Below are 41,237 nucleotides of genomic sequence, written 5' to 3'. Positions count from 1 at the left end.
TCATAAGGGAAGGCATTCCCTATTTCTATACAATTCAGAAATCTTTTATGCATTTACACAAGATATTTTACGCTCTCGTATTTTTCTGTCCAGAAGGCAAAAAATGCTGATTTTTTTATTTTTTTTGAAAAATTTTTTTATTTTTTGGTAGCGCATTCCCACTGCCATGGGAATGACAAGAAACGTAGATGTATCAAGGGATTTGGCACGATAGTGTATACGATGTATTAGCAATATAGTTAGCTAGTAGCCTGTATGAAACATTTTAAAAAATTCGTTAATTTGACGATTAGGGAACATAAAAGTTTGGCTGGACCATCAATTTGAAACGGATACAAATGCCGTCATATAGGCGTTTTAATTGTAATTATGTTTATAATATAAACGCTTATAACAGTTATAAAAGTGTTTTCCGATTATTTATTCTCCCCACAGATGATTAAGAGTGGACAAAAACGAAGAAATGGGGTATTATATGTTTGTAAGGTTGATACAGAGATAACCGCCAAGCGTTGGGGAGCACGATTAACTAGGGTAATCCCGTGAGGCAGTGACATCGATCAGCCAGGGTTGACAGAAATTCATATTTAGCCAAAAGGCTTAAAGGGGATAATTAATATGTTTAAGAAGACTTTAGGTTTCGTTGCTGTTGCTGCTGCATTAACTGGTTTGGGTTTAGCTTCAACTACGACTGCCAACGCGGACTCAACGGATCCAACGACGACTAATGCGACGGTTAATTTGACCGCTGGGACTGGTACTGATGGGAGTGTAACGCTGGTTTCAGCTCCAAGCATTAGTTTTAAAGATTCAACATTAAATGGGTCTGCTGCAACGGCAGCGGCTACCTTGACTGGCAATTTGATTGTTAATAACGCCGGGGGAGCAGACGGTTGGGGCGTGACTGTATCTGCTTCACCAATGAAAGCAACTAATGCAACAACTAATAAGGTCAGCACCTTGAAAGGTGGGGCTTACACTCTGAGCTTTGCACCGAGCGCCATCAAGAGTACAACTGACACTAGTGCTGATGATACAAACAAGTCGACCGTACCAAGTAGTACTGATGCAAAGATTGACACTGGGGATGACACAACCGGAAGTGGTACAACTATTTTAACTGCTGCTGCTGGTGACGGTGTTGGTACTTGGAATGGTGGCGTGAAAGCTTCAGACTTGACTGTGCCTGCTTCCGCTATTGAAGGATCATACACATCTACCTTGACTTGGGCGTTAAACAATGCGCCAGCTTAATCAGAACTAAATGAGAAAAAAGGCGAACTTGTTCGCCTTTTTTTGTATCTATTAAGTAACCGTATAAACGAAAAATAGCTGGCTGCTTTTTACAATTTGTTTTTGTAAACAACAGATATTGCAAACTGAATAATCCTTACCTTTTACACTTAAATACCAACAAATCAGTGCCTTGAGTAAATGTAAGAAATCATAATAAATAGTCGTGAACCTACTATAAAGATGTTGGTAAAAATATTTTTCACCACACATGACTAATTGTGGACAAAAACTAAAAATGGTGTTATTATAACCAATGTAATCAGATGAATTCATCAGATTCTTTGTAATGGATATTGTTAATTAAATTTTAGGTAAGCGGAACAGGACGTGAGGATGGGACAGCGATGCGATTACGAGATATAGGTTTGCTGGTGCTGAGCCTGCTGATCGTCGGTTGGGGTATCCCAACCGCAGCTCGTGCAGATGATGTTCAGCAATCACAGTATTCAGTGACCCTCACCAAACCGAAAACGAGTCCTTCACCGGTCATTAATGGCGGTGGCGGGGCACTCATTGACGGTGAAGATGGGGATACGGTAAACGGCAATCCAGTGAATGGCCACACTCATTCAGCGGGGGCAACATCACCGACCGGAGCTAACGGTGGTCAAGGGGCTACAGTTAGTCCGGCACACAGCAAGCAAAGTGGTCAGGCGGCCTTGGTCGCCACGCGTAGCACAACGGGAAGATTGCCACAGACTTCTGAAACTTGGTTCGGACTGGGGACCATGACGGGAGTCATCATGTTGTTGCTAGTTTGGATAGGGATTCTATTTAAGAGAAGAAAACAACAAAATTAGTTGAGGGAGATTTTTATTATGACTAAGAAAACTTTACAATTATTAGCTTCTGTTGCTTTGGTTGCAGGCTTAGGCATGACAACAGTTACGGCGAATGCGGCTGGTACCACAAGTTCTGGTTCTGTTGGCACTACTGCAAAAGTCCAGTTGGATAGTAATGGCGCTGGCGACAATGGTGATGGCGACGGCGGTAACGTGGCTGGGTCATTGGCAATTACTTCTGCACCGGACGTTGACTTTGGGACAGGAACTATTGATGGTAAAACTGCGACAATCTTAAAGGATAAAGCATTGAGCCAAGGTGAAGAGTCGCATGATAAGGCCGCTGCTGCTGGTGCCGTTACCGTTGTCGATCCTGGTACTGCTAGTGGTTGGCGGGTTCAAGTTAGCAGCAAACCACTTACGTCAACGATTGGTGGGACTGGTGCTGCCGCTGCCATCTTAGGTGGAACGTTCACTTATGATAACGGGGTTGTTGCTGGTGGTGTTACTAATACCAAAACCGAAGTCGTAGAAAATCCGGCTACACAAGATGCCACGTCCTTGAAATTTAACAGTGAAGGTACGGATAATCAAAATGTTTACCATGCTGCTACTGGTAGTGGTGTTGGAACTTGGACAAACACTTACAAAAGTGCTTCAATGACGATCCCAGCTGGTAACGCTGCTGGTTCGTACTCAGCCGACTTAACTTGGACGTTAACCAACTCACCAGAATAATTAACCGCAGTCAAGAACGAAAAGGGAGGGCTGCGTCGTGACTAGATGGACATCGTTATTCGTGACTTCGTTGGCCCTCACGGCTTTAGCCTTGAGTGGGTCAACTGCCGCAGATGCTAGTACTCGGACTCCCAATGATGATCAGACGACCACGGCTAAGGTCACATTAAAGGGCGGCGATACTTCTGGTGCCGTCAATCCGCAGAATCCAGATGGCTCCGGGAGCGCATTTCCTGGCGATGACTTGGATGCGAATAATCACGGGACCGGGTCCACTGGGGCTTTGACGATTGACTATGCGTCGAACCTGGTGTTTGATGAAAATAGTTATGACAATGGTGTCATTACCGCGACGGCGACGAATCATCAGGCCTTCGTTCAGGTGAGTGATCGCCGATACACTAGGGATGGTTGGCAATTGATGCTGACCCCCAGTATTTTGGTGGGTCAATCGCGTGCATCGACGATTGGCGGCAGTGATGCGTCGATCGAATTGGGCGTGACCAAATTTCTCGCGTCCGGAACGACTGTCAGCAAGTATCCGCACGTCACCACGACGAGTACCACGCGATTACCGCTGGGAGAGATGGCCAAGGTCGGTCAAGCCGATTACGGCACCGGCCTCGGGACTTGGATCTATCGGTTAAATTACGATACCACGGCACCAACCAAGTTGTTGGTCAATGGGAGTGCGGTTGCCGAGACCCAGACTTATACGGGCATGTTGAATTGGACCTTAACTGATTCCTTACATTAAAAATGTAAAAGTTTCGGAATGCGGTGGCGACAGTCACCGCATTCTTTGTTACAATGAGTTTAAAGTTGAGTTTTTATGGAGGTTGGGAGAATCATGAAACGTTGGCTAAAGATTTTGGTAACATTAGGGACGTTACTAATGGCGTTCGGTTGGGTTCAACAGACTGTTCACGCTGAGAGTGTTGGCTATTCGGTGAGTGCGGTTTTGCCGAAGAACCAGGATGATAAAAAGGTCACGTATTTTGCTTTGCGTGTTAAACCAAAGCAACAGCAAAAATTAACGATTGTTATTCGCAATACCAGTAAATCAATGAAACGGTTCCAAGTGGGGGTCAACCAGGCCATCACCAACGATAACGGGGTTATTGACTACAGTAAGGCTAATCCCACATTGGATAGCTCGCTGAAGGTTGGCATCAAGGACGTCTTCAGTAAGGACAGTACCCAGAAGGTCAACGTGCCAGCCAAGAGTAGCAAGCGGGTCTCCGTCTCCTACACCATGCCAGCCGAGAAGATCGACGGGATGATTTTAGGTGGGGTCTACGTGAAGCAGTTGACCGACAGCGACAATTCCAGCGCTAAAAAAGGTGTCACGATCAAGAACGCTTTTGCCTATGTCATTGGGGTCCGGCTCCGTGAAAGCAGTGTCGATGTTGCCCCTGACATGCGCCTACACACGGTCAAAGCAGGGCAGATCAACTCCTACAACCAGATTCAAGCCAACTTACAAAACCCACGGCCAGGTCTGATGAGTGAACTCAAAATCAAGTCCAAGGTCACTAAGGCCAACGAGACTAAGACAGTTCTAAGTAATGAGAAGAGCAACATGTCCATGGCGCCTAATTCCAACTTTAACTACTCTATTCCGTGGGGTGGCACGCAGTTGAAGGCGGGCGAATACACGCTGACACTGGATGCTTACGCCAAGGGCGGGTATCACTGGCACTTCGTTAAGAACTTTAATGTGACCCAAGCCCAGATTAACCAGTTGAAGAACAAGATCAACACGCCACAACAGAACAACTACCTCTGGTGGTTCGTGGCTGGTGGGATTTTGATTCTCCTCTTGCTGATCGTCATTATCTACTTGTTGATGAAGAACCGGCGTCGTGATGACGACAGCGCTTCTGACAAGACAGATTCAACTAAATAAAAATAACGATAGCCGTCACGCCGTTTCCTGAGGATTCGGGCGTGACGGCTTTTTGCTGCAGAAAGTTAGTTCACTTAACAGTGATAACGTTTTTTCTGACCAGATTCGCGACTATAGAAGGCTAATACGGCACAAGAGTTCGAGAATACATCGTATAATTGGGTTAGATATTTAACGCAGTAACGGTTCGCTAGCATCATTACCAAGGTGAATGAAAAAGGTTGAGGCCATGACTAGTTTGACATTGAGGGGAGTGTCAGTGATGAAATGGCAACGAATTTGGTTGAGTATTTTAGTCGCGCTTGCTTGCATGCTGAGTGGGATGGCGATTGCGCACGCAGACACGCCTGATGGGTTGCCAATTACGCCATATTTCAAGACGGGGAATTTTACCGGCGCTAGCAATTCGGCTACGCTGGTCGCTAATGCCGCGGGGCAAAAGGAAACGGTACAATTGACCGATGCCGCCAACCAGTTGGGAACAATTTGGGCGGATAAGGATAATTATTATTTTGAGTTGAACCACGACCAGAAGGCCTCGATGTGGATGTACTTTGACAACAAAGGCAGTAGCGCCGGGGATGGGATGGCATTTGTCCTGCAAAACGATCCCAACGGAACGGCTGCCGTTTCCCGGACCGCACTGACCAATGTGCCAGCGGCCGGTGAAACTTTGGGTGTTTGGGGGAGTCCAGATAACTATACGGTGAGTGGGACTAACAATGTCGCCAGTCAGGCGATTCAGAACAGTTGGGCACTGGAATTCGATACATTTCCGAACACCCAGCCAATTCCAGACGCGCTGGGAAAGTCCACGACCTTTGATAGCTATATTAATTATGTGACTGATGAAAATACGAAGAAGCCTCACATTGCGTCAAATTATCCGGCGCAATCGGCGACTTATAACAAACGTTATTATGCGGAAAATCAGTACTACACCGTCATGCTCCACAAGGGAATTTTGAATCCGGCACTTTCCAATGGGGCTTGGCATCACGTCACGTTGAAATACACGGCTCCCAGCACCTATCCTGGTACCGGGAAAATGACGTACACCTTTGACGACAAGGATGCCGCGACCGGGTTGGCGACCGCTACGACGGCAACGACGACGGTCGATATCAATACCAGCATCGTCGATCCCGAGAATACGGGCAAGGCCATGTGGGGGTTCACCGGTTCAACCGGCCAGCATTTTGAGACGAATCAGGTCGTGTTCGAACAGATTCCCGGGCTGGTGGACGCGAGTGCCGTGGCCAGCATGTATGACCGTACCGAAGACGACGTGCAGGTCCCAGCCAACGGGATGATCATGGGTGGCGACAGACTGTTGTTGAAATATGATCTGACTTATAATTCGGGTCGCAAAGCCTGGGACAACGTGCAGGCAGCGCTGGCGATTCCAGACAACCTGAACGTGACTTCTGGCAAGGTGACCTACGCTGATGGGACGCAAGAAACGGTCGATCTGAGTGGCTATCGGCCGGGCGACAAGCAGCTGATGTACACGTTACAAAAGGGGTTGTCGACGGCCAATAAGACCGCATCAATCTCGCTGTACGCCACAGCGGAAAATCCGACGGCTGGGGCCACGGTTGACATGACGACCAGCAAATTTAGCTCACCTCTTGGCATTGCGACCGCTGATTTGAGCGGCTTTGGCATTGTGCACTCAACCGTTGATCTGGCAGCCAAAGTGACGAGTGGCGAGACGGTAAATGTACTCCCCGGTAAGACCACAACGGTGACGGGGACAGCTACGTTGCAGGGAGCCACTAGCAATGCCCAATTTACCCTGCACCCAACGCTGAATGGCCAAGACCTGGCGCCAGCGACCTTCAGTTCCCAGAAACAAAGTGATGGCAGCTTTACGGGGCAGTTCAGTTATCAGCCGTTGGTTAGTGACCTCCATTTGGGACTGAACACGCTGACCCTGTACGTATCAGATGCCATGGGCAACTCGTCGCCGGATGTGACGGTGACCATCAATGTGGCCGGCATCCTGAGCTACGCCAATGTGCCGCAGACCGTGACCTTCACCGACACGCAACTGACGGGGGCTAGCCAACTGATTTCGCGAGAAGGCGACTGGAATCTGCTGGTCAACGATGCGCGAGGCAGTGGGTCAAAATGGCAGCTGACCGCACAACTAACAAAGCCGATGACGGCCACGACAAAGCCAGCCACGCAACTGGATGGTAGCCTGCAGTACCGCGCCAGTGATACGGCAACTCCAGTCACAATTGGGACGACGGCGGTTCCCGTTGCCACGCACACCACGACCAGCGACGACGAAACGACCAACGCCACCGGCTGGGATGCGGGTGCAGGGATGCTGTTGCACGTGAATAGTAGCGCGACGAGCGGGACCTACACCGGTGAGATTACTTGGAATTTGGCGAATGCACCGAGCTAAACGCACAATTGAGATATAGGCAAAATGAACTACTGGCTGATTGTGCCGGTAGTTTTTTTACTGCAAGCTAATGATAAAACAGCTAAAGAATGGTCTATAAAAATAGCGAAAATCGTTTATAAATATTGTTATATCAACAATTGGGCTAGACTAATCTGGTTGATGTGGTATACTAAATGAAACTAGTACGTAGTGTTACTATTGTATGGGAGAGAATATAAAAATACTGATAGATCACTGCCAATGAAAATTATTGGTGAGGGACATCGGTGCCGTTAAACGCTTGAGGTGCCGCAGATTGTAAGGATGACATCAGATAAATATCGTGATGGGGCGACGGAGATGTGGGGAAGAGAATTAGCAACAGGGCTGATTATGCTAGCCCTATTACAGGTAATCAGGTGGTGGCACAAGCTGCGACTAGCGATGAGGCTAGTACGTCAGCATTGTAAAATCAAGGGCTATTGTTAAAGGTGAACGCGGATGCTGTCCAAGGCGCGTGTTATAGCGGCGTGAGCTAGACATATGTGGTTCAGGGCTAAGGAGTGGCGTTATGAGTGGTTATTATTTTACTTATAATTCAGCTAAAGGATGGTAAAAATTAACTTTGACGAACGGAAGAAAAGGCAACGTAACCTGGCTTCTTAATACTGCTATCTAAACAGGGACCAGTAAAAATATCTTGTACATGAGTGGAGGAAAAATATGATTAAGGGACTCATCGCGTTAGGCGGGGGATTACTGCTGGGGATGATTTGGGGAATTAATTTTCACCCCATTCAGGCATTGGCTAATCAGGCCTATGGGGATGCAGCGGCTGCATTGAAACATGCACCGCAAGGCATTCTCTTGTCAAAATACTTTGCTGCGGGAACGGGGAAGCAAGTTCAAATTATTCCGGCGCCGAATCCCCAGATTAAGGATACAGAGGCAGTACAATTAACCAATGGCACGAATCAGATTGGCAGTATTTGGTCGAACGATCAAAATTACTTTGATCTGACAAAGGAGCAAACCGTGTCAATGTGGCTGTATTTTGGGAACAAAAATATTAGCGCAGGGGATGGTATGGCTTTCGTTTTGCAAAATGATGCGTTAGGTCAGGACGCAACAATTCAGCAACCGAATATTTTACCATTTGGGGAGTCGTTGGGCGTATGGGGGAGTGATGATCAAAGCAATCAAGGGAATCCAAAAAAAGTTGCGGCGTCGGCGATTCAACACAGTTGGGCATTGGAATTTGATACGTATCAGAATGACAGCGTAGCCTTTGAGGATATTGGGAAGGGGAATGCGTTTGACGCAGACCATCAGGAACAAGATGCAGCTGGTAAGCATTTGCTGTCACGTGCCCATATTGCGTCAAATTATCCGGGTGAGGAAAATAGTTACGCCACACACCAGGTTTCTAACTTGCCGAAATCAGCAGAGGTGGGGAATTACGTGACTCTCCATCATCAAGGTATCTTGCAAGAGGGATTTTCTTTCTTGTCAAACGGTGAATGGCACCACATTACATTGCATTATCAACCAACCAAAAAAGGTGGGCGGATGACCTATACTTTCAACGATAAGGATGCCAAGACAGGGGCTAGCCAGCCAGGAATCAGTGCCAAAGTAGAAATCGACAAACATAAAATTGACCCTGAAAATCGTGGATTCACTTACTGGGGATTCACGGGCTCTACTGGGAAAAAATGGGAAGATAATATTGTGGTCTTTGACCAAATGCCTGATCTCGTGGAAGCGACGGCAAACGCTACCTTAAAAGATCTTACGCAACAGACACAGATTTCTGGAGCAAAGGACCGCGTTGCTGCAGGCGACCGGGTACAGTTGAATTATCAGGTAGAATACCTTAAAGGGCGGTCAGGCTGGCATGATGTAAAGGCCAAGTTAAGATTGCCACCCAACATCTCATTTGAAAAAGGATTCATCACATCAACTAACGGCAGTGTCCGGAACATTTCCCCAGAAAAATTAGCCCAACATGAGGTAGACCAATCTATTGCTGAGCAATTGAATCAGAGTCAGTCGACCGCCAATATCACGTTACTAGGTAGAGTTAATGAAGGGCAGGCAACAGTTGCGGCATTTACCAGTCACTTTTACGGGACCGAAGCAGTGACTGAAGCTTCAACGCCCGACTTTACAGTGGAAGAACCAGAACGACTACAACTCAAATTAAATCAAACCGATTTGGCCATTTCATCGCAACAAGCGCTGAGCCTTAAAGGAACGATTTCAGCGACAAAGGCTTTGATTGATAAAAACGTGGAAATTCGGTTAAAGGGAAAAGGAATCTCCATGGCATGGACCGTGGTACCAAAGGGAGAAAACCAGCAAGTGACACTCAAAGTGCCAACTGAGAATTTGCAACCAGGACCCAATCAGTTGACCGTCACAGCTGTGAGCGAAACAGGTCACGCAGCCAAACCCGTGACGGTCAACATCTTCGTTGGCCAACTTGACTTTGGGACTGTTTCAAAAAATCTAGACTTTAAAACTAATTTAACCGGGCAAGCGCAATGGGTTCACCCCAACCAGCCGTTACATCTCACGGTTGCGGATACGCGACGAACTGCAGCGCAATGGCGAGTGATGGCAAAGGTTGATAGCTTGAAAAAAGAAGGGCAACCAGATTTGGCAGGAAAGCTGGTCTACAGTACTCCTGGCGGCCAACAGACTGATCTGTCACAGGAGGCTGTGCTTATCACGCCCCCTAAGAAGGCCGTCAACAATGTGACAGTGCTTGCCGGGGAACAAGATGATGATGGCCATGTTGCGTTACACGTTCGTTCTGACGCCGTCGCTGGAATCTATTCGGAGAAAATTACCTGGGTGTTAGCGAATGCGGTGACTTGAGATCAGCAATGACAACGATAATTTCGGAGTGATTATTAGGGCCATAATCGTCATGGCAAAAAGAGCTTGGGCCAAGCACCCAAACTCTTTGATATCTCTGAACTTATATTGCTGTGAACACGCAAGGAAGTAGCCGATATTTACTAGAATTGGCAATCGTTGGGTCCTCAGCAGGGAGTTTATATCTAAACCGCCTGATAGAACCCTATCACTGGGCTGCTTGCTCGAGCTGGTCCAACCATACGGGAAGGGCTTCGGCCAATTCCTGATAAGTCAGCTCAAACTTGTGCGTGTACCAGGGGTCGTCAATGGCCTCACCGGCACGACCGGGTAAAATGTCCAGACACAGCTTGATCTTTTCACGGTCGGCATCTGTGGGTGCTAGCCGCTGTAGGTTATAAACGTTACTGTGATCCATGGTGATGATCACGTCCGCCCAAGCAAAGTCGGCCGCGGTAATGGGGCGTGAACGGTGCTGGCTGGCGTCTAGTCCGTGAGCCCGCATGGTTTTGAGTGCGCCGGGGTGGGGATGGTTACCTTCTTCTTCCGGACTAGTAGCGACCGAAGCCGCTGTGAATTGGTCCGTCAGATGACGTTCCTTGATCAGCTGATTGAAGATGGCTTCGGCCATGGGAGAACGACAAATGTTGCCAAGACAAACAAAAAGTACGTGTTGCATGGGATACCTCCTAATTAATGGTTAAGACGGGCAGAGTTGCTGGAGTCCGGCTTCACCGTTTGTTATGATGAGTGTACCAGAAAAATAGGAGGAGTGAGCATATGGTAGCAACTATTATTATCATCGTGGTTGTGGTCCTGTTGGCGGCCTGGTACATTAGTGCTTACAACAGCTTGATTCGGACCCGGACCCACGTGCAAGAATCATGGAGTCAAATTGACGTGCAATTAAAACGGCGGAATGATTTAATTCCGAACTTGGTCTCAACGACAAAGGGATACGCCAACTTTGAACAATCGACGTTAAAAAAGGTCGTCGCCTTACGGAATCAATTGACAGCAGTTCCCGCCGGTGATCACCAACAAACCATGGAAGTGTCTAACCAACTGTCCACGACGTTGCGGTCGTTGTTTGCCTTGTCTGAAAACTATCCTGATCTGAAGGCCAACACGCAGTTCACCCAACTGATGGAAGAGTTGACCAACACGGAAAACAAGATTGCCTACTCGCGGCAACTGTACAACAGTTCAGTGGCTAACCTGACGATGAAAATTCAGTCTTTCCCAAGCAATATCGTCGCCAAGGTACATCATTTCCAAGAAAGCGACTACCTGCAGGTCCCTGAAGAGGAAAAGACCGCGCCGAAGGTTAACTTCGATGACTTTAATTCAGATAAGTAGGCGATAACATGTTATATGACCAAATTGCCATGAACAAACGGCGAACCGGCTATGTCATGTTTGGGTTTGGCGTGTTGGTCCTCGCCTTGGGAGCGGCGTTAGGCTACTTGTTCTGGAACAACTGGATTTCTGGAACGGTGATTGCAGCAGTGGTGGCGGTCGTCTACATGCTGATCATGATCAGTCAGTCGACCAACGTCGTCATGAGCATGAATCACGCCCGAGAGATCACAGACGTCAGTCAGGCGCCGCAGCTGTGGCACCTGGTGGAGGACATGGCCTTGGTCGCGCAAGTGCCGATGCCACGGGTCTTCATTATTGACGACCCCAGTCCCAATGCGTTTGCGACGGGGAATGACCCGCAACACGCGGCAGTGGCCGCCACGACCGGTATCTTGGAACGCTTGAACCGTGAAGAGATGGAAGGCGTGATTGGCCACGAGATGTCTCACGTTCGGAACTATGACATTCGCCTACAGACCATTGCGTTGGCACTGTCCGCCGCAATTAGTCTGCTGGTGAACTTTGCCAGCAACTGGTTCTGGTGGGGTGGCAGTCGTCGGCGAGATGACCGTGACTCGGGCGGCAATGTCATTGGAATTGTCATCTCGATTTTCCTGGTGATTTTGGCACCGCTAGCGGCTAGCATCGCGCAAATGGCCTTGTCCCGAAACCGGGAGTATCTGGCCGATGCCGCCAGTGTTGAACTAACGCGTAATCCCCAAGGGTTGATCAGTGCGCTACGCAAGATCGATGATAGCGAGCCGATGAAAGAAGCTGACCCGAACAGTGCCGCCTTGTACATTAGCGACCCCTTTAAGCACCAGAAGAAATTCGCAGAATTATTTGCGACTCACCCACCAATTGCGGACCGCATTGCGCGACTCGAAAAAATGTAAAAATTGTGGGCGTTTTGGGGGTGTTTCGTAGTACAATTAAGTGTGATTGAGACTAGGGGAAAGAGTGTGCAACCATGCGCGGAAATTTTATTTATTTAAGTCTAGAACCCGTGACGAATATGATTTATTCGTTGGGCATTTCACCAGCTGATTTTTTGAACGGCGTACCGGCCATACCGAATCAGCTGCTTTTGCTGAACGAAGAATCTGGCGCCGACGTGGAGATCAATCCTCACACACGCCTGCAAACAGTCACGGGACAAGCGCAGATTCGGCGCTACCTGTTGGCCAAACACGACCGACCCGTCAAGTGGCTAGACTATACGCATAGCGACGATCTCGATTTCCTGTTGCCTAGCGAAATCGCAGAGCTGTTGTACTTGGCACACATGGAGACGCATTTGCGGACGCCGTTTTACGCGAAGCTCCAGAATGAATACGCCTTTTTGACCCTGCGTGATGGCTTTTACAAGACGTATTACCGGCACTTGGCAGATTTTGATCACGTGCTAGAAGTCAGTATCAAGCGTCATCTGCGGGCAATGCACAATAATCGCTGGGTCTTCGCCCGACCGTTAGCTATCAGTGACGTGCCTCACGAGATTCTCCTACAGCTGATTCAAGGCCTGCTGGATGGGATGATCGTGGCATTTGACCAATTGGTTGAGCGGCACCGAATCTACGTGATTCCGGTGCGGGCCATCACCCATCCCGAACGGCAAAACACGTGGTACACCCAAGAAGAGGTCTACGCTGATTCGCGAGAGGTGGCCAGTTTGCGGTATGATCTGGCGACCCGTGAATGGGCGTTGAGCATCCATGATAATCAAGTTTTTAGTGACGTCGCGGATTTAATTTGAATTAAAATGAAGGGAGTTGGACCGGCGTCTGGCTCCCTTTTGGGTCACCTGCCAATGGATTTTTTGACCGTGTTTTAAGTTAGCGACCGGTAATCCATGGTATAATGTGACTCAGAATCTAATGCGGAACGAACTAAGCGGACTTTGAGGCCGCGTAGCTTGCAATTGAAACCGGAGCAATCGAGGGGATTGTTTCGTTAAATTAGGAGCAGAAAACATGAAAATGCAGCTTGCCGAAATTGCTCATGCTGTGGGCGCAATCAATGATTTTGAAAAATGGCGGAGTGTCAGTGTCACCAGTGTGGCCTTTGACAGCCGGCATTTACAACCAGGGGGACTCTTTATTCCATTGACGGGTGAACAGGATGGACACAAATTCATCCAGTCCGCCATCGACCACGGGGCCGTGGCGACATTGTGGGCCCGCGATCTGGCGACGGCACCCGCAGGCTTTCCAGTGATTCAGGTTGCTGATTCACTGAAGGCCTTGCAGGACCTGGCGCAGTACTACCTGTCTAAAATCAACCCACGGGTGGTGGCCATTACCGGGAGTAACGGGAAGACGACGACCAAGGACATGATTGCGGCTATCTTGAGCACGCAGTTCAATGTGACCAAGACACACGCCAACTTCAACAATGAGATTGGTGTGCCGATGACCGTGTTGTCCATAGAACCCAACACTGAGATGTTGGTCGTGGAAATGGGGATGGACCGGCCGGGTCAACTGGACTTCTTGAGCAAGCTGGTCTCACCGGACCTAGCCGTAATCACGATGATTGGGGAAGCTCACATCGAGTTCTTCGGTACCCGTGATCGGATCGCTGATGCTAAGATGGAAATTACCCACGGCCTCAGTGATGATGGCATCTTCGTGTACAACGGCGATGAACCGTTGCTGCAGGAACGGGCCGCTGACCTGACACAACGCCAGGTCACGTTTGGTCAAAATGACGACAACGACCTGGCGGCGACTGCCATTCAGGGCACCGCGACCGCCACGACGTTTACCACGAATCAGTGGCCGGACCTGACCTTTACGATTCCCATGATTGGGACGTACAACGTGAATAATGCGCTGGCTGCCTTGGCAGTGGGGAACGTCTACCGGATTCGTCCCGAGAACGCACAGAGGGCGTTGCAGACGGTCAATTTGACTGAGAACCGGGCTGAATGGCTGAAGAGTACGACTGGTGCGGCGATCTTGAGTGACGTTTACAACTCCAATCCTACGGCCGTCAAGGAGGTCTTAGCGGCCTTCTCGAAGACGCCGGTTACCGGCAAACGCTACGTCGTTCTGGGCGACATGCTGGAATTGGGCGATCAGGCCGACGCGATGCACGCTGGGTTAGCCACTGCCATCGATCCGGCGGCTATCAGCCACGTGTACTTAGTAGGTCCCCACATGGTGGCACTCCAACAGGCACTGGCCAAACAGGCACCGGACCTGGCCGTCAGCCATTACGAAAGTGCCGACCTGGCAACGCTTTCAGCCGATTTGCAAGCTATTTTGACTCCCGCCGATCAGATTTTATTGAAGGGATCTCACGGGATTCATTTGGAGCAAGTATTGGCGGCGTTACAGGATTCTACAGAAAATTAATGTGAACCTTAAGCAATTTCCACAAGTCGTGGGAGTTGCTTATTTTGTTTCAGCGTTGTATGATGGCTTAGTTGTATTTAAGAAACGAACTTACCCCGCCCTAGCCAATCATGGTCCGCAACACGGAAAACGGATTTTTTCCAAGAACCTTGAGGCACTAGGGCGACGTACCCACTTAGGAGGAAATTATTTTTGAAGTTTAAAGAACTGGGTCTTTCCGAGGACCTACTGAACGCAGTTACGACAGCAGGTTACGAAGAAGCGACCCCAATTCAAGCCGAGACAATCCCCATGGTTTTGGCGGGTCAAGATGTGATTGGACAAGCCCAAACCGGTACCGGGAAGACTGCGGCCTTCGCCTTACCTATCTTGGAAAAGATTGATAAGAGCAATGAAAATGTTCAGGCGTTAGTGGTTTCACCAACGCGGGAACTGGCAATCCAAACCCAAGAAGAAATTTATAAATTAGGCCGTAACGAACGGGCCAACGTCCAAGTCGTTTACGGTGGGGCAGACATTCGTCGGCAAATCAAGTCCCTGAAGAACCACCCGCAAGTGGTTGTTGGGACCCCGGGTCGGTTATTGGACCACATTCGTCGGCACACGTTGAAGTTAGACCATGTTCAAATGTTGGTCTTGGACGAAGCCGATGAAATGTTAAACATGGGTTTCTTGGATGACATTGAAGACATCATCAAGCAATTGCCAGAAAAGCGTCAAACGATGCTCTTCTCCGCAACGATGCCACCCGAAATCAAGCGGGTCGGTGTCCAATTCATGCAAGATCCTAAGCACGTGAAGATTAAGGCCAAGGAATTAACGACCGACTTGATCGATCAATTCTACGTCCGTTCACGTGATTTTGAAAAGTTTGATATTATGACGCGTTTCTTCGACGTCCAATCACCAGACTTAACCATCGTCTTCACGCGGACGAAGCGCCGGGTCGATGAAATCTCTAATGGGTTACAGGCACGTGGTTACAACGCTGCCGGGATTCATGGGGACTTGACTCAAAAGCGCCGGACGCAGATCATGAACCAATTCCGTCATGGGCAATTGGATATCTTAGTCGCAACCGACGTGGCTGCCCGGGGGATCGACATCAATGATGTGACCCACGTGTACAACTATGATATTCCACAAGACCCTGACAGTTATGTTCACCGTGTCGGCCGGACTGGCCGTGCCGGGAAGCATGGGGTTTCCATGACGTTTGTGACGCCAAACGAAATGGATTACCTGCGTGAAATCGAAAAGCTGACGAAGGTGCGTATGCTGCCTTTGAAGCCGCCTTCGGATGAAGAAGCTTTGGTCAGCCAATTAGGCGCTGCCAAGGACAAGGTCTCTGAATTGGTTAACAAGACGGATACCGAAAAATTCGCCAAGACTGCGGAAGCTTTACTGAACGAATACGATGCTGAAGACTTGGTTGCCGCTCTGTTGAACGACTTGACCAAGGATGACAGTAGTCAAGTACCCGTTAAGATCACGCCAGAACGGCCATTGCCTAAGCGCGGTGGCAAACGTCACGGCGGTGGCGGCTACCATCATGGTGGCGGCAATCGTCGTGGTGGTAATGGCGGCGGTTATCGTGGTCACCGCGGGAATGATTCCCGTGGCGGTCGTGGTGGCTCGCGCGGTCATGACTCACGGAACCATGATTCTCGCAATCATGGTGACAACCGGAATCGTCGGAGTAACGGCGGCAACGGTGGTCGGCGTAACGAAGGTGGGAGCCGCGGCTTCACCATTCGGAAGAAAGACTAATTTGCGTCACTAAAAATTGATTAGATGAAACTCGCCTCGTGGCATACGGGGCGAGTTTTTTTTACCGTCAAAAATACGATAGGGACGGGGCTTGTAAAATAGATTTACCCTATAAATGGATTTTGGATAAAAATATTAGTTGCAATCTGGAAATAGCCATGATATTATTACCTTATCGAATTGATACGAGATAACTTATATACAATAACGGAGGATTCTAACATGGCAAATCATTTTGACTTACACGCTGCACTGACGCTCGCCACTCAGCCGGGGCCATTCATGACCATGACCCTACCGATAACGGGGATTCCGGCGACCGACCGGACCCAATTCAAAAGTCTTCTCAAACAAGGAAAAGAACGCTTAGAAAAAGTGGCACCTGACAGAGCGTGGTCAGCTTATGATGAGGCCTTTAGCCCATTTAGTCAGGGACCGCTCACCAACGGCAGTGCGGCCGGCCTGTTGATCATGGCGGGGCCCACGGATAGTTATCACTACTGGTTACACACGCCAGTAGCCGCCACGGTGACGGTCACTTACCAACCTAACGTGTTACCCATTTTACAGGCGCGTGATCAAACCAGTGATTTTGACCTACTGCTTCTAAGCCAGGACGCTTTCGAACTGGCACAGGTCCGCAGCGGGCGACCAGAACTGGTCAACTTACCAGTTGATGCGCCAGCTACTTTGACGCAGGCGCTAGGGAGTGAGCAACGGGGCCGGGGCCGCTGGCAACGGTCGGCTGGTGACCAGACCCATTACAGTGGGACCGGGTCGCTGGATACAGCGCAGACGGCCGACCAACGGAACTATTTCCGCATGGTCGACAGCTACGTCAGCCAACACTACTCAAACGTCAACCAGGTACCGCTGATTCTAGTGGCCAGTGCCAGCAACCAGGGGAATTTCCGCAAGGCCTCCCAAAACGCGTACCTGGACCCGGTCGTGCAGTTGGTTCAAAATCCCGATTTGGCGGCGGCCAATCAGACACTGGCGGCAGTGACCTTCAAGGTGTCTGAGCAGCGCCACCAACAGGCCACTCAGGTGCGGCACGATGTTTACGCCAAGGCACGTCAGGGGCAACAGGTAGTCCAAGACCTCGGTGCTCTCGCCACGGCGGCGGTTCAGGGGCAGATCACCAAGCTCTGGATTCGCGCCGATGCGACGCAACCTGGCCATCTGAGCGATAAAGGAGAAGTGATGACGACCACGGCCCTCAGCCGGCAAAATAACCTTTACAACGACCTGGCTCTCCTGGTGAGTCGCCTGGGTGGACAAGTTGAGGTCTTACCGGCAGAAGCGATGCCGACCCGGAGCCCCGTAGCAGCGCAACTCCAGCTACGTGCGGCGATGTTACACTAAAATTGACATAACATAATTCATGAAGATCGGCGGACTGCGAGACGCTGGTCTTTTTTACTTAAGGTGTGCTGCTCGGCCAGTCGTTATAGATAAACCGTTCAGGCTAATGGTCTGCTGAAATTAACAGAACCAGGGCCGCCAGCCCCCACAGCATTTGGTGGACGGGCGGCGGTTCAGCTCGTTAGATAATTAAGTTTAAGATTCGACTTAACTCGGCAAGTTGAGGGGGTCAATCGCAAAGGGCTGTGCTAAAATATAACGTAGACATTAATAGGAGGTATGGCGCGATGATTTACGGAACCGGCATTGATATTACTGATCTGGCGCGTGTTCAAGCCGTCGTGGCGAAGCAGCCGCGATTTTTAAGCAAGGTGCTGACGCCCAACGAACTGCATGATTATCAGCAGTTACAAGGACAACGGGCAGTCGAGTTTATCGCCGGTCGCTGGTCAGCCAAAGAATCTTACAGCAAAGCCATGGGTACTGGAATTGGGGCCACCGTGGGCTTTCAGGATATTGAGATTCGCGATAATGACGCTGGCCGGCCCATCGTCATCCGCCAACCGTTTGGGGGCATTGCGCACGTTTCCATTTCACATACGGCAACGTTAGTAATGACGCAGGTTATCCTAGAAAGAGGGAAATAAGTATGGTAGTTGGGGTTCATCGGCCAACCAAGTTGGTGATTGATCGACAAGCATTACGGGAAAATATTCACACGGCGGTGTCACGTTTGGCACCGGGCTGTGAATTATTTATGGTGGTTAAGGCTAACGGCTACGGCCACGGGGCAATTCAGGTGGCGCAGGCCGCTAAAGACGCTGGGGCCACGGGATTTTGTGTGGCCATTTTGGACGAAGCCTTGGAGCTGCGGGCCGCGGGATTCAACGAACCCATTTTAGTGTTAGGGGTCAGTGAACCGGCCGACGCGCCGTTGATGGCGGAACAACGCATCTCGGCCACGGTGGCGGCGCAGGACTGGTTAACGGAAGCGCATCAATATTTGGCCCTGGCACACGTGACTGCCCCCCTGCAAGTTCACTTGGGCTTGGACACGGGAATGGGCCGCATCGGCTTTAAGACCAGCTCGACCTTGCAAACGGCGGTGGCGTACCTCAACGCCCATGCCGACCTGAATTTTGAAGGTATCTTCACACACTTCTCGACCGCAGACAGTCAAGACGACCATTACTTCAAGCAACAGGTGGCGACTTGGCGGGCACTGACGGGAAAATTGGCGCCTTTACCACGTTACGTCCACGTTTCCAACTCGGCGACCAGTCTATGGCACGCGGAATGCAATGACAACATGGTTCGGTTTGGCGTGGCGGGATATGGATTAAACCCTTCAGGGACTGAAGTAGCTGCCCCGTATACGTTACATCCCGCAATGCGCTTAATTAGTGAATTAGTACACGTAAAGCGGGTCGTGGCCGGTGAATCCGTGGGTTATGGCGCCACGTACACCGCGCAACAACCAGAGTGGGTCGGCACGGTGCCAATCGGCTATGCAGACGGGTACGAACGGCGATTACAAGGCTTCCACGTCCTAATTGATGGCCAACCTTGTGAAATCATTGGGCGGGTCTGCATGGACCAATTAATGGTGCGGTTACCGCATGAATTTGCCCGTGGCACCCGGGTGACGCTGGTTGGTCGTGATGGTGACGAAAACATTAGTCTCCAAGACGTTGCTGACTATTGTGGCACAATTCACTATGAAATTGCTTGTGGTTTTACGACGCGGTTACCGCGTGTTTACGAAAATTAAATTATGGGCTTCTAGTGTCCTGATTCATCGTTTCGTGGTAAACTAGATGAGACGAAGGATTAACTTGAGGAGGGGCAATTCATGGCTCAGTTACAACAATTGAATCGGCCGCAGTTACGGCTGCATATCACCCGGACAGCACGGCATCAATCGTTGATCCCACTGCATTCAGCAGCGGCACACAAGCTAGCTTTAATTGTTGGTTATCAAGCAATGGCGCTCATCAACCGTGATTTGGCGCGGGCCTTCACGCCTTGTGAAGAGGAAGCCGAACGCCGGTTAACCCAGTTTCGTAGAACCGAGATCAAGAGTTAAGTTTAAAAATTAATACAGTTAGGGGATGGCGGCCCATGGCCCGTGTTGAAGTCAAACGCGGTGACGTATTCTTCGCCGACCTATCACCAGTCGTTGGTTCGGAGCAAGGTGGCATGCGCCCCGTGTTAATCATCCAAAACAACGTGGGGAACCACTATAGTCCGACCGTAATCGTGGCGGCAATCACCGCTCGGATCGAGAAGCCAAAAATGCCGACACATGTCGGCATTTCCGCAGCTCGGACCGGAATTGAGCGGGATTCCGTCATTTTGCTTGAGCAAATTCGGACCATTGATAAGCAACGATTGAAGGATCAGGTTACCCACTTGGACGTAAAAACGATGGCAGCGGTCGATGCTGCCCTTGCAACCAGTATCGGCTTGGTGGACAAGGCGCGTAAGAGAAAAGCAAGATAGATTTCGTACATAGCATTGCGGCAAAATTAAGCTGGTGATTCACCTTATTTTGGTGGGTCGCCGGCTTTTTGTCTACCGCTACCCTGAGAGTTTGATGATGAGGTTGGTTCTGGTTGCTATCGAGATTGTGGCTATTACCAAATATGTGACTAGACCGGTGCCTGCGGCTGTCAGGGGTTCCACCTGCTATGGGGAACGGCTCCAGCCAAAGGGCGGGCTTCCACCTCGCTTTGAAGTCTGGCAAAACCCACCAGTCTTCAAAGTCGCCCCACGCTGTAGGCTGAGAAAGGACCTCAGCCAACACCGTCGACACAGCTGGCTCCACCCCTGACCTCCTCCGGCAAAGTGGTGACTTCCAGCGGTACTTTCTCAGTGCATGGTGGGCTGACGATGCGCACGATAGATCTAAGTCAGCAATCACTAACGGCTTCACAGGTGAGTGGTGTATTACGGTAGGGTGGTAGTCAGGGCAAGTATCGCCAGCCACATTTCAAAGCAAACCAAAAAAGGCCAACCGCCGCAGCGATTGACCTTCACAACGTAATTTAGTTTTCGTGCCGGAGATCTTCAATTTCTGGAACGTGGAATTCCTTGCGTTCCAATGCCTTGACGATACGGTCGAGCTTTTCCTCGTCCACTTCGGCGGGCAGGGTGAACATGGTCCGGTGAACCAATTCGCCTTCCTGAGCGTCCAAGCTAATGACACTGGCAATGGACGTATACTTAGTGATGATCTTGGCCATCCCAGCCAGGTCGCCACGTTCGCCAGCCGAGACCACGGTGATCACGTAACTGCCGATATTGACGTTCCACGACTGAGATAACATGTCCATCAACCGCGTATGCGTGAGGATGCCATAGAAGGCGTTCTTGTCGTCCAAGACCGCGATGTAAGGCAGATCCTTGATGGAGAAGAAAACATTGAAGAAGGCCGCGTTAACGGAAATGAACTTGGTCGCGTTCTTCAGCAATGATGTCACCGGGAGCTGCATGTCGCCGCCCCGGGACTTATGACGATAGATATGCATCTTGTAGATGTTTCCTCGGAAAATTTGCCCCGTTTCATCTAGAATTGGCACACACCGATAACCTGAGTCTTCTAAGACCTTCAAGGCCTGTTCCAAGGTGACGTCCTCGCGAACCGTAACCAAACGTTCCTTCGGCTTCACTAGGGATTTAAGCAGCATAGCAGATGACCTCCTAAAAAATTAGAAACTTCTAATAATCTCTTCTAATAATACCATATTTTCCCCACCAACGGGTAGCTATTTCGCGGGAAATTCGTGTTAAAATAAAAGAAAGCAAGTTAAGGAGGGGAGACCCTGTGAAGAATTCCAATGATCCCGAAGACAAGCCGATTATTACCAAAAAATGGTTGTACTGGACCTTGGCTGCCTTCGTGGCAATTTTAATTTTATTAGCAATTGGCATGATTTTTTAACGTTCGGAATTGCTAATCAAAAAAGTTGCACCGCCGTTTTTGGTCGTGCAACTTTTTTAAAATTCAATTAGAAGATAATCACAGGCGTCCCAACCTTAACATTGGCGTAGACGGCCGCAATCTTCGAAGGTGGGGTGTTCACGCAACCGTGAGACCCGTGCTTGACGTACCAAGTGCCACCGTATTGTGGTTGCCATGACGAATCATGGATCCCAACACCGGTGTCATCGACTGGCATCCAGTACTTCACTGGGGAAGCGTAACTGGAGCCGTTGTCGTTTTGACCACGCAATGTGGCGTTTCGTTGTTTGCTCCAAATAACCCAAACACCGGTTGGCGTATGGTGCGCAGTCGTTGGTAATCCAGTCACAACGTCGGTTGAAACGACGACTTTTCCATTCTTGTAGACCCACATGTGCTGGTTAACTTTATCAACTTCGACGTACGATTTACCAATATCCGTGCCGTCGCTGTGGTAACCGCTCCCTTGAATGACTGGGGTCCGGTCCATGCCCTTACCCGCAAGAATAACCTTGCTGAGGGCCGGCGTCTCGGATTTAACTTTGATGCTCCAGCCATACAGACCAGCCTTAACCTTGACCGTGCCACGCTTCGTCGACTTGAATGTCCGGGTCTTGTTGATGGTCCCGTACTTGTGACTAAGCTTGGTCAAATAGGTCTTGATGGCAGACGAATCGGTCGCCAACTTCCCGTTCTTAAACGTGATCCAGCTGGCTAAGGTGTCTGCTGGAATCGTGATCTTGTGACCACTCAGTTTGTAGAGGTAAGTTTGCTTGGTGATGGCTTCTGCCTTGGCTTGGGCCGTCTTGAAGGCCGCTGAAGTCGTTGTAACTTGTGGTTGCCGATAGTCACCAGCCACATCAACGGTACTTGAGCCTTTTTCGATGGCTGACGTAATGGTCTTCGCTAACTTGTCAGCGTCGAGTTGGTTACCCTTTTGTTCCTTGGTAACGACCCACTTGCCGTCTTGATAGCTAAACGTCGCATCTTTGGCAGCGGTCCGCGTCTTGTTCGCCTTAGTCGCAATGGACTTGGCGAGGGATTGGACACTCTCCTGATTCTCGTCACTGGCGTTCAGCTCGAGGCTGTCGGCGGTGGCGGTCGTCACGTGAGCTGGCCAGCTCCAGACGTTTTGCTTACCGATTAATTGCTTGAGGGCGGCCTCGGAGGTCACTTTCAAGTCAACTTGCTTGGTTTTGATGGTGGTGACGGTCTGACTCCCGTCTTTTAACGTGTATTGCTGGTCCTTCAGCGCGGTTTTAAGCTTGGCTGCCGCTTGGCTAGCCGTATTGCCACCGACGTTAACGCCGGCAATCTCCGTGTCCTTGAAGAACACTTGTGCTGAAGAGTAGTGAAGCGCTTGGCCAACATAAATGGCCCCGACCGCAACTGCTGCGGTGACTAGGCCAATGACCAGACCTTTTCTTTTTTTCATAGGTATAACCTCCTAAAATAGCCAGTGGAGGAAAAGTCGTCATGCTTAACTACCATGTATTAGCATACCCCAAGCTTACTTCAAACAACCTTAAATGGCAATGCGAACGCATTTATGTTAACGGTTACATTACTTTCAGGGCAACTATTACAGAAATTCAAAAAAATTATGACTGCAAGTATTCGCTCATCTTAATTGTTTGCCTATCTAGTGATAAACGACGCGAGTTGTCGGTAACACGAGTCGAACCTGGTGTCGCACGACTGTCTTGCGACACCTAAGGTTACAGACTAGCTGAACGAAAGCCTGGCAAGGAAAACTAGTCTGGTAACCTTCGCCTAAAATAGGGAAGCTGTACGCAACCCCTGATTTAGACGAAAAAAATCGTTATCCCCAACTTTCCGAGGTTATAGTTTTAATGCGATGGGTATCTGAGATTCATGGCGTTAAGATTAGTCATTACAGCCTCGTAGCAGAGACTGGTCGCCTACCGTCTGCCAAATATGGGTCGGGTCGCTGTGGGCGGACGGGTCGAGCCAAAGTGCGGTCTCGACACCTCGTCTTTGAGCCGAAGGTCACGTCTCAAAGTGGCCTCACAGCCGAAACGTGTGCCAACAGTCAACTGGTTCCGCCTAGCATCGTTGATGTTCGGCAGTTAACTGCCTGTTGGCACATGCTTTTTCAGCGGCTGAACCCATATTTGTCGAACTCTCGGCTGCAGGATTGCTTGTCAGCCATAATTATAAAGTTAACTTGGCGACTAACTCCTGATCGACACAGTAATGCTGATAGACACCAACTTGCCGGAGGCATCCAGGGTGGAGCCTACAGCGTGGGACGACTTGGGAGACTGGTGAACTTGGCCAGTCTTTCAAGCGAACCGGAAGACCGCTCCTCAGGCTGGAGGTGTTCCCCAGAGCAGGCGGAACCTTGGCTGACGCAGGCGCCTGGTTTCGCTAATTCTAGCAGGCAGAACGCTATCGTTTCGGGAATCAACGCGTTAAGTCTACTTGAGGAAAGCACCTAGGCTACGTCAGTGATCAACCGTCACGTTAGCAGGGACATCGCTGAAATGGCAACGTTTGTCTACATTAGTGGATAAACTGCTACGTAGCCGAGAGTGAGCTAAATTTGGACTCAGCCGTGGGCGTTTTCAAGTGACCTACTTGGAAACGGGCGTCTTCGAGACGTGGTTTTCGGCTCGAAGCGAGGTTGAAGACCGCACTTTGGCTTCGACCGGTCCTTCCCACAGCTTCACGGTCCAAATTTGGCGAACGGTAAGGCAGCCAGCACGGGCTACCTGGCATTCAACGACTAAGTTTGTAGCTATAACCCCGGGTCCACATTTCAGATTGTAAACAAAAAACGCCGCTCCCCAAGAGGAGTGACGTTTCCAGTGACTGAAGCTTAGCCTTCAAGTGCAGCTAAACCGTCAGCAGTAACCTTCTTCAAAGTTTCAGCTGACTTAGCCATTAAGTCCTTTTCCTTGTCAGAAAGTGGGACTTCGATAACCTTTTCAATACCCTTAGCGTTGATGATTGCTGGGGTACCGATGAAGATATCGTTCAAGCCGTATTCGCCGTTCAGTGGGGCACCGACAGGCAATACCGCGTTTTCGTCACGCAAGATAGCCTTAGTGATCCGCATCAAGCAGGTTGCAACACCATAGAAGGTTGCGCCCTTACGGTTAATGATTTGGTAAGCCTTGTTACGGGTGTCATCTTCGATCTTAGCTAAGTCGTCATCAGTGATGCCGTGTTCCTTAGCGATGGTCTTCAATGGCTTTGAACCGATGGTAGCTTCGTCGTAAGCGGCGAATTCTGAATCACCATGTTCACCCATGATGTAAGCTTCAACGTTCCGTGGGTCAACGTCCAGCTTGTTAGCCAGCGCAACACGCAGACGAGAAGTATCCAATGAAGTCCCAGAACCAATAACCTTTTCCTTAGGGAAGCCAGAGAACTTCCAAGTAGCGTAAGTTAAAATGTCAACTGGGTTAGCAGCGATAACGAAGATACCGTCGAAACCGGAATCAACAACTGGCTTAACAACAGCCTTGATAATCTTCAAGTTCTTGTTGACCAAGTCCAAACGAGTTTCGCCTGGCTTTTGGGCAGCACCAGCAGTGATCACGACAACGTCTGCATCCTTGCAGTCGGAGTAATCGCCGGAGTATACCTTTTTAGGTGCGGTGAAGACTTGTGCATCTTCGAGGTCAAGGGCGTCCCCTTCAGTCCGTTCCTTAACAACGTCCACAATAGCTAATTCTTCTGCTAATCCTTGGTTTACCATTGAGTAGGCGAAAGCTGAACCAACAGCGCCGTCCCCAACTAAAACAACTTTTTGATGAGTCTTAGTAGTCAAATTCTTCATCTCCAAATAAGTATTTTGACATCAAGGTACGCAATAATACCCGTGAGTTAGTATACCATGTTAAAAGCATGAAAGCTATCGCCTGGACTCAAATTTTGTGAAAAATATCATTTATTTTTTCAAGGGTCAGTTATCTCGACGAAAACACGTCATGGCGGTAAATGCGTCACCTGATAGCCAGTTTACCGCGCTTTTTCACGATAAATTCAAGCCACAAACGGCCTGTGAAATTCACATGTTGCGAGTCAAAACGCCCAGTTAAGCGGCAAGTGGCTGGCAATTTCACCAGTGCTACCGGACTTTCACAAGCTAACAAAAAATAGCCGTTAACGGGGCTTTTCATGGAAAAAATCGTTTATTTTTCACAAGTAAAATGGCCCACATGACCGCGCTGACTGAAATAAATTTAATTATTTTTCACATGGTCTAAAATTGGCCGAATTTGTGAAAATTGGCGGTAAGGACGACTGTGGCGATTTCACCCCAAATGCCAGGCAGGTTTCGTGAAGTTCAGCAGGGACTATGCTATACTCAGGAGTGGTAATTTTGAATCGAAAAGATAATCTGAGCGGCTGAACGGTGAGTCATGGCTTCCGTCCAGCTCTTTTGTCGCTAGCTCAGGAACAACAGTTCTAAGGGAGAATATGGTTAAAATGAAAATGATCGTTGGTTTAGGAAACATCGGCCCCCAGTACGACGGCACGCGGCACAACACCGGCTTTATGGTCGTGGACGCCTTTGCTAAGGAACACAATATCTCATTGAACACCCGCAAGATGGATGCCCGCTTCGGCAGCGGCATGGTCAACGGCGAAAAGGTCTTGTTGGTCAAGCCAACCACGTTTATGAACGAATCAGGCCGTGCCGTGCATCCCATCATGAATTACTTCAAGATCGACGTGGATGACATCATGGTTGTCCACGACGACATGGACCTGCCAGTGGGGCGGATTCGTTTGCGGGATCACGGGTCAGCCGGTGGTCACAACGGTATCAAGAGCATCATCGCCCACGTTTCGACGGAAAAGTTCAAGCGGCTGCGGGTCGGCATCGCCCATCCCCAGCAACACACCGTCGTCGATTACGTGTTGGGCAAATTTACCACTGAGCAACAACCACTCTTCAACCAGGCCACGGATCAAGCCGTTGCCGCACTGGATGACTGGTTAGCGGGCAGTGAGTTTACGCAGTTGATGAACCAGTACAACTAGGATAGGAAGTTATCGCGTGAATTTAGAAGAATTTATGACGCAGACCGCGCAATTTCAAGCGATTAAGCGGACCTTGGCGCCGGGCCAGCGACAACTGGTGACCGGCCTCAATGGTTCTGCCGAAACGCTGTTCATTGCCAGCCTGCTCCATGACCAACAACGGTCGATCGTCTATGTGACGGATACCTTATATCACGCCGGTCAGCTCGTCGATGACCTCGCGAACCTCTTGCGAGACGATGAGCTCTTTGAGTTCCCGGTAGAAGAATTGCTGGCGGCGGAGGTGGCGACGAGTTCGCCAGAATATCGGTCGGCGCGAATCGACGCCTTGCGTGCCTTGCAAAGTGACCGGTCCGTCGTGATCGTAACGGCGCTGTCGGGACTCCGGCGGTTCTTGCCAGCGCCAGATAACTTTGCGGCCGCCCGGTTCACGGTCAAGGTCGGTGATGAGTTTGACCTCGAAGGCCTGCAACAGAAGCTCTTTGCCATGGGGTACGCCCATCAGAAATTGGTCGCAGCACCTGGAGACTTTGCCGTGCGGGGGTCCATCGTGGACATTTACCCGTTGGCAGCGGACTACCCAGTGCGACTGGACTTCTTTGATACCGAGGTCGACTCCTTACGGTACTTCGACCCCGCCACGCAGCGGAGCATTGAAAATGCCGAGCAGGTGGAAGTCCTACCCGCGACCGACTTTATTTTAACGGCCGCTGAACGGACGGCTGGTGCGACGGCATTGAGCGCCGCACTACGCGACCAAGCTGGCAAATTGGACCAGGACGCCGCACAAATGTTGACGGATCAGGTCCAACCCCTGATCGACGGCCTGAAGAAGGGGTCCGTTGATCCGCAATTAATGGAGTTTGCCGATTATTTATTCCCAGAACACCACCAACTGCTGAACTACTTACCCGCAGATGGACTGGCCTTGTTCGGGGATTATTCGCGTCTCCAGGATGCCGAACGGCAATTGTTGGAAGACGAAGCCAACTGGGCAACCGATAAGCTGAGTCACCACCAGATCTTTGAACAACAGGTCTTTGGCGGTGAGCTGCGGCCTATCGTGAAGGCCGACGACCACGCGCAGATCATGCTAGCCCTGTTCCAAAAGGGGATGGGCAGCTTACGGTTCCAAGCCATCACCAACGTGACCACCCGGGCGATGCAACAATTCTTCGGGCAACTGCCCGTGATGAAGACCGAGATCGACCGGTGGCAAAAGCAGAAGCAGACGGTGGTACTCCTGGTTCAAGACGAGGAGCGTTTGGAAAAGATCGAGCAGACGCTGGATGATTTTGAAATCAAGGCCATTTTGACCAAGTCAGCTAACCTCGAAGCCGGACTGACCCAGCTAGTGCCAGAACGGCTGCACACCGGGTTTGAACTGCCCGAGGCCAATCTGGTGATCATCACAGAAGCCGAAATGTTCCAGAAGATCACGAAGAAGCGGCCGCGGCGCCAGACCATGGCCAACGCCGAACGGTTGAAGAGTTATACCGACCTGAAGCCTGGCGATTACGTGGTCCACGTCAATCACGGGATCGGGAAGTTCATTGGGATGCAGACGCTGACGGTCGATGGCGTGCATCAAGATTACATGACCATCGACTACCAGGACAATGCGCAACTCTTTATCCCGGTCACCCAATTGAACCTGATTCAAAAGTACGTGTCCTCCGAGGATAAGAAGCCCAAGATCAACAAACTGGGCGGCTCTGAGTGGGCGAAGACCAAGCGGAAGGTTGCCGCAAAGATTGAGGACATCGCCGACGAATTGGTCGACCTGTACGCCAAGCGGGCTGCAGAAAAGGGCTATGCCTTCCCACCGGATGACTCACTACAGACAGATTTTGAAAACGACTTTCCGTATGCCGAGACGCCGGACCAGTTGCGAACGATCGAAGAGGTCAAACACGACATGGAAAAGCCACGGCCGATGGACCGGCTGTTGGTCGGTGACGTGGGTTACGGAAAGACTGAAGTAGCCTTGCGGGCGGCTTTTAAGGCCGTTGAAGCAGGCAAGCAAGTCGCTTTTTTGGTGCCAACGACCATTTTGGCGCAACAACACTACGACACCATGGTCAATCGGTTTGAGGGATATCCCATTAACGTGGAGATGTTCTCGCGGTTCCGGACGACCAAGCAGATTCACCAGTCCATCAAGGATCTGGAGAGCGGCCAGTTGGATATCGTGGTCGGCACGCACCGGTTGTTGTCACAGGACGTGAAATTTAAAAACCTGGGACTGGTGCTGGTCGATGAGGAACAACGCTTCGGGGTCAAGCATAAGGAACGGCTCAAGGAATTGAAGGCCAACGTGGACGTGCTGACGTTGACCGCGACACCGATTCCGCGGACCCTACACATGTCGATGCTGGGGGTCCGGGACCTGTCTGTCATTGAGACGCCACCGGCCAACCGGTTCCCCATTCAGACCTACGTCATGGAACAAAATGCCGGGGCCATTCAGGATGGGATTCGTCGTGAAATGCAACGGGGCGGCCAAGTCTTCTACTTGCACAACCGGGTTGAAGACATCGAAAAGACCGTGGGCCAGGTCCAATCTCTGGTCCCAGAAGCCCGTGTCGGATTCATTCACGGGAAGATGACGGAAGCGCAATTGGAAGGTGTGCTCTTTGACTTTTTGCGTGGCGAGTACGATGTGCTGGTCACCACGACCATCATTGAGACCGGGATCGATATCCCCAATGCCAACACGTTGTTTGTGGAAAATGCGGACCGGATGGGGCTGTCCCAGCTGTATCAATTGCGGGGACGGATCGGCCGGAGTAACCGGGTGGCGTACGCATATTTCACGTACAAGCCGAACAAGGTGCTGACTGAGGTCAGTGAAAAGCGGTTGGAGGCCATCAAGGACTTCACCGAACTGGGATCTGGCTTTAAGATTGCCATGCGTGACCTGTCGATTCGGGGAGCCGGTAATTTGCTCGGAAAACAACAACACGGGTTCATCAATTCCGTGGGGTATGACTTATACACGCAAATGTTAAATGAAGCCGTTGCCAAGAAACGGGGCAAGAAGACGCAACCGAAGACCGACACCACGGTCGAACTGGGCGTCGAGGCGTACCTGCCGAGCGATTACATTGAAGATGAACAACAGAAGATTGAAATGTACAAACGGATTCGGCAACTGGAAAATGACGCTGAGGTCAGCGAGATTCAAGCAGACCTGATCGACCGGTTTGGCGAGTATCCTGAGGCCGTGAGTCAACTGCTCACGATTGGCCAATTGAAGCTGGCCGCTGATTTGGCGCTGGTCGACAAGATTCGCCGGGTCAACGGGGATGTCTTTGTCACGATTTCCAAGCAGGGGACCGACATCCTAGGTGGCGAGGACGTCTTCAAGGCGCTGGCTGCCACTGATCTCAAGGCGACCGTCAGCATCAATGATGATCGGCTGCACATCAAGTTGGTCATTCAACCGAAGATGACGGTCAACGACTGGTTGCCGCAGGTCCAACAGTTCCTGGCAGCGCTGCGTGATATCGTGGAAGTGACCACCAAGCCCAAGGACGACGATACGGCAACGACGAAGTAGGCTTGGCGGAAACGCTGGCTACTTGGGTAGTTGCCAGAGAAACGCTCGTGTTTAGCGGGCGACCAGGAAACGCATCTATCAGTGAGGAGGGTGCCAATGGGCAACCGCAACGTAAATACGACCTTGCAGGGAGCCCTGATCCTCTCAATCGCAGCGTTTATCGCCAAGTTATTGAGTGCGGTCTACCGGGTACCCTTTCAAAATATGGTCGGCAACACCGGCTTTTACGTGTACCAACAGGTCTATCCGCTCTACGGCATCGGGATGACCTTTGCGCTGAGCGGGTTGCCCGTCTTTATTTCCAAATTAATTGCCGAAGCGCCCGACCTACCCAGTCAACAGGCAGTGGCCCGCCAAGTTTCCCGGTGGGTCTGGGGCCTTGCTGGGGTCATCTTTGGTGGCCTGATGCTCGGGGCGCCCGCTATTGCGCGGGGGATGGGGGACAGCCAGTTGGCACCATTGATTCAGATGGTGGCCTGGATGTTTCTCCTGATGCCGGCATTATCCGTGGGTCGGGGGTATCACCAAGGGCGGTTTCACATGTTGCCCACGGCACGGTCGCAAGTGGTCGAGCAGTTGGTCCGGGTCGTCGTCATCTTGGTGGCGGCCGGTTGGGCGACTAGCCACGACTTGTCCGTTTACCGGATGGGCACGTGGGCGCTCAGTGGTGGCACTATTGCGGCGGTGGCGGCCTTAATGGTTCTGCCACGTTGGCGGCAACCCCAACAGCCGACCGGTTGGCGTGTTCCCCATTTGGGCCGACGATTGTTGGTCGAGGGGGGCACCCTGTGTCTTCTGACGGCCATGATGGTCTTACTCCAGCTGGTCGATTCGTTCACGGTCAAGAATGGCTTGGTAGCTGGGGGGATGAGTGACCTGGCTGCCAAGAGTCTAAAGGGCGTCTACGACCGGGCCCAACCGCTAGTCCAACTGGGCTTGGTGGTGGCGGTCGCCTTTGCGACGTCACTCTTGCCGGCTCTGAGTGAGGCCCAACATCAGGACCGTCCGCAGGCGTTCAAACGGCTGACGACCACGATGATGCGGATCGCGCTGGTGATTGCCAGTGCGGCCACGGCGGGACTGATCAGCCTGATGCCCTGGATCAATCGGTTACTCTTTGGCGATACCCAGGGGTCGGGGATGCTGGCAGTCTACATGCTGGGCATCATCTTGGCCACATTGATTCAAACGTACAACAGCGTGCTGCAAAGTCAGGACAGCTACCGGCTGACCGTGGTGGCGCTGGTGACAGGACTAGTCGTTAAATGCGTCGCCAATCGCTGGGCCGTCCTGCATTTCGGTGCGGGCGGGGCCAGCTGGCTGACGGTGCTGAGTCTGGCAGTCATGTTCCTCGTGATCTGGTACGGCTCGGCACAGGAGCTACGGGCCGGCGTCTGGTCACAGGCGTTCATTCGGACTTTGCTGGGCTGTACCATTCTCATGGTCGCTGGCGTGCGGCTCGTGGTCATGCTCCTGGAAGCTTGGTGGCCGGTGCTGGCAACGGGCCGGTTGGCCGCCGGCGTTGGATTATTGATCACGATTCCGGTTGGGGTCGTCATTTTCTTCAGCTTAGCCCTGAGCTGGCGGTTATTGACCGTGCGCGAATGGCTGGCGATTCCCCACGCAGAAATAGTGTTAAGATTATGGCAGAAACTTAGCCAACACGGAGGAAAATAATATGCGATTAGATAAATATTTAAAAGTCTCACGGATCATCAAACGGCGCTCAGTTGCTAAGGAAATTGCGGACAAGGGCCGGATCGAAATCAACGGGAAGGTCGCCAAGTCCTCAACGGAAGTAGCACCGAAGGATGAATTGGTCATCAAGTTCGGGAACAAGACGCTGACCGTCCAAGTCGACGAACTCTTAGAGACCACGAAAAAAGACGATGCTGAACGGATGTACACCATCGTCAAGGAAGAGTACGCACAAGACTTCCGCCAAAACTAACGGTTCTTTGGTGGGCGACAGTGGTTTTGGCTGGCCGCCTACCGTTGCGCGAACCTCTAGGCTGGAACGCTGGGGGAGGACGGTCCGAGCCAAAGCCCGGTCTCGGCCCTTGCTTTGAGCCGAAGACCACGTCTCAAAGTCACCAATTTATCAGCAAAGAACGCTGCTAAATTCCCCGGCTGAGCCTAGATTTCGCTTCACTCTCGGCTCTGATAGTGACTAACAAGCACACTAACTGAGGTCGCCCGATTGCGGATGGCTTATCAGTTAGCGAACACCTTACCGATCGTTCGGTAAGCCTCTAAAATATAGAAGCCGTCCTTCAATCTTAGCGATTGGTTGAACGGCTTCTTTGCGTATGCTGGGAGAGATGGGACTGGTTGCCGCTGTCCATTTCGTTGATAATCGTTCGGCCATAGCGTATCAGCTGACTACAGGAGTTCATTGACTTAACAAACATCGTGCTGCTGACACCCACCGTTGTAGCCGGAAGTGAAGCCAAATATGGGCTCAGCCGTGGGAGTCCCCTTAGCGGTGTTAGCCGGTTAGGGGACTGGCGCCTTTGAAACACCGGTCTGTGGTGGTTCAAAGCGAGGTGAAAGACCGCTTCTCAGGCTTTCACCGTCCGCCCACAGCGTTCCGGCCCATATTTGGCGAACGGTAGGCGGCCAGTGCCACAAGTGTTGCCAGTGAGTGGCCCCGCCGCCACGGAATGTGACGAATGTTTTACAATGTGCGTAGGTGCCTAGACGTGGTATTTGAAACTTGCTATACTCAAGTTAAACTATTTGGTGAAAACTGAGGAGTGAGGGCCATGGCGGACGCGAAACCGACGGCAAAGATTGAACGACTGGAAAACGATTATACGCGGAAATTAGATCACCAGCAGGCGGTTGTGCACCATACCCGTTGGCTGGGCCACCGGCGCGTGCGGCGGGCGACACGAATCCTCGTGGTGTTTGCCGTATTTGCCATCATCCTGGGGGTCCAGTTGATTCGCAGCAATGCGAGTCTTCATCAGGTCAATCAGCAGGTGACGACCAGCAAACAACACTTGGCGAAGACCCAGGCGAAGAATGCGGATCTGAAGCTTGAGATCAAGCAGCTGAACGACAAAGACTACTTGGGCCAGTTGATTCGGTCTAAGTACTATTACTCCAAGACCGGTGAGACGATTTACAGTCTCCCTGGTGATCACGCTAGCGACGTGACGGCTAAATAACGATTTCGCGAGAGTCTGGGATTAGCGTCCTGGACTCTTTTTGATAGATGCGTCTAACGAACGAAGGGTCTGGCATTCTGGAAACCGGCATCTTTGAGACGGTGGTTCGACGCCAGGCTCGCTCCTGTTCACCCGATCCATAGTCGGTGGCCAGTTCAAACCGTGTCAAAAGCAACCGGTTTTGCACCGCTCACGAAACCGTTCAGCGCGACGATTAATTCGGTTGAAAGTTAATTTAACAAGGTTTACCGGCTGTCAAAAACTTGGTCAAGGGGCTGTATTTTTTTCGTTTGGACGTGTGGCATTGGGAAGAATTGTGTTATACTGAAAGCACTTATTTTAAGGAGGAACTTCTTGTTTATGGCAATCGAGGTTGGAGCTAAAGTTACCGGAAAGGTCTCCGGAATTACGAACTTTGGTGCATTTGTTGATTTAGGTGACCACAAGACCGGGCTGGTGCACATTAGTGAAATTTCTGACGGGTACGTTAAGGACATCCATGACGTGTTATCCGTTGGTGACGAGGTAACGGTTAAGGTATTAACTGTCGGCAATGATGGAAAGATTGGGCTGTCGATTCGTAAGGCGACGGACCATCCGGCGTCAGAACGGCCACATCATAGCCACAATGAACATCGTGAGAACAATCATGGTGGAAATCATGAATTCCACGGTAATGGTGGCAATCGCGGTGGTGAGAACCACGGTCATGGTGGCCGCCGGTTTGAAAACAACGGGTCTCGGCCACATCACAGTTCAGCGAATGGTCGCTTCTCAAGCCATCACTCGGCTAAACATGAAGAAAGCTTCGACGACTTGATGTCAGGGTTCTTGAAGCAAAGTGAGGACCGTTTGGCAACGATTAAACGTAACACTGAAGGTAAGCGTGGTGGCCGTGGTGGCCGGCGCAGTTAATCTGCCTTTAATCAGGACCGCATTCGTGCGGCCCTTTTTGGTAACGAGAGTGGGGGTGTGACAGGTGACGTTAGAGACGGCTTTTCAGCAAAATTGGCGCGCAAACGGCTGGGATGATCCTCAGCAGCGGGTGCTCGTTGCCGTTTCGACGGGGGTCGACTCCATGGTGTTGCTTCAGCTGATTTTGCGGTTACCGGCCGCTCAACGGCCAGCCATCACGGTCGTGCACGTCAATCACCAGTTACGCCAACAGAGTCAGACCGAAGCGGCGTTTTTGCGGCGGTGGTGCGCTGACCGGCAGTTGCCACTAGAGGTGGCGGTCTGGCCAAGCGACGCGCACCCCACACACGGCGTTGAGGCGGCCGCGCGCGCATTTCGCTACCAGTTCTTTCAAACGCAACTACAGCAACACCACGCAGCGTGGGTGGCAACCGCCCATCAGGCCGACGAACAGGCCGAAACGGTACTGCTGAAGCTGATGCGTGGGGGGCAGCTGGATCAATTGACCGGCATGGCTCCCAGCCGACCACTGGCACCGGGACGGGTGATTCACCCATTGTTGCCGTTTACCAAGGCCCAGCTGATTGCTTACGCCCGCGCGCACCAGATTCCCTGGTATGAGGATGCGACGAATCAGGCGTTGGTGGCGAGTCGTAACCGCGTTCGTCACGAGATTTTACCACAGCTCCAGGCGGAAAATCCGCAGGTTGTGGCCCACGTGAACGCATACGCCCAGCAGTTACAGGCGACGTTGACGGTGGCGAACCGCGCGTTGGATCAGCAGTTGGCTCACATCGTGACCGACCAAACGTCGGTGACCGGGCAAACCGCGTTGCTATTGGCAGCACCGGTAGCGGAGCAACGGTTATTGTTGGCACGACTGATCAGTCGCAGTGCGCCCGGCACCAGTGTCAGCGAGGCCCATTTGACGGAATGTCTGCAGCTACTGGCCAATGGCCAACGACCCACGGGAACTGTGGCGTTCGGTCAAGATTGGGCATTCATTAAAACGTATGACCACTTTCAATTTTTACAACAGAAAAATTTCAAGGAAAAATCCGTGGAACATTTTAGATTTATGGTAGACTTAAACCAATGGCGGTCGGTTGGTAACGGCTGGCAGATTGGCTGCTTCACGACTGAACAGCAACCAACACTTTCTCCTCACGAAACGGTGGCCTTGACCGCCGACCAGTTGCCCTTAATGGTTCGTCCGTGGCAAGCGGCCGACCGGTTACGACTGGCGACGGGGCACCATCAATCGGTGCGTCGCGCGCTGATCAATGCCAAGGTGCCCCAAAGCGACCGGCAACAGCAGGTCGTCTTGGTCACGGCGACGGGAGAAGTGCTCGCGCTGTTGGGCGTGAAGTGGTCGGTCTACCCACCACGGCCGCACACAAAAAACTATCATATTGTTTGGAAGCATGAATAGGCGAAAGGGGAACAGCATGAATAACGATATTTTAAAGGTCCTTTACAGTGAGGAAGACATTGCCGCAGCCTGCAAACGGTTAGGCACGCAACTCGCCGAGGATTACAAAGACAAGACGCCCTTGATCATCTGTGTATTAAAGGGGGCCATCTTGTTTATGACCGACGTGATCCGCGACATGGATATTTACGCAACGATTGACTTTATTGACGTTTCCAGTTATAACGGCGGGACGGCTTCTTCTGGGACCATCAAGTTACTCAAGGACCTGGACACCGACGTTGCTGGTCGTGATATTTTGTTAGTTGAAGACATTATCGACACGGGGCGGACGTTGAAGTACCTGGAGGACCTGTTGAAGGACCGTCAGGCGAAGTCCATCAAGGTCTGCACATTGATGGACAAACCCAGTGGCCGCGTGGTTGAAGCCAAGGCGGACTACGTTGGGTTCAACGTGCCAAGTGAGTTCGTGGTGGGCTATGGTCTGGACTACGAAGAAAAGTACCGGAACCTTCCGTACGTTGGTGTTCTGAAGCCCTCAGTCTATTCAGATAAATAATTAGTCAATGATAGTCAATTGTGATAACATCTTATTTAGTTAAGGGGCATTTGCCCTAAATTCTGTTCCTATCTTAATGCTGGGAACTGTGGGTAAGGAGGCACGACATGAATAATCGACGAAATGGGCTGTTTCGTAATAGTCTATTTTACATTGTGATCTTCTTGTTGGTCATTGGTGTTATTTACTTATTTAACGGAAATAACAGCAGCTCACAATCCCAAGAAATCCAATCGAGTCAGTTCGTTAAAGATTTAAATGCGAACAAGATCAAGAATTTCTCCATTCAACCTTCCGGGGGAGTTTACAAGATTACCGGTGAGTATCGGAACGCCCAAAAGCGGACGACCAATACTGGCTTTAGTCTCGGCGGTTCACAAAGCACCGCTGTGACCAGCTTCACCACGCAAGTCTTGACGAATAACTCGACGGTTTCCGAGATTGACAAGACCGCCAAGAGTCATAATGTAAAGGTCAACACCAAAGCTGAAGAGTCGAGTGGCTTCTGGATTAACTTGTTAGTCTACGTTGCACCACTAGTCATTTTCTTCTTCTTCTTCTACATGATGATGGGTCAAGCCGGCCAAGGCGGCGGTAACGGCCGAGTCATGAACTTTGGGAAGAGCAAGGCCAAGCCAGCCGATAGCAAAGAGAACAAGGTTCGCTTCGCTGACGTTGCTGGTGAGGAGGAGGAAAAGCAAGAACTGGTCGAAGTTGTCGAGTTCTTGAAGAATCCGCGTAAGTTTGTTTCATTAGGTGCCCGGATCCCATCTGGGGTCTTACTTGAGGGCCCGCCTGGTACTGGTAAAACGTTGCTGGCGAAGGCGGTGGCTGGTGAAGCCGCTGTACCATTCTTCTCGATTTCTGGTTCAGATTTCGTGGAAATGTTCGTTGGTGTCGGGGCCAGTCGTGTCCGGGATCTGTTTGAACAGGCCAAAAAGGCCGCACCGTCGATCATCTTTATTGATGAAATTGATGCGGTTGGTCGTCAACGGGGTGCCGGCATGGGCGGTGGCCACGATGAACGTGAACAAACGTTGAACCAATTGCTGGTCGAAATGGACGGGTTTACTGGGAGCGAAGGCGTCATCGTGATGGCTGCAACCAACCGATCAGACGTGTTGGACCCTGCCTTGCTGCGGCCAGGTCGGTTTGACCGGAAGATCTTAGTTGGTCGGCCAGACGTTAAGGGTCGTGAAGCGATTCTTAAGGTTCACGCCAAGAACAAGCCATTAGCTAATGACGTTGATTTAAAGGAAATTTCCAAGCAAACCCCTGGTTTCGTGGGGGCCGATTTGGAAAACCTCTTGAACGAAGCTGCCTTGTTGGCGGCACGGCGGAATAAGACGCAGATCGATGCTTCCGACTTAGACGAAGCTGAAGACCGGGTCATCGCTGGGCCAGCCAAGAAGGACCGGGTCATCAGTCCCGAGGAACGCAAGACGGTGGCGTACCACGAAGCTGGGCATACCATCGTGGGGTTAGTCTTAAACGACGCCCGCGTGGTCCACAAGGTAACGATCGTCCCTCGTGGCCGCGCCGGTGGGTACGCAATCATGCTCCCACGGGAAGACCAAATGCTGATGTCCAAGAAGGATGCCATGGAACAGATTGCCGGCTTAATGGGTGGTCGGACGGCCGAAGAGTTAATCTTCCACTCCGAATCATCCGGGGCTTCCAATGACTTTGAACAGGCAACCCAAATTGCCCGTTCCATGGTCACCCAATATGGGATGAGTGACGCCTTAGGGACAGTGGCACTGGAAAGTGCTGGCGGCCAGCCATTCGCTGGTGCCGGTTATCCAGGCCAACCAAGTTACTCAGAACATACGGCTAACTTAATTGATAGCGAAGTTCGCCGAATCATCGGGGAAGCGCACGATACTGCCCGGAAGATTCTGGAAGAACACAAAGCAGAACACAAGATTATTGCGGATGCCTTGCTGAAATACGAAACGCTGGACGAAAAGCAAATTCTCAGCTTATTTAACACTGGGAAGATGCCTGAAAAGGACGGCAATGACGAATTTCCAAGCGAAAAGGCGGCAACGTTTGAGGAATCTAAGCGCGAATTAGAACGGCGCGAGGCCCAACGACAAGCTTCTACGGAAGCCAAGTTAGCTTCGTCCGCAGCTCAAAACCAGTCCTCAACGGCTGATTCTGCAGCAAGTTCGGCAGCAGACGATTCACACGATGACACCGATCATTCTGAATAGTCACACGAAGGGCGAGACCTGCATCTCGCTCTTTTTGTTTGGCATTTGGGCGGGAATGGTGCTGGGCGAGTGTCGAGGCCGCTCTATGACTCAGACCGGCCCTTCAGTGCTAGTGGCCTGTCGGCGGCCAGCCCCCGCAGTCGTTACTATTTGCAAAAGCCGTGGTTTCTGGTAAGGTAGGGCATGGTGAAAAGACACGAAAGGACGTTTACAAGAATGGCAGATTATTTAGTAAAAAGTTTGATTGATGATGGGATGTTCCGGGCCTATGTGGTCGACGCAACGCAAACCGTGGCCGAGGCACAGCAGCGGCACGATACCTGGAGTGCGGCAACCGCCGCTTTGGGCCGGACGCTGATTGGTACGATGCTGTTGTCGACGTCTCTCTTGAAGGGCGAAGAGAATTTAACCGTTAAGGTCAATGGTCACGGACCCGTGGGCGCCATCGTGGCAGACGGTAATGCCAACGGAACGGTCAAGGGTTACCTGCAATACCCCCATGTAAGCCTCCCGTTGAACGAGAAGCACAAGATCGACGTTAAGAAGGCCGTTGGGGTCAACGGCATGTTGACGGTCACCAAGGATCAAGGCTTGGGCCAGCCATACACCGGCCAAGTCCCACTGATCTCCGGTGAACTGGGCGAAGACTTTACCTATTACTTGGCGAAGTCTGAACAAATTCCCAGTGCGGTCGGCGTGTCCGTCTTCGTGCAGCCCAATAACACGGTCAAGGTCGCTGGTGGTTTCATGATTCAAACGATGCCTGGTGCATCTGACGAGGCCATTTCCCGGCTAGAACAGCGGCTAAAGGAAATGCCAATGGTGTCAGAACTCCTCTTAGATGGGCAGACCCCTGAAGAGATCTTGCAACTGCTGTTCAAGGATGAAAAGATTAAAATCTTGCAGAAGATGCCAGTATCCTTCAAGTGTGACTGCTCTAAGGAACGGTTCGCCAAGTCGTTGGCAGCCATTCAACCGGCGGCACTCCAAGAAATGATTGACCAAGACCACGGTGCCGAGGCCGTTTGTCATTTCTGTGGCACGAAGTATGAATATTCAGAAGATGAGTTGCGGCAGATTCTCGCCAAGGCCCAAGCGAAGTAAGGAGGGTCCGCATGTCTTGGAAAATCGGTAATGTCGAGATCGCCAATCGGGTCGTCGTGGCGCCCATGGCCGGCGTCACCAACGTGGCCTTTCGTCGGATTTGTAAAGCGTTCGGCGCGGGACTGGTGACCTGTGAAATGATCTCGGGGCAGGGGATTCACTACCATAATCAGCGAACATTGAAGATGATGGCAGTAGACGCGCATGAGCACCCGATGAGTATTCAGATCTTTGGCGGTACGCAGGAGACACTGGTCCAAGCGGCGCAATACGTGGATCAGCAGACCAATGCAGACATTATCGACATCAACATGGGGTGCCCGGTCAATAAGGTCGTGAATACGGATGCTGGGGCCAAATGGCTACTGGACCCACAGAAGGTTCATGACATGGTCGCAGCGGTCGTGGCGGCAGTTGATAAGCCGGTCACGGTGAAGATGCGTACGGGGTGGGATGCCCATCACATCTTAGCGGTGGAAAATGCCTTAGCTGCGGAGAGTGCCGGTGCCAGTGCGATTGCCATGCATGGCCGGACGCGTAAACAGATGTATCAGGGGCAGGCAGATTGGGACATTCTGGCGCAAGTCGCCCAACACCTGACAATTCCGTTTATGGGAAATGGGGATGTGCGTACGCCGCAAGATGCCAAACGCATGTTAGATGAGGTCGGCGCCGATGCAGTTATGGTCGGTCGAGCGGTCATGGGTAACCCGTGGCTGCTCCAACGCATCAACCACTACCTAGCGACGGGGGAACTTCTGCCGGAGCCCACGCCAGTGGAGAAAATTACGATTGCCAAGGAACATTTGCACCGGCTCTGCGAGGCCAAGGGGCCAGTAGAGGGGCCACGTGATTTCCGTAATCAAGTGGCTTACTACTTAAAGGGCATTTCCCATGCAGCCCGAACTAAGGTTGCACTAACAGATGCGACGGAGGAGACGCTGATGGTAGAAATTCTCGATGAGTTTCTAGCCAAAATGGCGTTACGCAGCCAACGTGCACCGGTTCAGCGGTTTACAGATCAATAGATAGTCAGAAGGTGAGGTCACGTGATCTCACCTTTTTTGAATTATTATGAATTTTCCCTTGACCGGGGTACAGATAATTGATAAGATATTACCTGTTGCTGATTAACGCAACTCATGCATAAAGAACAATTTTATGAATAGTCATACAAATTGAAAATTGTGCTTGACGAGTTAAAAGGTAACTGATACAATGATTTATGTTGTCGTAACGCGAAACGACTTGATTTAAGAATTTGAATGTTGAATAAATATTCAAAATAATTTAAAAAGATGTTGACACGTTTTAAACAACATGATATACTTTAAAAGTTGTCACGGAGCGGTTGCTTCTCTGATAACTTGGTAGACCTTTGAAAACTGAACATTGTTTCGACAAACCAAATATGTGTAGGGCGGTTTG

General features: G+C 51.0%; 32 protein-coding genes. 28 read left to right on the top strand and 4 right to left on the bottom strand.

Annotated features, from left to right (window positions below; all coding sequences use genetic code 11):
- The first annotated feature begins 618 nt into the window (after positions 1-618).
- From NGM66_RS11815 to NGM66_RS11785, 7 genes are all read left to right on the top strand, one after another.
- Positions 619-1,254 (top strand): WxL domain-containing protein, encoded by a 636-nt coding sequence (locus tag NGM66_RS11815; RefSeq protein WP_208910749.1) that lies wholly within the window; start codon positions 619-621, stop codon positions 1,252-1,254.
- A gap of 386 nt (positions 1,255-1,640) precedes the next feature.
- The gene (locus NGM66_RS11810) at positions 1,641-2,096 is read left to right on the top strand and encodes an LPXTG cell wall anchor domain-containing protein (RefSeq protein ID WP_208910747.1); all 456 of its coding nucleotides are present in this window, start codon (positions 1,641-1,643) and stop codon (positions 2,094-2,096) included.
- Between the two features lie 18 nt (positions 2,097-2,114).
- Positions 2,115-2,816, top strand: coding sequence for a WxL domain-containing protein (locus NGM66_RS11805; protein WP_208910744.1), 702 nt, complete (start codon positions 2,115-2,117; stop codon positions 2,814-2,816).
- Between the two features lie 37 nt (positions 2,817-2,853).
- Positions 2,854-3,573 carry a WxL domain-containing protein gene (locus NGM66_RS11800; protein WP_258115711.1) on the top strand — a complete coding sequence of 240 codons (720 nt, stop codon included), beginning with the start codon at positions 2,854-2,856 and terminating at the stop codon, positions 3,571-3,573.
- Between the two features lie 93 nt (positions 3,574-3,666).
- Complete coding sequence (locus tag NGM66_RS11795) at positions 3,667-4,725, top strand: WxLIP family cell surface protein (RefSeq protein WP_245155265.1); 1,059 nt, start codon at positions 3,667-3,669, stop codon at positions 4,723-4,725.
- 262 nt (positions 4,726-4,987) lie between these two features.
- Positions 4,988-7,144: an L-type lectin family protein gene (locus NGM66_RS11790; protein ID WP_258115710.1), complete on the top strand. Its 2,157-nt coding sequence runs from the start codon at positions 4,988-4,990 to the stop codon at positions 7,142-7,144.
- Positions 7,145-7,849: 705 nt separating this feature from the next.
- Positions 7,850-10,009 (top strand): lectin-like domain-containing protein, encoded by a 2,160-nt coding sequence (locus tag NGM66_RS11785; RefSeq protein WP_208910736.1) that lies wholly within the window; start codon positions 7,850-7,852, stop codon positions 10,007-10,009.
- Between the two features lie 208 nt (positions 10,010-10,217).
- Here NGM66_RS11785 and NGM66_RS11780 read toward each other — a convergent pair whose 3' ends face one another.
- A complete protein-coding gene (locus NGM66_RS11780) occupies positions 10,218-10,688 on the bottom strand; it encodes a low molecular weight protein-tyrosine-phosphatase (RefSeq protein ID WP_208910734.1) in 471 nt (156 codons plus the stop codon).
- Positions 10,689-10,789: 101 nt separating this feature from the next.
- Between NGM66_RS11780 and NGM66_RS11775 the strand changes: the two genes are divergently transcribed.
- The 10 genes from NGM66_RS11775 (at position 10,790) to NGM66_RS11730 (ending at position 20,367) form a co-directional block, all read left to right on the top strand.
- Positions 10,790-11,368, top strand: a complete 579-nt coding sequence (locus NGM66_RS11775; RefSeq protein ID WP_208910732.1) for a LemA family protein — start codon at positions 10,790-10,792, stop codon at positions 11,366-11,368.
- An 8-nt stretch (positions 11,369-11,376) separates the two neighbouring features.
- The gene (gene htpX, locus NGM66_RS11770; protein ID WP_208910730.1) at positions 11,377-12,267 is read left to right on the top strand and encodes a zinc metalloprotease HtpX; all 891 of its coding nucleotides are present in this window, start codon (positions 11,377-11,379) and stop codon (positions 12,265-12,267) included.
- 119 nt (positions 12,268-12,386) lie between these two features.
- Positions 12,387-13,127 carry a hypothetical protein gene (locus tag NGM66_RS11765; protein ID WP_258115712.1) on the top strand — a complete coding sequence of 247 codons (741 nt, stop codon included), beginning with the start codon at positions 12,387-12,389 and terminating at the stop codon, positions 13,125-13,127.
- A 217-nt stretch (positions 13,128-13,344) separates the two neighbouring features.
- Positions 13,345-14,730, top strand: a complete 1,386-nt coding sequence (locus NGM66_RS11760; protein ID WP_208910726.1) for a UDP-N-acetylmuramoyl-tripeptide--D-alanyl-D-alanine ligase — start codon at positions 13,345-13,347, stop codon at positions 14,728-14,730.
- Positions 14,731-14,922: 192 nt separating this feature from the next.
- Positions 14,923-16,500, top strand: a complete 1,578-nt coding sequence (gene cshA, locus NGM66_RS11755) for a degradosome RNA helicase CshA (RefSeq protein ID WP_208910724.1) — start codon at positions 14,923-14,925, stop codon at positions 16,498-16,500.
- Between the two features lie 222 nt (positions 16,501-16,722).
- Positions 16,723-17,865, top strand: a complete 1,143-nt coding sequence (locus NGM66_RS11750) for a baeRF6 domain-containing protein (RefSeq protein ID WP_208910722.1) — start codon at positions 16,723-16,725, stop codon at positions 17,863-17,865.
- 287 nt (positions 17,866-18,152) lie between these two features.
- Positions 18,153-18,512 (top strand): holo-ACP synthase, encoded by a 360-nt coding sequence (gene acpS / locus NGM66_RS11745; protein ID WP_208910720.1) that lies wholly within the window; start codon positions 18,153-18,155, stop codon positions 18,510-18,512.
- Between the two features lie 2 nt (positions 18,513-18,514).
- Entirely contained in the window at positions 18,515-19,636 is a 1,122-nt protein-coding gene (alr, locus tag NGM66_RS11740) for an alanine racemase (RefSeq protein ID WP_258115709.1), read from the top strand.
- An 81-nt stretch (positions 19,637-19,717) separates the two neighbouring features.
- Complete coding sequence (locus tag NGM66_RS11735) at positions 19,718-19,951, top strand: hypothetical protein (RefSeq protein ID WP_208910715.1); 234 nt, start codon at positions 19,718-19,720, stop codon at positions 19,949-19,951.
- A gap of 35 nt (positions 19,952-19,986) precedes the next feature.
- On the top strand, positions 19,987-20,367 hold the full coding sequence (locus tag NGM66_RS11730; RefSeq protein WP_208910713.1) for a type II toxin-antitoxin system PemK/MazF family toxin: 381 nt from the start codon (positions 19,987-19,989) through the stop codon (positions 20,365-20,367).
- A gap of 545 nt (positions 20,368-20,912) precedes the next feature.
- On the opposite strand, the gene cbpA is transcribed toward NGM66_RS11730, so the two are convergent.
- The 3 genes from cbpA to NGM66_RS11715 form a co-directional block, all read right to left on the bottom strand.
- The gene (gene cbpA, locus NGM66_RS11725; RefSeq protein ID WP_048732552.1) at positions 20,913-21,554 is read right to left on the bottom strand and encodes a cyclic di-AMP binding protein CbpA; all 642 of its coding nucleotides are present in this window, start codon (positions 21,552-21,554) and stop codon (positions 20,913-20,915) included.
- A gap of 321 nt (positions 21,555-21,875) precedes the next feature.
- Positions 21,876-23,264: a L,D-transpeptidase family protein gene (locus tag NGM66_RS11720; protein ID WP_208910711.1), complete on the bottom strand. Its 1,389-nt coding sequence runs from the start codon at positions 23,262-23,264 to the stop codon at positions 21,876-21,878.
- Positions 23,265-24,671: 1,407 nt separating this feature from the next.
- A complete protein-coding gene (locus NGM66_RS11715; protein ID WP_125576351.1) occupies positions 24,672-25,637 on the bottom strand; it encodes an L-lactate dehydrogenase in 966 nt (321 codons plus the stop codon).
- A gap of 653 nt (positions 25,638-26,290) precedes the next feature.
- On the opposite strand from NGM66_RS11715, the gene pth reads away from it, so the two are divergent.
- From pth to dusB, 11 genes are all read left to right on the top strand, one after another.
- Positions 26,291-26,848 (top strand): aminoacyl-tRNA hydrolase, encoded by a 558-nt coding sequence (gene pth, locus NGM66_RS11710; RefSeq protein WP_208910709.1) that lies wholly within the window; start codon positions 26,291-26,293, stop codon positions 26,846-26,848.
- Positions 26,849-26,864: 16 nt separating this feature from the next.
- Entirely contained in the window at positions 26,865-30,410 is a 3,546-nt protein-coding gene (gene mfd / locus NGM66_RS11705) for a transcription-repair coupling factor (protein WP_208910707.1), read from the top strand.
- A gap of 96 nt (positions 30,411-30,506) precedes the next feature.
- Positions 30,507-32,087, top strand: a complete 1,581-nt coding sequence (locus NGM66_RS11700; protein WP_258115708.1) for a putative polysaccharide biosynthesis protein — start codon at positions 30,507-30,509, stop codon at positions 32,085-32,087.
- 1 nt (position 32,088) lies between these two features.
- Positions 32,089-32,361, top strand: coding sequence for an RNA-binding S4 domain-containing protein (locus NGM66_RS11695; protein WP_164505629.1), 273 nt, complete (start codon positions 32,089-32,091; stop codon positions 32,359-32,361).
- Between the two features lie 814 nt (positions 32,362-33,175).
- The gene (locus tag NGM66_RS11690) at positions 33,176-33,583 is read left to right on the top strand and encodes an FtsB family cell division protein (protein ID WP_208910703.1); all 408 of its coding nucleotides are present in this window, start codon (positions 33,176-33,178) and stop codon (positions 33,581-33,583) included.
- A gap of 360 nt (positions 33,584-33,943) precedes the next feature.
- The gene (locus NGM66_RS11685; RefSeq protein WP_208910701.1) at positions 33,944-34,498 is read left to right on the top strand and encodes a S1 domain-containing RNA-binding protein; all 555 of its coding nucleotides are present in this window, start codon (positions 33,944-33,946) and stop codon (positions 34,496-34,498) included.
- A gap of 64 nt (positions 34,499-34,562) precedes the next feature.
- Positions 34,563-35,930 (top strand): tRNA lysidine(34) synthetase TilS, encoded by a 1,368-nt coding sequence (gene tilS / locus NGM66_RS11680; protein ID WP_208910699.1) that lies wholly within the window; start codon positions 34,563-34,565, stop codon positions 35,928-35,930.
- A gap of 16 nt (positions 35,931-35,946) precedes the next feature.
- Entirely contained in the window at positions 35,947-36,489 is a 543-nt protein-coding gene (hpt, locus tag NGM66_RS11675; protein ID WP_125576367.1) for a hypoxanthine phosphoribosyltransferase, read from the top strand.
- A 107-nt stretch (positions 36,490-36,596) separates the two neighbouring features.
- Positions 36,597-38,705, top strand: coding sequence for an ATP-dependent zinc metalloprotease FtsH (gene ftsH, locus NGM66_RS11670; RefSeq protein ID WP_208910696.1), 2,109 nt, complete (start codon positions 36,597-36,599; stop codon positions 38,703-38,705).
- A 216-nt stretch (positions 38,706-38,921) separates the two neighbouring features.
- Positions 38,922-39,809, top strand: coding sequence for an Hsp33 family molecular chaperone HslO (gene hslO / locus NGM66_RS11665; protein WP_208910694.1), 888 nt, complete (start codon positions 38,922-38,924; stop codon positions 39,807-39,809).
- A gap of 11 nt (positions 39,810-39,820) precedes the next feature.
- Positions 39,821-40,837 (top strand): tRNA dihydrouridine synthase DusB, encoded by a 1,017-nt coding sequence (gene dusB, locus NGM66_RS11660; protein WP_208910692.1) that lies wholly within the window; start codon positions 39,821-39,823, stop codon positions 40,835-40,837.
- The last annotated feature ends 400 nt before the right edge of the window (positions 40,838-41,237 follow it).

The sequence above is a fragment of the Levilactobacillus yiduensis genome (assembly GCF_024718525.1).
Classification (GTDB): Bacteria; Bacillota; Bacilli; order Lactobacillales; family Lactobacillaceae; genus Levilactobacillus; species Levilactobacillus yiduensis.
The sequence above is the reverse complement of the archived record's forward strand: the minus strand, read 5'-3'. Positions and strand labels throughout refer to the sequence as shown.

What these genes read in the sequence shown, in the direction of transcription:
- acpS (WP_208910720.1), top strand. Translation starts at nt 18,153, where the DNA reads ATGATTTACGGAACCGGCATTGATATTACTGATCTGGCGCGTGTTCAA.
- NGM66_RS11720 (WP_208910711.1), bottom strand. Translation starts at nt 23,264, where the DNA reads ATGAAAAAAAGAAAAGGTCTGGTCATTGGCCTAGTCACCGCAGCAGTT.
- ftsH (WP_208910696.1), top strand. Translation starts at nt 36,597, where the DNA reads ATGAATAATCGACGAAATGGGCTGTTTCGTAATAGTCTATTTTACATT.
- dusB (WP_208910692.1), top strand. Translation starts at nt 39,821, where the DNA reads ATGTCTTGGAAAATCGGTAATGTCGAGATCGCCAATCGGGTCGTCGTG.
- NGM66_RS11685 (WP_208910701.1), top strand. Translation starts at nt 33,944, where the DNA reads ATGGCAATCGAGGTTGGAGCTAAAGTTACCGGAAAGGTCTCCGGAATT.
- hpt (WP_125576367.1), top strand. Translation starts at nt 35,947, where the DNA reads ATGAATAACGATATTTTAAAGGTCCTTTACAGTGAGGAAGACATTGCC.
- NGM66_RS11785 (WP_208910736.1), top strand. Translation starts at nt 7,850, where the DNA reads ATGATTAAGGGACTCATCGCGTTAGGCGGGGGATTACTGCTGGGGATG.
- NGM66_RS11790 (WP_258115710.1), top strand. Translation starts at nt 4,988, where the DNA reads ATGAAATGGCAACGAATTTGGTTGAGTATTTTAGTCGCGCTTGCTTGC.
- cbpA (WP_048732552.1), bottom strand. Translation starts at nt 21,554, where the DNA reads ATGCTGCTTAAATCCCTAGTGAAGCCGAAGGAACGTTTGGTTACGGTT.
- NGM66_RS11730 (WP_208910713.1), top strand. Translation starts at nt 19,987, where the DNA reads ATGGCCCGTGTTGAAGTCAAACGCGGTGACGTATTCTTCGCCGACCTA.
- NGM66_RS11775 (WP_208910732.1), top strand. Translation starts at nt 10,790, where the DNA reads ATGGTAGCAACTATTATTATCATCGTGGTTGTGGTCCTGTTGGCGGCC.
- NGM66_RS11795 (WP_245155265.1), top strand. Translation starts at nt 3,667, where the DNA reads ATGAAACGTTGGCTAAAGATTTTGGTAACATTAGGGACGTTACTAATG.
- pth (WP_208910709.1), top strand. Translation starts at nt 26,291, where the DNA reads ATGAAAATGATCGTTGGTTTAGGAAACATCGGCCCCCAGTACGACGGC.
- NGM66_RS11735 (WP_208910715.1), top strand. Translation starts at nt 19,718, where the DNA reads ATGGCTCAGTTACAACAATTGAATCGGCCGCAGTTACGGCTGCATATC.
- alr (WP_258115709.1), top strand. Translation starts at nt 18,515, where the DNA reads ATGGTAGTTGGGGTTCATCGGCCAACCAAGTTGGTGATTGATCGACAA.
- hslO (WP_208910694.1), top strand. Translation starts at nt 38,922, where the DNA reads ATGGCAGATTATTTAGTAAAAAGTTTGATTGATGATGGGATGTTCCGG.
- NGM66_RS11810 (WP_208910747.1), top strand. Translation starts at nt 1,641, where the DNA reads ATGCGATTACGAGATATAGGTTTGCTGGTGCTGAGCCTGCTGATCGTC.
- NGM66_RS11695 (WP_164505629.1), top strand. Translation starts at nt 32,089, where the DNA reads ATGCGATTAGATAAATATTTAAAAGTCTCACGGATCATCAAACGGCGC.
- NGM66_RS11760 (WP_208910726.1), top strand. Translation starts at nt 13,345, where the DNA reads ATGAAAATGCAGCTTGCCGAAATTGCTCATGCTGTGGGCGCAATCAAT.
- NGM66_RS11780 (WP_208910734.1), bottom strand. Translation starts at nt 10,688, where the DNA reads ATGCAACACGTACTTTTTGTTTGTCTTGGCAACATTTGTCGTTCTCCC.
- NGM66_RS11715 (WP_125576351.1), bottom strand. Translation starts at nt 25,637, where the DNA reads ATGAAGAATTTGACTACTAAGACTCATCAAAAAGTTGTTTTAGTTGGG.
- NGM66_RS11805 (WP_208910744.1), top strand. Translation starts at nt 2,115, where the DNA reads ATGACTAAGAAAACTTTACAATTATTAGCTTCTGTTGCTTTGGTTGCA.
- htpX (WP_208910730.1), top strand. Translation starts at nt 11,377, where the DNA reads ATGTTATATGACCAAATTGCCATGAACAAACGGCGAACCGGCTATGTC.
- NGM66_RS11690 (WP_208910703.1), top strand. Translation starts at nt 33,176, where the DNA reads ATGGCGGACGCGAAACCGACGGCAAAGATTGAACGACTGGAAAACGAT.
- NGM66_RS11750 (WP_208910722.1), top strand. Translation starts at nt 16,723, where the DNA reads ATGGCAAATCATTTTGACTTACACGCTGCACTGACGCTCGCCACTCAG.
- NGM66_RS11765 (WP_258115712.1), top strand. Translation starts at nt 12,387, where the DNA reads ATGATTTATTCGTTGGGCATTTCACCAGCTGATTTTTTGAACGGCGTA.
- NGM66_RS11815 (WP_208910749.1), top strand. Translation starts at nt 619, where the DNA reads ATGTTTAAGAAGACTTTAGGTTTCGTTGCTGTTGCTGCTGCATTAACT.
- NGM66_RS11700 (WP_258115708.1), top strand. Translation starts at nt 30,507, where the DNA reads ATGGGCAACCGCAACGTAAATACGACCTTGCAGGGAGCCCTGATCCTC.